45 protein-coding genes and 1 other annotated feature (1 of these 46 running past the window's edge) are annotated in these 57,671 nt (G+C 43.0%); of the genes, 35 read left to right on the top strand and 10 right to left on the bottom strand.

The features are described 5' to 3' along the window. Positions 1-149: 149 nt before the first annotated feature. The 3 genes from ELZ47_RS06750 to ELZ47_RS06735 all read left to right on the top strand — a co-directional run bounded on the left by ELZ47_RS06750 (position 150) and on the right by ELZ47_RS06735 (position 12,705). Entirely contained in the window at positions 150-8,540 is an 8,391-nt protein-coding gene (locus tag ELZ47_RS06750) for a ZmpA/ZmpB/ZmpC family metallo-endopeptidase (RefSeq protein ID WP_126435633.1), read from the top strand. A gap of 388 nt (positions 8,541-8,928) precedes the next feature. Continuing rightward, a complete protein-coding gene (locus ELZ47_RS06745; RefSeq protein WP_126435632.1) occupies positions 8,929-11,349 on the top strand; it encodes an SHIRT domain-containing protein in 2,421 nt (806 codons plus the stop codon). Between the two features lie 318 nt (positions 11,350-11,667). Next, a complete protein-coding gene (locus ELZ47_RS06735; protein WP_126435631.1) occupies positions 11,668-12,705 on the top strand; it encodes a M42 family metallopeptidase in 1,038 nt (345 codons plus the stop codon). 159 nt (positions 12,706-12,864) lie between these two features. Here ELZ47_RS06735 and ELZ47_RS06730 read toward each other — a convergent pair whose 3' ends face one another. Next, positions 12,865-14,331 (bottom strand): alpha-amylase, encoded by a 1,467-nt coding sequence (locus ELZ47_RS06730; protein WP_126435630.1) that lies wholly within the window; start codon positions 14,329-14,331, stop codon positions 12,865-12,867. A gap of 179 nt (positions 14,332-14,510) precedes the next feature. On the opposite strand from ELZ47_RS06730, the gene ELZ47_RS06725 reads away from it, so the two are divergent. The 3 genes from ELZ47_RS06725 (at position 14,511) to ELZ47_RS06715 (ending at position 19,986) form a co-directional block, all read left to right on the top strand. Then, positions 14,511-17,462, top strand: a complete 2,952-nt coding sequence (locus tag ELZ47_RS06725) for a CocE/NonD family hydrolase (RefSeq protein WP_126435629.1) — start codon at positions 14,511-14,513, stop codon at positions 17,460-17,462. 153 nt (positions 17,463-17,615) lie between these two features. Next, positions 17,616-18,359: an ABC transporter ATP-binding protein gene (locus ELZ47_RS06720; protein ID WP_011836877.1), complete on the top strand. Its 744-nt coding sequence runs from the start codon at positions 17,616-17,618 to the stop codon at positions 18,357-18,359. Then, positions 18,349-19,986 carry a hypothetical protein gene (locus ELZ47_RS06715; protein WP_126435628.1) on the top strand — a complete coding sequence of 546 codons (1,638 nt, stop codon included), beginning with the start codon at positions 18,349-18,351 and terminating at the stop codon, positions 19,984-19,986. The genes ELZ47_RS06720 and ELZ47_RS06715 overlap by 11 nt, the downstream gene beginning before the upstream one ends. A gap of 82 nt (positions 19,987-20,068) precedes the next feature. On the opposite strand, the gene ELZ47_RS06710 is transcribed toward ELZ47_RS06715, so the two are convergent. Both ELZ47_RS06710 and ELZ47_RS06705 read right to left on the bottom strand, forming a co-directional pair. After that, a complete protein-coding gene (locus ELZ47_RS06710) occupies positions 20,069-20,842 on the bottom strand; it encodes an XRE family transcriptional regulator (protein WP_126435627.1) in 774 nt (257 codons plus the stop codon). Between the two features lie 104 nt (positions 20,843-20,946). Next, positions 20,947-21,789: a DegV family protein gene (locus ELZ47_RS06705; RefSeq protein WP_126435626.1), complete on the bottom strand. Its 843-nt coding sequence runs from the start codon at positions 21,787-21,789 to the stop codon at positions 20,947-20,949. Between the two features lie 134 nt (positions 21,790-21,923). Here ELZ47_RS06705 and ELZ47_RS06700 point away from each other — a divergent pair, with 134 nt between their 5' ends. Continuing rightward, a complete protein-coding gene (locus ELZ47_RS06700) occupies positions 21,924-22,499 on the top strand; it encodes a TetR/AcrR family transcriptional regulator (RefSeq protein ID WP_002895666.1) in 576 nt (191 codons plus the stop codon). A 13-nt stretch (positions 22,500-22,512) separates the two neighbouring features. Here the strand turns inward: ELZ47_RS06700 and ELZ47_RS06695 are convergent, their stop codons facing one another. From ELZ47_RS06695 to coaA, 3 genes are all read right to left on the bottom strand, one after another. After that, a complete protein-coding gene (locus ELZ47_RS06695; protein WP_126435625.1) occupies positions 22,513-23,034 on the bottom strand; it encodes a DNA topology modulation protein in 522 nt (173 codons plus the stop codon). 57 nt (positions 23,035-23,091) lie between these two features. Beyond that, positions 23,092-23,328 carry a 30S ribosomal protein S20 gene (rpsT, locus tag ELZ47_RS06690; RefSeq protein ID WP_002895661.1) on the bottom strand — a complete coding sequence of 79 codons (237 nt, stop codon included), beginning with the start codon at positions 23,326-23,328 and terminating at the stop codon, positions 23,092-23,094. A 70-nt stretch (positions 23,329-23,398) separates the two neighbouring features. Next, on the bottom strand, positions 23,399-24,319 hold the full coding sequence (coaA, locus tag ELZ47_RS06685) for a type I pantothenate kinase (protein ID WP_125330974.1): 921 nt from the start codon (positions 24,317-24,319) through the stop codon (positions 23,399-23,401). Between the two features lie 94 nt (positions 24,320-24,413). Between coaA and ELZ47_RS06680 the strand changes: the two genes are divergently transcribed. The 8 genes from ELZ47_RS06680 (at position 24,414) to ELZ47_RS06645 (ending at position 32,183) form a co-directional block, all read left to right on the top strand. Beyond that, on the top strand, positions 24,414-25,016 hold the full coding sequence (locus ELZ47_RS06680; protein WP_125330973.1) for a class I SAM-dependent methyltransferase: 603 nt from the start codon (positions 24,414-24,416) through the stop codon (positions 25,014-25,016). After that, complete coding sequence (locus ELZ47_RS06675; protein ID WP_125330972.1) at positions 25,003-26,280, top strand: pyrimidine-nucleoside phosphorylase; 1,278 nt, start codon at positions 25,003-25,005, stop codon at positions 26,278-26,280. Before ELZ47_RS06680 ends, ELZ47_RS06675 begins: the two co-directional genes overlap by 14 nt. Before the next feature lie 17 nt (positions 26,281-26,297). Then, positions 26,298-26,960 (top strand): deoxyribose-phosphate aldolase, encoded by a 663-nt coding sequence (gene deoC / locus ELZ47_RS06670; RefSeq protein WP_125330971.1) that lies wholly within the window; start codon positions 26,298-26,300, stop codon positions 26,958-26,960. Further along, the gene (locus ELZ47_RS06665) at positions 26,947-27,336 is read left to right on the top strand and encodes a cytidine deaminase (protein ID WP_002895647.1); all 390 of its coding nucleotides are present in this window, start codon (positions 26,947-26,949) and stop codon (positions 27,334-27,336) included. The genes deoC and ELZ47_RS06665 overlap by 14 nt, the downstream gene beginning before the upstream one ends. Before the next feature lie 71 nt (positions 27,337-27,407). Further along, entirely contained in the window at positions 27,408-28,463 is a 1,056-nt protein-coding gene (locus tag ELZ47_RS06660; protein WP_002895645.1) for a BMP family lipoprotein, read from the top strand. Positions 28,464-28,602: 139 nt separating this feature from the next. Then, a complete protein-coding gene (locus tag ELZ47_RS06655) occupies positions 28,603-30,138 on the top strand; it encodes an ABC transporter ATP-binding protein (protein ID WP_125330970.1) in 1,536 nt (511 codons plus the stop codon). Beyond that, positions 30,131-31,225, top strand: a complete 1,095-nt coding sequence (locus tag ELZ47_RS06650; RefSeq protein ID WP_072073878.1) for an ABC transporter permease — start codon at positions 30,131-30,133, stop codon at positions 31,223-31,225. The genes ELZ47_RS06655 and ELZ47_RS06650 overlap by 8 nt, the downstream gene beginning before the upstream one ends. A gap of 1 nt (position 31,226) precedes the next feature. Next, positions 31,227-32,183 carry an ABC transporter permease gene (locus ELZ47_RS06645; RefSeq protein ID WP_125330969.1) on the top strand — a complete coding sequence of 319 codons (957 nt, stop codon included), beginning with the start codon at positions 31,227-31,229 and terminating at the stop codon, positions 32,181-32,183. A 105-nt stretch (positions 32,184-32,288) separates the two neighbouring features. Here the strand turns inward: ELZ47_RS06645 and ELZ47_RS06640 are convergent, their stop codons facing one another. Continuing rightward, the gene (locus tag ELZ47_RS06640) at positions 32,289-33,254 is read right to left on the bottom strand and encodes a polysaccharide deacetylase family protein (protein WP_125330968.1); all 966 of its coding nucleotides are present in this window, start codon (positions 33,252-33,254) and stop codon (positions 32,289-32,291) included. Positions 33,255-33,393: 139 nt separating this feature from the next. Between ELZ47_RS06640 and ELZ47_RS06635 the strand changes: the two genes are divergently transcribed. From ELZ47_RS06635 to ELZ47_RS06600, 8 genes are all read left to right on the top strand, one after another. Further along, the gene (locus tag ELZ47_RS06635; protein ID WP_125330967.1) at positions 33,394-34,680 is read left to right on the top strand and encodes a homoserine dehydrogenase; all 1,287 of its coding nucleotides are present in this window, start codon (positions 33,394-33,396) and stop codon (positions 34,678-34,680) included. A 1-nt stretch (position 34,681) separates the two neighbouring features. Then, positions 34,682-35,548, top strand: coding sequence for a homoserine kinase (thrB, locus tag ELZ47_RS06630; RefSeq protein WP_125330966.1), 867 nt, complete (start codon positions 34,682-34,684; stop codon positions 35,546-35,548). Between the two features lie 134 nt (positions 35,549-35,682). Next, positions 35,683-36,594, top strand: coding sequence for a hypothetical protein (locus ELZ47_RS06625; protein ID WP_125330965.1), 912 nt, complete (start codon positions 35,683-35,685; stop codon positions 36,592-36,594). 107 nt (positions 36,595-36,701) lie between these two features. Further along, positions 36,702-37,607 carry a UDP-N-acetylmuramate dehydrogenase gene (murB, locus tag ELZ47_RS06620; protein WP_125330964.1) on the top strand — a complete coding sequence of 302 codons (906 nt, stop codon included), beginning with the start codon at positions 36,702-36,704 and terminating at the stop codon, positions 37,605-37,607. A gap of 180 nt (positions 37,608-37,787) precedes the next feature. Next, the gene (locus tag ELZ47_RS06615) at positions 37,788-38,945 is read left to right on the top strand and encodes an ABC transporter ATP-binding protein (RefSeq protein ID WP_002906676.1); all 1,158 of its coding nucleotides are present in this window, start codon (positions 37,788-37,790) and stop codon (positions 38,943-38,945) included. After that, the gene (locus ELZ47_RS06610; RefSeq protein ID WP_002895634.1) at positions 38,926-39,732 is read left to right on the top strand and encodes an ABC transporter permease; all 807 of its coding nucleotides are present in this window, start codon (positions 38,926-38,928) and stop codon (positions 39,730-39,732) included. The genes ELZ47_RS06615 and ELZ47_RS06610 overlap by 20 nt, the downstream gene beginning before the upstream one ends. Next, positions 39,729-40,502, top strand: a complete 774-nt coding sequence (locus tag ELZ47_RS06605; RefSeq protein ID WP_125330963.1) for an ABC transporter permease — start codon at positions 39,729-39,731, stop codon at positions 40,500-40,502. Before ELZ47_RS06610 ends, ELZ47_RS06605 begins: the two co-directional genes overlap by 4 nt. Next, positions 40,499-41,569 (top strand): ABC transporter substrate-binding protein, encoded by a 1,071-nt coding sequence (locus ELZ47_RS06600; RefSeq protein WP_125330962.1) that lies wholly within the window; start codon positions 40,499-40,501, stop codon positions 41,567-41,569. The genes ELZ47_RS06605 and ELZ47_RS06600 overlap by 4 nt, the downstream gene beginning before the upstream one ends. 71 nt (positions 41,570-41,640) lie before the next feature. Here the strand turns inward: ELZ47_RS06600 and ELZ47_RS06595 are convergent, their stop codons facing one another. Then, complete coding sequence (locus tag ELZ47_RS06595) at positions 41,641-42,057, bottom strand: DUF6556 family protein (protein WP_125330961.1); 417 nt, start codon at positions 42,055-42,057, stop codon at positions 41,641-41,643. A gap of 185 nt (positions 42,058-42,242) precedes the next feature. Then, positions 42,243-44,864 (bottom strand): pyruvate, phosphate dikinase, encoded by a 2,622-nt coding sequence (gene ppdK, locus ELZ47_RS06590; protein ID WP_126435624.1) that lies wholly within the window; start codon positions 44,862-44,864, stop codon positions 42,243-42,245. A 246-nt stretch (positions 44,865-45,110) separates the two neighbouring features. Between ppdK and ELZ47_RS06585 the strand changes: the two genes are divergently transcribed. The 11 genes from ELZ47_RS06585 to ELZ47_RS06535 all read left to right on the top strand — a co-directional run bounded on the left by ELZ47_RS06585 (position 45,111) and on the right by ELZ47_RS06535 (position 55,120). Next, complete coding sequence (locus ELZ47_RS06585; protein ID WP_125330959.1) at positions 45,111-45,740, top strand: CBS domain-containing protein; 630 nt, start codon at positions 45,111-45,113, stop codon at positions 45,738-45,740. Between the two features lie 5 nt (positions 45,741-45,745). Beyond that, positions 45,746-46,564 (top strand): pyruvate, water dikinase regulatory protein, encoded by an 819-nt coding sequence (locus ELZ47_RS06580; protein WP_125330958.1) that lies wholly within the window; start codon positions 45,746-45,748, stop codon positions 46,562-46,564. A 41-nt stretch (positions 46,565-46,605) separates the two neighbouring features. Next, on the top strand, positions 46,606-48,516 hold the full coding sequence (locus tag ELZ47_RS06575) for a fructose-1,6-bisphosphatase (RefSeq protein WP_125330957.1): 1,911 nt from the start codon (positions 46,606-46,608) through the stop codon (positions 48,514-48,516). 99 nt (positions 48,517-48,615) lie between these two features. Then, a complete protein-coding gene (locus tag ELZ47_RS06570; protein ID WP_125330956.1) occupies positions 48,616-49,758 on the top strand; it encodes a cysteine desulfurase family protein in 1,143 nt (380 codons plus the stop codon). 3 nt (positions 49,759-49,761) lie between these two features. Then, positions 49,762-50,976, top strand: a complete 1,215-nt coding sequence (thiI, locus tag ELZ47_RS06565) for a tRNA uracil 4-sulfurtransferase ThiI (protein ID WP_125330955.1) — start codon at positions 49,762-49,764, stop codon at positions 50,974-50,976. A gap of 21 nt (positions 50,977-50,997) precedes the next feature. After that, entirely contained in the window at positions 50,998-51,519 is a 522-nt protein-coding gene (locus ELZ47_RS06560) for a methyltransferase family protein (RefSeq protein ID WP_125330954.1), read from the top strand. Between the two features lie 206 nt (positions 51,520-51,725). Beyond that, complete coding sequence (locus tag ELZ47_RS06555; protein WP_223323996.1) at positions 51,726-52,214, top strand: hypothetical protein; 489 nt, start codon at positions 51,726-51,728, stop codon at positions 52,212-52,214. 102 nt (positions 52,215-52,316) lie between these two features. Beyond that, positions 52,317-52,496: a sequence feature (ribosomal protein L21 leader region), on the top strand. 33 nt (positions 52,497-52,529) lie between these two features. After that, complete coding sequence (gene rplU / locus ELZ47_RS06550) at positions 52,530-52,844, top strand: 50S ribosomal protein L21 (protein ID WP_002904398.1); 315 nt, start codon at positions 52,530-52,532, stop codon at positions 52,842-52,844. A gap of 15 nt (positions 52,845-52,859) precedes the next feature. Then, positions 52,860-53,204, top strand: a complete 345-nt coding sequence (locus ELZ47_RS06545; RefSeq protein ID WP_002930300.1) for a ribosomal-processing cysteine protease Prp — start codon at positions 52,860-52,862, stop codon at positions 53,202-53,204. Positions 53,205-53,220: 16 nt separating this feature from the next. Beyond that, positions 53,221-53,514 (top strand): 50S ribosomal protein L27, encoded by a 294-nt coding sequence (rpmA, locus tag ELZ47_RS06540; protein ID WP_002895619.1) that lies wholly within the window; start codon positions 53,221-53,223, stop codon positions 53,512-53,514. 250 nt (positions 53,515-53,764) lie between these two features. Continuing rightward, entirely contained in the window at positions 53,765-55,120 is a 1,356-nt protein-coding gene (locus tag ELZ47_RS06535; protein ID WP_125330953.1) for a vWA domain-containing protein, read from the top strand. A gap of 94 nt (positions 55,121-55,214) precedes the next feature. Here ELZ47_RS06535 and ELZ47_RS06530 read toward each other — a convergent pair whose 3' ends face one another. Further along, positions 55,215-55,955 (bottom strand): hypothetical protein, encoded by a 741-nt coding sequence (locus ELZ47_RS06530; RefSeq protein WP_125330952.1) that lies wholly within the window; start codon positions 55,953-55,955, stop codon positions 55,215-55,217. 236 nt (positions 55,956-56,191) lie between these two features. Between ELZ47_RS06530 and ELZ47_RS06525 the strand changes: the two genes are divergently transcribed. Next, positions 56,192-57,671, top strand: the 5' portion of a protein-coding gene (locus ELZ47_RS06525; RefSeq protein WP_164549570.1) for a glycoside hydrolase family 3 N-terminal domain-containing protein. 1,319 nt of this gene lie beyond the right edge of the window; only the first 1,480 of its 2,799 coding nucleotides appear in the window; its start codon is at positions 56,192-56,194; the stop codon falls past the right edge of the window.

Genomic DNA, 57,671 nt, shown 5'->3' with positions numbered 1-57,671 from the left:
TTTTAGTAAAAATGAACATTATTTTATGGCTGTTCAAAAATATGATGATTTCAGCCTTCAAAGATATATTTTTAAGCAAAAGCATTGAATTTTTATAGGAAATTCTGTAAAATTTTAAGAGATTATTATATGGAGAAAAGGGAATTATTATGGAAAAAAGAATCACTGGTGATACGCTCCAGCGCTATTCTTTTAGAAAGTTATCAGTAGGATTGGTTTCTGCCACTATCGGAAGCTTCTTTTTGAGTACCGCAATAGGGGGAAATATAAACACGGTTGAGGCTGCAGAAGTCTCAGCAGGCAAAACCGTTCCAGTCCAGTATCACTACGTAGTAGAGTCTGAACTCACTGAAGCTGAGAAGAATGCTGTTGTTAAGGAGCTTCCAAAGTTTGTGGAAGAAAACTCTGATGCTTATTACCTGGTTTACCGTCCAAAGACCCAGGGGCTTTCGGCAAAAAGTTTGCCAAAGACAGGCTACTCAAGTCTGTGGGAAGCAACTTTTGCAGCTGCTGGGCTGACTTTAGCAGTCTTAGTAATTGCACGAGGTAGAAATGGTAAGCGATACCTGTCTTCTATTTTGCTGGTGACAGGTCTAGGCTCTATTCTCCTAGCTCCTTCTGTATTTGCAGTGACCAATATTGAATTAGCCGCCTACAATCAAAGGCTAAATTTGACAGTAGGAGATAAGCTGCCTGAACCTTTAGAGATTGCTGGTTTCGAATATGTCGGCTATCTTAAAAGCGGTGAACAGGGCAAGGCGAACGCAGCAGGAAGTCATCAGCTTCCTACGGCACAAAAGGACTTGTCAGCTGTCGAAGTCGATCAGCAGGCAGGTAAATCTGCTAGTCTTTCTGGGAATCAGGGTACTGCCAACAAGCCGGTATCTACTGAAATAGAGAAACTGACAGAGCAAGAAAAAGAGATTATTGCTGCCAAAGAGCGCGAATTTGCTCGGCTTTCTCTAGTCACTGAAGTACCAGAACTCGAATTCAAGAGCCAAGAAAGCAGCCAAACCCAAGTTCTGCCTTATCAAACAGAATACCAATATTCAAATGAGCTCGCAGAGGGACAATCTCAGATTGTTCGTGCAGGTGTTGCTGGTACACGTACTGTCGTCACTCGCAATTATATTGCTGGTAAAGAAATTGTAAAAAGCGAAGTGGTTTCAGAACAGGTAACTGCAGAGCCAGTTTCGGAAATTGTGTTGGTTGGAACTGCCGCAGTCAAATCTGTACCAAAAGAAGCGCCAGTTCAAGAAGTTCCTGAATTGACGACTTATGGTACGTCACCAGATACCGCACCCGTAAATGAAGTTCCCGAATTGACGACCTATGGAACGACGCCCGATACTGCGCCAGTCCAAGAAGTCCCAGAGTTAACAACCTATGGCACAACGCCCGATACTGCACCAGTGCAAGAGGTTCCTGAGCTAACGACGTATGGAACTACACCTGATGTAGCCCCGGTGCAAGAAGTTCCCGAATTAACGTCTTATGGAACGGCGCCAGATACAGCTCCAGTACAAGAAGTTCCCGAATTGACGACCTATGGCACAACGCCAGATACTGCACCGGTTCAAGAAGTGCCTGAGCTAACGACTTATGGCACTGCACCAGACACCGCTCCAGTACAAGAAGTTCCGGAACTAACAACTTACGGTACCGCACCAGATGAAGCACCCGTGTATCAAGCCCCAGAATTAGAGCTGACTGCAACGGATGAAACCCGAAGAGAAAAGATAGATTTTTCTGTCGAAGAACAGTATACTGATGAGATTCCAGAAGGCAGTCGCCAAGTTGTCACACTAGGTGTACAGGGTGAGCGGGCGATTACCACTCGTATCTATACCTCGAATGGCCAAGAGGTTGACCGCCAAGTTTTATCGGATGAAGAAATTCTTGCAGCAGTCACTCAAATTATTAAGGTCGGTACAAGTAAGTCAAGCCTGATTCCGGCTGACGCACCAAAGGTTGAAGAGCTACCAGAATACCCTCTGACTTACACCGACGAAACGCGTGTAGAGAAGGTTGCCTTTAATATTGAGGAACAATATACCGATGAATTGCCACAGGATGCCCGTCAAATTGCAACACCAGGTGTGCAAGGTGAGCGAACCATTAAGTCCCGCATATACAGTTCCAACGGTCAGGAAATTGATCGTCAAGAACTATCTAATGAAGAGACTCTAGCTCCAGTAACACAGGTTTTTAAGGTCGGTACGGCTAAGCCGAATATGGTTCCAAACGATGCACCGAAAGCAGAAGTTCTTCCAGAATACCCGCTGACTTACACGGACGAAACTAGAGTTGAAAAAATTAACTTCACCATTCGTGAAGAAGAGACAGACGAGCTAGTCCAAGGCGTCCGTCAAATCGCGACTCCAGGTGTTGAGGGCGAGCGAACCATCAAGACCCGCATATACAGTTCCAACGGTCAAGAAGTTGATCGCCAAGAGCTTTCTAATGAAGAAACTCTGGCTCCAGTAACGCAAGTTGTCAAAGTCGGTACTGCTAAGCCAACCCTGGTACCGAACGATGCGCCGAAAGCAGAAGTTCTTCCAGAATATCCGTTGACTTACACGGATGAAACGCGTGTTGAGAAAATTGCCTTTAACATTGAGGAACAATACACCGATGAATTGCCTCAGGATGCCCGTCAAATCGCAACTCCAGGTGTCCAAGGTGAACGGACCATCAAGACTCGTGTCTATAGCTCAAACGGTCAAGAAGTTGACCGTCAAGAGTTGTCCAATGAGGAAACTCTGGCTCCAGTAACACAAGTTGTCAAAGTCGGAACAGCTAAGCCACATCTGGTTCCAAACGATGCACCGAAAGCAGACGCTCTTCCAGAATACCCGTTGACTTATACAGATGAAACTCGGGTAGAGAAAATCAACTTTACCATTCGTGAAGAAGAGACGGACGAGTTGGTTCGCGATGCCCGTCAAATTGCGACTCCGGGAGTTCAAGGTGAGCGGACTATCAAGACCCGTGTCTATAGTTCTAACGGTCAAGAAGTTGACCGACAAGAATTGTCCAACGAGGAAACTCTAGCTCCAGTAACGCAAGTTGTCAAAGTCGGAACAGCTAAGCCACATCTGGTTCCAAACGATGCACCGAAAGCAGACGCTCTTCCAGAGTACCCGCTTACTTATACAGATGAAACGCGTGTTGAGAAAATCAACTTCACCATTCGTGAAGAAGAGACGGACGAATTGGTTCGCGATGCCCGTCAAATTGCGACCCCAGGTGTGCAAGGCGAGCGAACTATCAAGACTCGTGTCTATAGCTCAAACGGCCAAGAAATCGACCGTCAAGAGATCTCAAATGAGGAAACTCTAGCACCTGTTACTCAAGTTGTCAAAGTCGGTACGGCTAAACCAACCATGATATCGAGTGATGCTCCAAAAGCAGACGCTTTGCCAGAGTATCCACTGACCTACACGGACGAAACCCGCGTAGAGAAAATCAACTTCACGATTCGTGAAGAAGAGACGGATGAACTTGTACGAGATGCCCGTCAAATCGCCACTCCGGGTGTTGAAGGTGAGAGAACTATCAAGACCCGCGTCTACAGCTCTAACGGTCAAGAAATTGACCGCCAAGAACTTTCCAATGAGGAAACTCTCGCTCCAGTAACGCAAATTGTTAAAGTTGGTACAGCTAAGCCAACCATGGTACCGAACGATGCACCGAAAGCAGAGGCTCTTCCAGAATATCCGTTGACTTACACGGATGAAACTCGCGTAGAGAAAATCAACTTTACCATTCGTGAAGAAGAGACGGATGAACTTGTACGAGATGCCCGTCAAATCGCCACTCCGGGTGTTGAAGGTGAACGCACTATTAAGACTCGTATCTACAACTCCAATGGCCAAGAGATTGACCGTCAAGAGATCTCAAACGAAGAAACTCTAGCACCTGTTACTCAAGTTGTCAAAGTCGGTACCGCTAATCCAAATATGGTGCCGAACGAAGCACCAAAAGCAGCAGCCTTAGAAGAGTTCGATTTAATTCCACTGTACAATCTATTAGCGGAAGCGGATCAGATTAAAGCTCAAGCACGTTATTTCAACGATAGTCAGAGTCATCAATCTAGCTATGATACTGCTTTGACAGCAGGTCAAGCGATTCTGAGCCAATCACATGCTAGCCAAGCAGAAGTTAACCAGCTTGTTGAACAAATCAATCAAGCCAAGGCACAGTTAAGTGGCCTTGAGGTTGTCAAAACGGCTCTTCAAAATGAATACGATTTAAATCCAATTATCAAAGCAGCTCCAAAATATAAAAATGCTGATTCAGATAAGCAGACAGCTTATACTGACGAATTAGCCAAGGCAGAAGGAGTTCTGAACAATCAAACTGCCACACAAGTGCAGGTCAACCAAGCATTTGCTAGCCTGACAGCAGCCAAAGAAGCTCTAAATGGAGTACCTAAAGTCAAGCCAACAGTTTCCATTCTAAGTCTGACAGAAAATCCTGATGATAAGTCGGTTACAGTCCAATATAGACTGGAAGACCAGACCCAGTCCTTCCGTTCAGCGACTGCAGAATTGTATCAGGGAGATCAGCTTGTTCGCACTCTTCCAATTACCAATTTCGCAGGAAGTCTGAAGATTGGCGACTTAGACTACTACACAGGCTATACTTTGAAAACCAAGCTGACTTATGAACTGGATAATGGCAGCTTCACAGACCTTGAAACCAGCAGCCGCAATTTTGAATTGGAATACAAGAAGATTGCCTTCCGAGATATTGATTCGGTCGAGTTTTACAGAAAAGAAAACGACCAGTTTAAGCGCGTCGTGTCGATGAGCTCTATGCCTACGGATCTGTCTACCTACTTTGTCAAAGTCAAATCAAGTGAATCTAAGGAAATGCTCCTGCCGGTTCACAGCATAGCGGAAAGCCATAAGGATGGCAGGGATGTCTATAAGGTAACAGTCTCTCTGCCTGAGCTGGTTCAAGAAGGTGAGACAGGCTATAAGTCTGGCTATGACTTCTATATCAGCAAGGCAGTTGCTCCTAGTCAGCAAAATGTCTACACCAGCTTTGCTAGTTTGGTAGACGCTATGAAGCAAAATATGGCTGGCAACTATGTTCTGGGAGCAGATTTGGATGCTAGCGAGGTCAGTCTGGCTCCTGCGGATTATGTCTACCTCAAAGGGAACTTCACAGGCAGCCTGACTGGTAGTCATAATGGCAAGCAGTACGCTATTTATAATCTAGCCAAGCCTTTATTTGAAAACCTCAAGAGTGGTTCCTCTATTTCCAATCTGGACCTGAAAGAGGTCAATATTGTAGGTACTTATGACTCAGCTGCCCTGGCCCGCAATGCAGAAGGGGCTCGAATCACAGACGTTTCAGTCCAAGGTAGAGTAGAAGTGAAAGACAATGCTTCACAAGTGGCAGGTTTAGTCGTTGTTGCTAATGATACTCAAATCACTAACAGCTCCTTTACTGGAACTATCGTGTCAAATGATAAACAGGGCAAAGAATACAATGTCGGTGGTTTGGTTGCCAATCTTAAGGGAGGAAACTCCTTGATTAGCCAAAGCAGGGCAGATGTGACCATTCTAGCAGGCGCTAGAGCCAACAACCAACGCTTTGGCGGTTTAGTCGGCCGTTTAGAAAACAATGCCCGCATCAGCCGCTCTTATGTAGCTGGAAAGATTCAAAACTCTACTAAGAACGGTCAGATTGGTGGTGTGGTTGGTTCCAATTACTTCAATGGCTTGATTGATAATGTCATCAGCAACATCAGCGGTACAAATGTTTACAGTATTTCTGGTGATCAGGGATATGAAAACAACCGTATCACAGAAGCTTATGCCGTTGAAGGAAATAAAACACTGGAAAATGACAAGTTTGTCACTTCAACTCTGACTCTGGACCAGGCAGAAGAGAAGCTGGCTAGCTTAGACATTACAACCACGCTAGAAGACACGAATCTGAACCTTTATTCTGTCAACTATGCCCAGGAAAAGAATGCTCGAGAAGACCGTCTGATAGCTTATGCTAACATGGAAAAACTCCTTCCATTCTATAATAAGGAGACCATCGTTGCCTATGGAAATAAACTTCCAGAAAACCACAAGCTCAATAAAGAGTACTTGCTAGATGTTGTTCCGATGAAGGGCGATCAGATTATCACCGATATCAATAGCAATAAGACCGGGATTAACCGTCTGATGCTGCACTTTGAGGACAATACGGTTGATTACCTGGATCTGACCTATAAAGGAGATTTCAAATATAAGGCAATTTCAGAATATACTGTAAATGGCCTAGACCTCCTTTATACACCAGAAGCCTTTCTATCAGACTATAGCAGAGTTCTCAATCAAGTGCTGCCGGAGTTGAACAAGGTTGTCCTTGACTCACCGGCTATGCGAACTGTTTTAGGCGTAAATGCTGACACTTCTCTGGATGATCTCTATCTAGATACTGCCTTTGACCAAGTCAAGACCAAGCTGTCAGAAGAGCTGCGCAAGGTACTGGCTATGGACAAGTCTATCAATACGGAAGGCAATGTTGTAGCAGACTATATAGCTCAGCAAATTAAAGACAATAAAGAAGCCTTCTTACTTGGTCTGACCTATCTCAACCGTTGGTATAATATCAACTATGACAATATCAATGTCAAGGATTTGTCAGCATATAAATTTGACTTCTTTGGAAATCATAATGCTTCAACCTTAGATACCATCATTTCACTTGGTAAGTCAGGCATGAACAATCTTAAAGCTAAGAACAACTATATGGCTTATGATGCCTCACTTTCTGAAGCGACTGGTAAACGAGGACTCTTCAACTATCTGGAAGGCTATCGTCAGCTCTTCCTGCCGGACAAGAGCAATAATGAATGGCTCAAGACCAATACAAAAGCCTACATCGTTGAGGCTAAGTCAGATATAGCAGAAGCGAGACAGCTTCAGGATGCAGCCGAGGACAAGAATAAGTATTCTGTCGGCGTTTACGACAAGATTACTGCTGATAACTGGGAACACAAGGGCATGCTCTTGCCACTCTTGACCATGACTGAGAAGGGTGTCTATGCTATCTCCAATATGTCTACCATCTCCATGGGGGCTTATGACCGTTATCGCCTTGATGCCAATGGCAGGGTTCGGACAGATGCAGAGCTAGCTGAATTTGTTGAAGACCGAGTGAGAAAAACAGCTGAATACCAGCGTGATCACTATGACTTCTGGTATAAGATTCTAAGCGATGAAAGCAAGGACAAGCTCTTCCGTTCTGTTCTGGTTTACGATGGATTCTCATTGGTTGACAAGAATGGTCAAAAATATTGGGCTCCAGCTAATGACAAAAAATCACTAGCTATGCAGGAATTCTTTGGACCAGCTGGCAAGTGGTATCCAAGCAAGGGCTACAATGCCTATGCCACGGGAAGTGTAACCCACTTTGATGCAGCTAAATTGTTAGAAGACTATGGTAACTCTGTCTACACGCATGAGATGACCCATAATTCTGACGGTGGCATCTACTTTGAGGGCAATGGTCGCCGCGAAGGTCTGGGAGCTGAGCTCTATGCTCGCGGACTCCTGCAGTCCACTCCAAGTGCGGATGAGGCAACCATTACGCTCAATACCCTCTTCAAGGTCGACAAGGACTCTAAGACGCGCCTGCACACATATAACTTCAAGGAACGCGTTCAAAATGCAGAAGACCTGCAGCACTATGTCCATGGTATGTTTGACATGATTTACACGCTGGATTACCTAGAAGGTACTTCTATGCTCAAACAAAGTGATGATGCTAAGCTTCAGTGGTTCAGGAAGATGGAGAATTACTATATTACAGATAAGTATGGTAAGGAGACCCATGCTGGTAACCAGACGCGAAGCTTTACTGCTGAAGAAATCAAGCAGCTGAAGACCTTTAACTCCCTGATTGAAAATGATGTTATCACTCGTCGGGAGAACAAGGATAGTGGAAGATATGGCCGAAATGGCTACCTCAGTCTCAGCCTCTTCTCACCAATTTACTCAGCCTTGAGTAATCCAAATGGAGCGCCAGGTGATGTCATGTTCCGCCGTACGGCCTATGAGTTGCTGGCAGCCAAGGGTTACCATGAAGGATTTATCCCTTATGTTTCTGGTAAGTACTCTAAGGAAGCCTTTGATGAAGGTAAGAAAACTTGGGATGGATGGTCCGGAAGAGATGTAGGTCTCGTGACTGACCAGAAAGTCTTGGAAAATGTATTCAAGGGTGAATATGACTCCTGGGTAGCCTTCAAGAAAGCTATGTACCAAGAGCGGATTAATCAGCTGACCAAGCTTAAACCAATCACTATTGAGTACGAGCTTAAAAATCCAAGCAGTACCAAGAAAGTAACCATTCGCTCTTATGAAGAGATGCAGAAGCTGATGGACGAAGCAGTAGCAGAGGATGTACGCAACATTACCAATGCAACTAGCCGTGTTGATGCCAGCTGGGTCAACCTGCTCAAAAAGAAGATTTATAATGCTTATCTTCGTGAAACAGACGACTTCAGGCAATCAATCTTTAATAAGTAAGCAATAAGTTGTTTTCCGTATATATTTAAAAATACCTAGACTCTTTATAGTCTTGGTATTTTTTCTGCTATTTATTTCTAATAAAACAATAATAATCCATCCGAGTTTGATTAAAAAAATAATTTGTAACTTTTTTGTAATGAAAGTAGACAAAAAGCAGATAATTTCCACTAAAAAAAGTAGTTCACAAAGAGTCAATTATAATATTTTATGTTATAATTGATATGTATATGTCATATTTGCTTATCATATACAAACACATTCATTTTTAGTTTGGTAATAAATCTTGATTTAGAATCGACTGAAAATGAGGGGGTAGACAGATGATGGTGTGCCTGCCAGCATTTGTCGAAAATAAAATATAAAAAGAAGGAGGACCGCATTCAAGGTGAAACAAACTTATCATAAAGTGTCTCATGCTCTGATGACTTTGCTGCTTTTGGTATCAACCTTTATTCCCTTGTTAAGCTCAAGTCCTAGGGTTTCTGCTGCAGAGTTAGGTGATGGCGACTATCAACTAACTACAAACGTCACTATTAATACTAATCCTTTAAAGGATACTGGCTACGGTGAAGGTAAATTTTACATTGCACCGACCTATACATTTGCAGATAGCAAAGTATTAAATAATGGTGATACCATGGTTTATCGTGTTCCATCACAGTTCAAAATTGAGCGAACTTTGGAGGAAAACATAAGCGCACCGGATGGCACTGTTGTTGCTAAGTTGGTGACAGATCCTGTTACAAATACAGCAACCATTACTGTCACAAATGCTGAGTATTTTGCGAAAATGCCAGATACCAAGCTTATTCAAGCTTCTTTCACAGTGGTTTGGGCTGATAATATGCCTTATGACCAAGAGCAAGAAGTTAATTTCCCAGGTGCTAGAACCTATAGGCTGAAGCGCATCAAGGTTGATGAGGAGCCTCAGGGTTATTCCAAGTGGGGTGTTCAGGATTCTAAGGATCCAAACTACGTCAACTGGCGTATCCGTGTCAATCGCGATGTCCAAAATCTTGGTCAAGTTGTCATTGAGGATGCTATTCCAGAAGACCAAGAATTGGATGAAGATACAGGGATTACAGGTTACTACTTTACTGAGTGGGAAGGTGCTTCTGGTACACGTAAATCCTTTAACCCGAGCGATGTCGTTTCAATTACAGACTCCAATCATTTCACAGTTAATGCTGGGGATTTGAGTGGAAGAGGTATTTATGTTATCTACCGGACCCGTTTGACTGAGCCAGTAGATAAGGTAACCAAAAAAGCCTTTAACGATGTAACTGTTACGGCTAATGGGCAAAAGATGCCAGAATTAGTATCACGTCCATTTGCGCCTTTGACAACTCTTGATGGTGTCGGGGAAGGTACCCGTTCGGATGAAGTTATCTTCAAAGTCAAAAAGGAATTGACTGGCCGTAATTTGGAGGATGGTGAATTTACTTTTGATTTGATCAATAAGGATGACAACGATAAAGTTGTTCAAACGGTAACCAATAAAGCTGGTGCTGTAACCTTCAAGAAACTTCGTTTCAAAAAAGAAGGAACCTTTAACTATGTCATTCGTGAACGTGCAAGCAATCTGCCAGGTGTGACAAACGATGCCAATTCAGACATCAATGTTACTGTTACTGTAACAGACAACAACGGCGTTAAGACAGCAGCGGTTAATTATGACCGTGAGGCTTTCACGAATACCTACAAGTTAGAGCCAGCAACTGCAGCGATTACCGCTAAGAAAGTTCTGGATGGTAAAGCACTTGAAGCTGAAAAGTATACTTTCAAACTGACTGAGGTTGGCGGAAATAACTTGGAGCTTCAAGCAGCTAACGATGCCAATGGTGATATCAAGTTCCTTGGAATCAACTATGATAAAGAAGGCACTTATACTTACAAGCTGACGGAAGTAGCTGGAAATGAAGCTGGAGTGACTTACGATAGCGCAGAGCATACAGTGACTGTCACAGTGACTGCAAGCAAGGGCAAGTTGGAAGCTACCGTCGAAGGTAATAATCCAGTATTCACAAACACTTATAAAGACTATGGTGTTAGCTATGAGTTTCTCAGCAGCAATGCAGCCTATCCAAATCTGCCAAAAGAAGTAACTGATTTGCTTCCAGCAGATGCTAATCGCTACACTAGTGGTACTAATGTAGACGCTAAGCAACCTGCTAAAACAAGTGTTACAGTTACTGAAGGCACATGGACTTTCGAAGGCTATGCGGAAACGAATGCACAAACTGTTGCGGATAAGGATCTTAAATTTACTGGTAAATGGAATTTCACTCCAGCACCAAAATATAAGGCAACTTATGAATTTGTAAGCGCAGATCCGAACCGTAGCTTGCCAGCAGAAGTCACAGCATTGTTACCAAATGATGCCACTGAATATGCAGACGGTGCTGCCGTTCAAGCGGTTCAGCCAGCTAAGAAAACTGTTGAAGCAAGTGATGGTACTTGGAAATTCCTCAAATATGACGCAGATAGTAAAACTATTGCAGGCGCAGATGTCAAATTTACAGGCACATGGACATTTGAAGCTAGACGTCCACAAGGACCAGGTACACCGCCACCTTCTTCAGGTTCGACACCACCACCGTCATCATCTGGTGATAAACCAGGCGGTTCGACTGATGGAACCCCAGGTAATTCGACAGATAAAGATGGAAAAGATGCTACTGGATCAGCAACTGGCAAAAAAGTTTTGCCGAAAACTGGCAGCGAAACATCTATCTTTGCGATAGCAGCAGGATTTGCTCTGATTCTTTTATCAGCTCTTGTCTATCGTTTCAAAAAAGCTAATTAATATTAGCCAAACGAATCATCTCAGCTAGCTGAGATGATTTTTTCTTGTCTTTGGCATCATCTATCCTTGATAATGTACTGACGGTTAAATTTATAAACTCTAAAATGAGCAGTCATTTAAATAGATGTTTTTGCTTTTAGGTTTTCTGGGCAATCTCTTCTTTTGGGAGTTGAAAAAGATTGAAGTTCAGAAGGAGAAGCAGTACGGCGATAGTAATTGAGGTTTCATAATTTCTCAAAATCATTAAAAGCCTGCTGAAAATCTATTTGCTCAGGCTTTCTTTATGCTATAATAAAGAAAAACGATGAGGAGACATTCATGAATCAAACTGTTCAATATTTACAAGAATTAACGGCTATCCCTTCCCCAACAGGCTTTACGGCTGAGGTGGCAGACTATTTGGTACACACGCTGGAAGGATTGGGCTATGAGCCTGTTCGGACCAATAAAGGCGGCGTTCATGTTGTAGTTAAGGGGGAAAATGACGCCCAGCATCGGGTAGTGACTGCCCATGTGGATACTCTGGGGGCTATTGTTCGGGCTATTAAGTCTGACGGTCGTCTTAAACTGGATCGGATTGGTGGTTTCCCTTGGAACATGATTGAAGGCGAAAACTGTCTAGTCCATGTGGCCAGCAGTGGCAAGACCGTCAATGGAACTATCTTAGTTCACCAGACTTCCTGCCATGTCTATAAGGATGCTGGGACGGTTGAGCGAACTCAGGACAATATGGAAGTCCGTTTGGATGAAAAGGTGACGAGTGAGAAAGAAACGCGGGATTTAGGAATCGAAGTAGGGGATTTTATTTCCTTTGACCCTCGTACCACAGTTACCGAGTCAGGCTTTATCAAGTCTCGCTTTCTGGATGACAAGGTCAGCGCAGCTATTTTACTCAATCTTTTGTGCGTTTATAAAGAGGAAAATATTCAATTGCCGGTGACGACTCATTTTGCTTTCAGTGTCTTTGAAGAGGTTGGTCATGGGGCTAATTCTAGCCTGCCGGCGCAAGCGGTGGAGTATCTAGCGGTTGATATGGGTGCTATGGGTGACGATCAGCAGACGGATGAGTATACGGTTTCCATCTGTGTCAAGGATGCTTCAGGCCCTTATCACTATGGCTTCCGTCAGCACTTGGTCAAGTTGGCTAAGGAGCAGGACATTCCTTACAAACTGGACATCTATCCCTTTTACGGTTCGGACGCCTCCGCAGCTATGAGCGCAGGAGCAGAAGTCAAGCATGCCCTGCTAGGAGCTGGTATCGAATCCAGCCACTCTTATGAGCGAACCCATATTGATTCAGTTGTCGCGACAGAGCGCATGGTGGATGCTTATCTAAGGAGTGGCTTAGTTGAGTAAGTGAACTTCATGCTATCTTATTGGCTGGGATTTCTATGTAACGTCAGTTCTATAGAAAATAGGAGCTCTTCCACAACTATCTCAAAAGCTAGAAACTTAAAAACCGATTCGTAGTGCACTGCGAATCGGTTTTTAGTTTTCTATATGTAAGTAAATTGATTACCTAGCACTCCAGACACTAACTGATTTTTCCTCCACAGGAAATTCTCCCCAGCCTTGGTCGTCAATTGTTACGATTTGAGAGCTGTTAACTAGATAGTCGCTGAATTCTCTGCCAGCCCATTCTAGACCGACAAACATAGATTTGCTGGTTGCTTGGTCATTACTGATAAGGACAGCGATTGGCTGACCATCGTCCATACCTTGGCGGGTCCAGCCGATACAGTTGGCTTCGTCGAAGTAGTCGGTCTGCTCGCCATAGGCTAGATTGAGGCGGATGTCTAGGAGTTTATCCAGTATCTCTTGAAAGCTCTCTTGTGCAAATTCTCCGCTAATGCCATAGTAGTCTCCATAAAAGACGCAGGGCAATCCGGCTTCTCTTAGAAGTATAAGAGCATAGGCAGCAGGCTTGAACCATTCTTCAACGGTAGACTCCAAAGCCTGCCCTCTCTGAGTATCGTGGTTGTCCACAAAGGTTACAGCTGATTCAGGATGATTCTTTGCTAGTGTTTGGTCAAAAATAGTTCGTAGGTCATAGTCTGCTCCAGATTTGCTGGCATCAAATAAATTATGATGAAGTTTAACATCGACTAGGTCAAAGCGGTAGTTAATATTTTCTAGATAATCGTTATTGGCCTTCTCATCGCTATTCCAAAATTCCCCAAAGACATAGAAATCATCGCCGTATTTTTCAGTAATATCACGGATGAAATTCTTCATAAAGAAGGAATCGATGTGCTTAACAGCATCTAAGCGAAAGCCATGTACACCAGTGCTTTCAATAAACCAATGAGCCCAGTCGTAGAGATTTTGGATGACTTCGGGGTGCTTGAAATCAATATCCGCATACATCAGATAGTCGTAGTTACCATTCTCGTTGTCCACTAGCTCATCATCTGCCCAACCTTTATTGTCCCCTTGGATGAGAAAAATGCCTGACTTGTTGTTTTTGGCATCATAGTCAGTGCCGGTGAAGTGGTACCAGTGCCATTCAAAGTCATTGTAGGCTTTTTTGCGGCCTGGGAAGACAAACTTAGTCCAGCCTTTAATCTCGAAAGGTTCTGACAAGACATTTGTGCGGTCGTTAGGATCAACTTCAACAACGGTAAAGCGCTCTTTATAGTCAGCTGCGGCCTTGTGATTGAGGACCACATCTGCAATAGCTTCGATGCCGTTCTGTCCAAGCACCTCAATTGCTCGGAGGTATTCTTCCTTCAATCCATACTTGGTGCGTACAGTCCCTTTTTGGTCGAACTCTCCCAAATCAAAGAGGTCATAAACACCATAGCCGACGTCATTAGAGCCCGTTCCCTTGAAAGCCGGCGGCATCCAGACCTTGCGAATTCCTTTCGCTGCCAATTTAGGTGCGTCTTCTGCCAAGCGATTCCAATGCTGACCGTCATCTGGCAGATACCATTCAAAATACTGCATTAAGGTTTGGTTTTCCATATAAATTTTCCTCTTCATTCTCACTGATTGGCTTTATTGTACCAAAAGAAGCAGAAAGGTGCAATCGTTTGCGTCTTTCTGCTTCTATAGATATTTTGACATTTCCATAGATAAAAGATAGAATAGATTGAAATAAAAGCGCTTACATAGTATAATGGGCTTATTATAAAAGATTTTATCTAAGGAAAGGTGTCTTTATGAGAAAGAAAAGACTAGTTACATTACTCCTACCGACTTTGTTGCTTGCACCTTTGGTATTGGCGCAAGCTGTTCAGGCGGATGAGGCGACTCAAGCTAGTAGCGAGCGCACGGACAATCTCAAGACAGAAACAGTTGCAAAGGCTTTTGAAACTGGCTCTCAGGATCAACAATCAACGGCAGTAGAAACTGCAAGTCAGAGTTCTTCAGAAGAACCGGTTTCGGAAAAGCAAGAAAAGGCACCACTTGCGGCTGAGGAAACGGCACCAAGCCTCAGTCCATCAGAGGAGAAGGAGCTTCTGGTTCTGGCTAAAGATGTCAACTCGGGTCCATCTGCCGTGCCAACTGCTGTGAAAGGACAAGATTTGTCTGCCTATACCGGCGGCCTTTCAAACCCTTCCCTCGCTGATAAGGAAATAACCTTGCAAGAGGCTGTAGATGAATTGCTCAAGTGGGCAGCAGTCAGTGATTCTCAGTTGGGTAGCAGTGCCGAGGATAGAGCAAATCTAGCAAAGAGCTTGGGGATGATTGAAAAAGAGGCTGATTTGACAGCCAGTGTCCAGGGTGCTAATCTGCAATCTATGTATTCGGTTGCCAAGCGACTGCATGATGCTTATCGCTCTGAAAAGAAAGAGCCTCTCTTTTTGAATGGTCGTTCACAGCCAATTTTTCCCTATAGTAGTGGTGAAGACAGATATGAGGAGTATACTTATGAAGGCAGTGAGATTGTTCGTTTCCCAGTCTATGTAGAGACTGACCACGATACGGATGGTGACGGTAAGCGAGATTTGGTCAAGGCTATTGTGCAGCTTCCTAAAGCAGCAGCTAAGGGTGATTATAAGGCTGCGACAATCTTGGAAGCCCGGCCTTATGTCGCTGGAACCTTAGATGAAGACCATGTGACGCTGGAAAGTCTCAATCTGCCGACAAACGGTTCTTATGACATGAAGAGTCTCCGCAATCAGCCATCTAAGCGCCAGCCAGTTTCTAGTATGAGCAGTATTGATGCAGCAAAAAGAGCAATGTCATCGGATTGGTATTACTACAGTCCTTATGAGGGGATTTATGACTATGAAAACTTGAACTGGTATGATTATTTCCTCGTCCGAGGCTATGCATTTGTTTCTAGCGCCGGTCTAGGAACCAAAGGTTCTGAAGGTTTTAATACAACTGGCTCTGATTTAGAAATTGAAGCATTTAAAAATATTGTCGAATGGGTCAATGGTAAACGAACGGCCTACACAGACAGGACTAATAATATCGAAATCAAGGCCGACTGGGCTAATGGAAAGGTCGGTATGACTGGTCTGTCTTGGGCTGGTACGACAACTTTCGGTGTGGCAACGACTGGTGTTGAAGGCTTGAAAACCATCGTTCCAGCTGCTGGAATTGCCAGTTGGTATGATTATTTCAACAGTCAAGGGTCGGCTTATACCAATCCGCCTTACAGTGATTTATCTTGGCTTTCTCTCTATGTCGCTACACGGTTGCTGGATAGAAATGACTGGGACGCTATCAAAAACAAGTATGCTGACTACATCAATCAATTAAATAAGGATCAGAATGCCCACGGCCGCAACTATAGTCCGGTATGGCAGGAGCGGGATTATACACTGCATCCAGAAAAGATAAAGACAAGTGCCCTGCTCGTGCATGGTTTAAATGACGACAATGTCAAAACCAAACACTTTGAGCTCATGTATGATGCGCTAAAAAAAGCTGGTCAAGATGTGAAACTTTACCTTCACCAAGGGAATCATATCAATCCAGCTGCCGTATCTAGGGGTTTTGGTATTACAGCTAAGAAGCAAGATTTTTATGACCTGCTCAATACTTGGTTCTCTCATTACCTCTATGATGTAGATAATAATGTTAGTAAACTTCCTGCTGTTTTGGCGCAAAATAACTATGATCCAAATAAATGGACCAGTTATGATAACTGGAAAAGCAGTAATCGCTTGATTCTGACAGCTCAGTCCAAGCGCTTGGAAGAAACGATTTCCAGTGACTACGCAGGAGCGGGAATTGATACCAGCAAGCGTGATGAAGCGGTTAGCAAAGCTTCTTCTAAAGCTAATTTGACCTTTATGACAGATGTCAAAGAAGATTTGACCATTAAAGGACATATCCCAGTCCATTTCAAGGCGGCTCTTGCCAAGGGGGGTGGCAGTAATCTGCAGGTCAATGCTCTCCTAGTAGATGTATCAGACCAAGAATTTGATGTGGTTGGAAACGGCGCAGCCAGTGATGAAACTCAGAAAGACGGCTTCTGGATGGGCAGCAATCTCAGCAATATGGATATCAAAAATTTTGCGACTGTCAAAACCAAATACAAAGTCATTGCCAAAGGTTGGGTCAATCTGACTAATCCAGAATCGGGCTACACACCATCCAGCTCGCAAAATAGTATTGATCCTCAAATTGGTCAATTCCACGACTATACAGTCTATTTGCAGCCTAATCTCTATACGGTGAAAAAAGGCCATAAGCTGGCTCTGGTTTTCAACACATACGACCCAAGCGACCTCAAAATTGATCGTCAATATGAAGTGACTTTCAAGACGGACTCCATCAGTGCCCTAATACCTACTTTGGAAGCTAGTCGCCTGCAAAAGGCAAACTATATACCGAATGCTCTTGATACAGCTTATGCAGCTCTACCAGAGATTATTGGTGCAAAATTAGTAGCGCCAGCAATTTTAGAAGTTCCTGAGTATATCTTAGGTGGCGAGGAAGGCAGAGAAGTTCCGTCAGTTCAGTTGGTGGTTCACTATGCAGAACATTATGATCAGGCAGTAGGAAAAGTTCAGAAGATAAGCAAGCAGCAAGCTCCAGCTGCCTTACCTGAAACTGGCAGCAATTCAGATAAGGGAATCCTGCATCTTGGCCTGGCTCTACTGGTCAGCACACTAGGCTTATCTAGTTTAGCAAAGAAATACTCACAACGTTAGTGGTTCTGTTTAAAAAAGCAGCTAGAATTTCATAGTTAGATGAAGTTCAGCTGCTTTTAGCTTTATCTTGTAGCAATCGTTAGGCAGAGACGAGACAAAAAGCCGCAAAAAGAGTATACTAATCTGTATAGAAATCGGTAAAGGAGCTCTCTTATGATTGAATTTAAAGATGTCACTAAAGTTTATGAAGGAACGGTAGCTCTCAATCAGCTGAATCTGACCTTGCAAAGCGGAGAAATCGTCGGTCTGATTGGTCACAATGGCGCCGGAAAATCTACTACTATTAAATCATTGGTCAGCGTCATCAATCCTAGTAGTGGACAGATTTTTGTAGATGGGAAAGAATTATCAGCTAATCGCTTGGAAGTCAAGAAAAAAATCGGCTATGTAGCTGACTCACCAGATCTATTTTTGCGCCTAACTGCCAATGAGTTCTGGGAACTTGTAGCGACTTCTTACGATATGACAAATGCAGAAGTAGAAGAGCGGTTGGGAAATCTGCTACATATTTTTGACTTTGGTTCCCATCGGTATGAAGTTATTGATTCATTCTCACATGGTATGAGGCAAAAAGTCTTCGTCATAGCGGCGCTTTTATCTGATCCAGATATTTGGGTGCTGGATGAGCCGCTGACTGGTCTTGATCCGCAGGCAGCTTTTGACCTCAAGCAGATGATGCGCCAGCATGCAGATAAAGGAAATACGGTTCTCTTTTCAACCCACGTCTTGGAAGTGGCAGAGCAGCTCTGTGATAAGGTGGCTATTCTCAAAAAAGGGAAATTGATTTTCTACGGAACGATTGAAGAACTAAAAGGCCAACATCCAGAACAGTCTCTTGAAACCATTTATCTTGGTCTGGCAGGCCGTAGAGAAGAGGTGAGTCCTGATGCGCATTAAAGCTATAAAAAAACTCGTTGATATCAACATCCTCTACGCCATTCAGCCGTCTCAGCTGCAGCAGTACCGCAAGATGCAAGCTAAGAATCCTGAGCGCAAGGTAAATGTATCGCTGAAGGCTATCCGCATGTATCTGATCTTAGGACTGGTCTATCTCTTTCTTTTCGGTTTGATGGGCTCCCTGAACCAACTGGTTGGCAATCCTGGTCTCTTTGCCAATTTGGTTTCCGCTTTTGCTCTCTTTTCTATGTCTCAGGGCTTTCTGGTTTTTTACAATGTCTTTTATGAAAGCAAGGACTTGCAGTCTTATCGTCCCTATGCTTTTAGCGAAGTAGAAATCATTGTCGGCAAAAGCATTTCGGTTATTCTGACCTTGCTAATTGCCATTTTGCCTATGTTCAGTTATTTCTTGGTTTTGGCTTTTCAAGGTGGGAATCCCTTTTTAGGGCTGCCCTTGGCTCTGCTTGCTATTCTGATTTTAAGTTCGGTCATCACTTTTCTGATTTTGATTGCCGTCCACTTTATTACCAAGACAGCATTTTTCAGAAAGTACAAGACCATCCTGTCCAATGTCATTCTGGCTCTTGTTTCCGTCGGATCCTTTTTCCTCTATTTTATGATTAATCAAATGAACAACAGAAGCGTCATAAATCGTACAGAGGTTAAAGCTTTCTTCCCTCCAGTTCAAGCTTTTTATGACTTTATTCTTCATCCTTTTCATACAGCTTCCTTGCTGGGATTTTTGGGATGGGTGGCAGTTGCGGCTCTTCTATTTTTCATCGTAAAGACCAAGGTGATTCCAGAATTTTATGAGGCAGCTCTCATGACGGGCTCTTCAGTAGGAAAGCGGGAGCGCGTGCATGACATCAATATTGCGGAAGCAAAAAATCTCAAAAAGTTTGTCTGGCGCTACAATATCAGGCTCTTGAGCGAGGGTTCTGTCATTATGCAAGCTATCTTTATGTCGGCCTTTATCCCGTACATTGTCATTTTCAGTATGGGAATGGGTATGATACAAGGCGGTCTGTCTTTGACTCCTTATCTGGGACCGCGCTTCCTCTTGCCAATGATGGCCCTGGCTCTTTTGATTGCAACACTAAACTCAGGCGGTAGCAACCTTACAGCTATTGGGATTTCTCTGGAAAGGGAAAATTTTGATTATCTCAAGGTTCTCCCCTTTGATTTGAAGCAATATATTCGTCTGAAGTTTTGGCAGCTCTTTGCCGTCCAGTCTATCCTGCCTCTGACCTTGCTTTTGATAACCAGCCTTGTTTCTGGTATGCATCCAGTGACTTTCTTGGGCATGGTGATTGTTTGGGCTTTAATCAGCTTAATGTGGAGTTCTTGGGGTTACTACCGAGACTATAAGCATCTCGTGACCAATTGGTCCAATGTCACAGAATTGATGAGCCGAGATAATAGTATGGTGAAAACTCTCCTAGCTATCGCTCTGATTTTAGGAATGATGATTGTCATTACTCTTCTCTTCTTTATATCCAATGTTCTTGCGCCTCTAGTAATTTATATGATAGTAGCTCTAGTTCTAGTAGGCTTAGCTGTGTTGTCTTACATAGTCCACAAACACTACATGAAAAAGCTGAATGAAGAGTTAGCAGTATTTTATTAAATAAGCATCAGGAAGTCGAAAGACTTTCTGATTTTTTGACTGATAATCATAAAAATAACAGCTCTGCAAATGCACAGAGCTGTTATTTGTTTTTCTTTATTTTTTCTATATCCAGTGGCATGAAAGTCGCCATGACTCGGCCGATGAGTTTAGGCTCTTCCTCATGCGGGATAAACTTATCGCTGTATTTTTTATTAAGGGAAATTAAGCGAATTCCTGTTGGATCATTGAAAACCCTTTTAATAATGGTTTGGCCGTCATAATCGATAGCATAGATAGCGCCGGCAAGCTCGAAATGAGTCTGCTTGATTAGAGCTACGGAATCTCTCGGATACTTGGGCTCTAACGAGTCAGTTCGTACCCAAAGGGCAATATCGTAGTCAATTTCTCTGTCCAGCCAGACCAAATCTGCTTGTTCAGGCTTATGCTGAGAGAGATAGTAATTCTCATAGACCAAGTAGGGGAAGTAGTCGTCCTTTAAGCTGGCTTTTGTTTCTTGCTCACTCAGGCTAGCTTCCAGTAGCTTTAATCCTTTCTCCTGTCTGTCTTGGTCAAGTTGTTGATAAATACGATTTAATTCGGGAAATTGCTGAGGGATGTCAGCGATTAGTCGGTAACGAGGATCGATTTCTTCAACCTCTACCTCAAAAAATCTTGCAATCTTTTCTAAATTGGCTGCGATAGGCAGAGATGTCCCTTTGATATAGCCAGTTAGTGTACTAGCAGGAATGCCTGTTTCACGAGATAGTTCGACTTGTTTTTTACCTGTTTCCTTGAGAAGTTCTTTGAGCTTTTTAGAAATGAGAAGACTTGCTTCCTTGTCTTGGGGGCTTGCGGCGCCTCTTCCTCTGGCCATAATATCAACTCCTTTACTTGTTTCAATTATAGCGAATTAAATCGAAAAAGTAAAGGATTAGGTTAATTATTTGAGCCTAATCCTTTACTTTTTTAGATACTGTATTAAATTTCGTAGCCCATTAAGATTCCGCCTTCCTCAGCGTAGAAGCTGCAGAGTCCTGAAGTCGGCACCATTTCGATTTGAGCTTGTGGATACTTTTCTTGTACCAGTTGGCTAAATTGCTGGCAGAACTTCTCGTTATTGCGGTGAGCGATGATGAGTCGGCCACCCTTGTAACCAGCTTTAAGTAGCTCTTCGATTGCAGAAGCAAGAGCCTTTTTCGGACCGCGTGCCTTTTGCAGAAGCTCTAGCGTGCCAGTCTGGCTAGCTTCACCGACCATGCGGATATTTAGCAAGCCGACAACGGTTCCCAGAAGTTTGCTAAGCCGGCCGTTTTTGACCAAGTTATCTACCTTTGCCAGAACGAAGAGAAGCTTGGTTTTCTCTTGATAGCGACTAATGACTTGAACGACTTCATCAAAGCTGAGATCTTGCTGAATGAGTTCATTGAGTTTAGTCACAAGTAAGTCCACCTCGCCGCCAGCAGAAAGACTATCAATGACATGAATCTGTGCGTCAGGATGTTCTTCCAAAAAGATTTTTTTAGCAACCTGTGCACTATTATTGCTGCCAGATAGAGTTCCAGTGATAGTCACCACAAAGATCTTGTCGGCTCCCTCAAAGCTTTTGAGATAGTCATCTGGACTAGGGCAGGCAGACTTAGAAGCAGCAGAAGAAGCATACATTTTCTCCATCATAAGATCGATATCAAGCTGCTTGTCATCTACAAAAATCTCATTTTCCACTTGAATGGTCAAGGGAACACTTTCAAACTGGGTGTCCTTGGCCAAGTTTGCCATTTCACGAAAGTCACAGCCAGAGTCAGCTATAATTTTCCAAGTCATATTTTTCTCCTTTTTTGTCAAGTATGTACAATAAAAAAATTGACAAAAAACCTGTCTTTTTTTAAAATTATAACATGAAGGATGCTTACTAGAAAGCGGAAACTGTCAGCTGAGACAAGAGGGAAGAAATTGTTATGTCGGAAAAGAAAATATCGGAAAAATCACTCGCAAATTTAAAGAAATACAATCAGGAATCCAATCAAATCACGAGAGAGTCTCTGGAAATTTCTCTCATGCAGCTGCTGGAGAAGAAAGAACTCAAAAAGATCACGATTTCAGAACTGGTTGAGCGAGCAGGGGTTTCCCGCGCTGCCTTTTACCGTAATTATAGCTCTAAAGAGCAGATTCTAGAAGAGATTTTTAAAAACACTGTTCAAGGTATTACGGATAAATTGGAAGAGTTTAACTTCAAAACGGAGATGTATCAAATTTGGCTCTTCCTTTTTAAGGAAGCGAAGAAAGAGGCTCGGGTTATAAGCCTAGCTATTGACTATAATTTTGAAAAGTTGCTGACTCAGGCTGTGTTTGACTTTTTGGAAAAGCGCAATCGCAATGCTAAGAAAACGACTAACTCTTACATGAATTCCTTCTGGAGTTCGGCAGTTGTTTCCGTTCTTTCCAAGTGGATTAAGGATGGCATGAAGGTTCCAGCTGAAAAAATAGCTTCTTTAGGCCTGCCTCTTTTCCCACAGAAAAAGAAAATCAAATAAAACAAGTGAGTCATTAGGGCTCGCTTGTTTTTAGGTTCTGTAAGAAGCTGTTCAGTTCTTTTTGGTTCCTTAATTCGTAGAATTTCTGAGGAAAGGTTTGTCGTATTCTATTATATCTTGCCAGTGCTGTATGACGTCGGCCTTTCCAGAGAACCCAGCTGATAAATTCCCAGTCAAACTTCTCTGGACAGCCTGGAGCCATGCTTTCTCTGGTCCGATTGCGGTATTTTAGATAGCGTTTAAAAGTTCGATAGAGGCAGTTCCAGCGAGAGAAGTTCAGAAAGATAATTTGGTCGGCTTCTGCCATCCGCCGTTCATAAAAACACCAAGAGTAGTTGCCATCAATGGCCCAGTCGGTATTTTTTGATAAAAAATTATCCATCTGTTCACTCATCCAATCACGGTCACTATCCTTCCAGCCAGGTTGGAACTGCAATCTATCCATATGAAGTTTGGGAATGGAGTAGTGGTGGGACAGTTGTGCTGCTAAAGTAGATTTGCCAGAACCGGAATAACCAATAATTGCTATTTTCATCCCTATCTCCTTTATGTTAGAAACAAAAAAAGCTCCTGAGAGCTCCCTTTGTATGCATTATTTAGCAAGTTTAGCTGAAAGGCGTGCTTTATCGCGGCTTGCTTTGTTTTTGTGGATCAAACCTTTTGTTTCTGCTTTATCGATAGCTGAGCTAGCAGCACGGAAAAGTTCTTCAGATGGGTTTGCTTCAAATGCTTTGATTGCAGTACGCATAGCTGACTTTTGAGCTGAGTTTTTTTCGTTATGTTTCACGTTCAATTCAGCGCGTTTGATAGCTGATTTAATGTTTGCCAAGTTGTTTCACCTCCATTGAAAATACTAACTATCTAATTATATATGAAAAGTTAGGATTTGACAAGCTTTTTTATTTTTTTAAGTAAATTTCATCAATTTCATGATTTTCGGCTTTGTGCAGGATAATTTCTGCCCGATTGCGGGTTGGCTCAATGTAGTCTAGCAGGTTGACAAGGTTAATGCTTTTCCAGACATTATGGGCGAAAGCTACCACTTCCTCTTCTGCTTGAGTGGTGAAGCGGTGGTAGTAGTTTTTGGGATCGTTTTCAGCCAGCGTCAGCATTTTTTTAAAGCGATCTAGATACCAATTTTCAATATTTTCGACTTCAGCATCAACATAGATAGAAAAGTCAAAAAAGTCTGTCATATATAGGCGCTCGTTCTGAGGATTCTGGAAAACATTGATGCCTTCGACAATAACAAAGTCAGCAGCCTTTACCTCTTGCATTTCCTGAGGGACGATATCATAAGTTTCATGCGAGTAGACTGGAATTTGGCAATCCTGACCGTTTTTTATGCTATCTAGAAAGGAAAGAAGCAGCTCCATATTATAGCTTTCTGGAAAACCCTTGCGGTTTAAAATGCCATGATCTTCCAAGGTTTTATTCGGAAATAAAAAACCATCTGTGGTAACTAGCTCGACTGTTGCATTTGAAAAAGTCCGAGAAAGTAAAATCTGCAGCAACCGGCTGGTGGTGGATTTCCCAACGGCCACACTGCCAGAAACTCCGATGATAAAGGGCTGTTTCCGGCTTTCCTTTTGTAGAAAAATTCCCTTGGAAAAAGCCAAGTCTTCCTTGGAACGTTTATAGATTTGAATGAGGTTAGTCAAGGGTAAATAAATGTCCGTCACATCCTGCAGGCTAATCTTGTCATTGAAACTCTTGATGGAGTTAAGTTCCGCCTGAGTCAGAGGCGGAGTTGTTTTACGGTGCAGGTTTTGCCAAGTATGGCGGCTGATTTTTTCAAAGTGAAGAAATTCGTTAGTCATAAGTTACTCCTGTATGATGGACTTTAGTATAACATACTTTTTGGAGAAATGAAAACGATTTACAATTCTAGGAAAATTATGATAAAATGGTTGTATGACTAAAATGTATTTTGCAGAAAATCCTGATGCCAAACATGATATTCATGAATTAAATGTGGAACTGTTAGGACAGAGGCTGACTTTTTTGACAGATGCTGGTGTCTTCAGTAAAAAGATGATTGATTATGGCAGTCGGGTTCTTTTGTCTGTCTTGGACTTTGAAGCTGGAGAACGGGTCTTGGATGTTGGCTGCGGCTATGGGCCTCTAGGTTTGACCTTAGCCAAAGCGCAGGGAGTAACTGCGACCATGGTGGATATCAACCAGCGGGCCTTGGACTTAGCTCAGAAGAATGCTGAGAGGAATCAGGTATCTGCTCATATCTTCCAGTCAAATGTCTATGAAAAGGTTACTGGAATTTTCGACCATATTATCAGTAATCCGCCTATTCGTGCTGGTAAGCAAGTCGTGCACGACGTCATCAGAGGAAGCTATGAGCATTTGACAGAAGGCGGAGATTTGACCCTTGTGATTCAGAAGAAGCAGGGAGCACCCAGCGCCAAGTCAAAGATGGAAGATGTTTTTGGAAACTGTGAGATTGTCAAGAAGGACAAAGGCTACTATATACTAAGGAGTGAAAAACAAGATGCGTGCAGTTGATATTATCCAAAAGAAGAGAGACGGTTTGGAGCTAACCAGTCAGGAAATTCAGTGGCTGATTGAGGGTTATGTGGACGGGACGGTGCCGGACTATCAGATGGCAGCCTTTGCAATGGCTGTCTATTTTAAGGGCATGACAACTCGGGAAATTTCAGACTTAACCATGACCATGGTTGGGACTGGTGAGCAGTTTGACCTGTCAGAAATCGCAGGTATAAAAGTAGACAAACATTCCACCGGAGGTGTTGGTGATAAAGTGACTCTGGTCTTGGTTCCTTTGGTGGCTAGCTTTGGTGTGCCCGTTGCTAAAATGAGCGGCCGCGGGCTGGGCCATACTGGAGGAACCATTGATAAATTGGAATCCATTAAAGGATTTCAGGTAGAGCGCAGTCAGGAAGACTTTATCAAGCAGGTGCAGGAAATCGGCTTGTCTGTAATCGGGCAGTCAGATCAGTTGGTGTTGGCGGATAAGCTACTCTATGCCTTGCGAGATGTAACCGCAACTGTTGATACGATTCCGCTGATAGCCAGCTCTGTCATGAGTAAGAAAATTGCTGCTGGTGCCGATAGCATCCTTCTGGATGTGACGGTTGGTGAAGGCGCCTTTATGAAAAATATTGATGATGCTCGTGTGTTAGCGCGCACCATGGTGGATTTGGGCAAGGCTGTCGGCAGAAAAACAGTAGCTGTTCTGACTGATATGAGTCAGCCTCTGGGAACTAGCATCGGTAATCGTCTGGAAATTTTGGAAGCCTTGGATATCTTGCAAGGCAAGGGCCGTGAAGATATCACAACTTTTATTTGTGAGTTGGCTCAGATTATGCTCGGACTGGCAGATGTTGAGAAAACGGTGGAAGAAGTGAGAGAACAGCTGACCAATGGTGCTGCCTTGAAGCAATTTGAAGCTATGGTTGCAGCCCAGGGTGGTGACTTGGAAGACCTCTATCGTCCATCCAGTGCAGCTCATGTTTTAGAAGTAAGGGTTGAACAGGCAGGTTATATCACTGAACTGCCTGCCATGGAATTTGGCCTCTTTGCCATGAGACTGGGAGCAGGACGGGCAGTTAAATCTGACGACTTGGATTATGAAACAGGAATTGTTTTTGAAAAGAAAGTCGGAGACAAGATCGAAATTGGAGAAGTTTTCGCAAAAATTTATTCAAATGAAAAAATTTCTCAAGAACTAGTTACAGAATTTCAAAAAAATGTTAAAATAGGTAATGAAAGCGTTGCAGTGAACGAGATTATCGAGGTAATTTCTTAATTCTAGGAGAATCCAACATGAAATTAAACAAATACATAGACCATACGCTTTTAAAACCAGAAGCGTCAAAAGAGCAGGTTCTGAAGTTAATTGAAGAAGCAAAAGTTTATGATTTTGCCAGTATCTGTGTCAATCCAACCTGGATAGAGTTTGCTGCAGAGCAGCTGAAAGACTCAGACGTCAAGGTTTGTGTACCAATTGGTTTCCCTTTAGGCGCCAACACTTCCGATGTAAAGGCCTTTGAAACGAAGGACGCCATCCAAAAGGGTGCTGGTGAAGTGGATATGGTCATCAATGTCGGTGCTCTGAAATCTAAAGATTATGATTTGGTAGAGCGAGACATTCGTGCGGTTGTAGAAGCTGCTAACGGTACCTTAGTCAAGGTGATTCTGGAAACTTGCCTGCTGACAGATGATGAAAAGGTTAAGGCTTGTCAACTGGCTCAGAAAGCTGGAGCTGATTTTGTTAAGACATCTACAGGATTTTCAACTGGCGGTGCGACAGTCGAAGATGTCGCCCTCATGAGAAAAACAGTTGGTCCAGACATGGGGGTCAAGGCTTCTGGTGGTGCTCGTTCTTACGAAGATGCTCTGGCCTTTATTGAAGCTGGTGCGACTCGGATTGGAACTTCGGCCGGTGTGGCTATTATGAAGGGAGAAGAAGCTAGTGGCGACTACTGAGTTGATTGACTTGGCTGTCCAAGCTAGTAAAAATGCTTATGTTCCCTATTCTCATTTCCCTATCGGAGCAGTTTTGGTCGCTAAAGACGGACGGATATTTACTGGCGTTAATGTTGAAAATGCCAGTTTTGGCTTGACCAACTGTGGAGAGCGGACAGCTATATTTAAGGCAGTTTCAGAAGGAGTTTTAGACTTCGAGGAGCTGATTGTCTATGGTGAGACGGAAAAACCCATATCACCCTGTGGTGCCTGCCGCCAAGTAATGGCAGAATTTTTTGCTGAGGATCTAAAAGTGACCTTGGTCGCTAAAGATAAATCGACGGTCGTGATGACGGTCAAGGAATTACTTCCATATTCTTTTACAGATTTAACATAAGTCTGTTATCGGTCATCTGACCAAACTCAAACTTGCAACTGTGTTGCACATCTTAATTAGGAGGTTCAGAAATGAACAAAAAACAATGGCTAGGTCTTGGTCTAGTAACTGTCGCAGCAATCGGACTTGCTGCATGTGGAAACCGTGCTTCTCGCTCAGATTCTTCAGATGCGAAAACTGACTTGAAAGCTGCTATCGTAACAGATACTGGCGGTGTTGATGATAAATCATTTAACCAGTCAGCTTGGGAAGGTTTGCAAGCTTGGGGTAAAGAAAACGGTCTTTCAAAAGACAATGGTTACACTTACTACCAATCTAATGATGAGTCTCAGTACGCAAACAACCTGAATCAAGCTGCTACAGATGGTTACAAGCTAGTATTTGGTATCGGATTTGCCCTTCGTGATGCGGTTGAATCTGCTGCCAAAGATAACACAGAAATCAATTATGTTATTATCGATGATGTTATCGAAGGACAAAAGAATGTTGCTTCAGCTGTCTTTGCTGATAATGAAGCTGCTTACCTTGCTGGTGTTGCTGCTGCAAAAACTACTAAGACAAAACAAGTTGGTTTCGTAGGTGGTATAGAAGGAGCAGTTATCACACGTTTTGAAAAAGGTTTCGAAGCTGGTGTGAAATCAGTTGATCCATCTATCAAGATTCAAGTAGACTATGCTGGCTCATTCGGCGATGCTGCTAAAGGTAAGACAATTGCTGCTGCCCAATATGCTGCAGGTGCTGATGTGGTTTACCAAGTCGCTGGTGGAACTGGTGCCGGAGTATTTAACGAAGCTAAGTCAATCAACGAAACAAGAAATGAAGATGAAAAAGTTTGGGTACTTGGTGTTGACCGTGACCAAACTGAAGAAGGTAAATACAAGTCTAAGGATGGTAAAGAGTCTAATTTTGTTTTGGCATCAAGCTTGAAACAAGTTGGTAAGACTGTCCAAGACATCGCTAACCAAACTGCTAAAGGTAAATTCCCAGGCGGTAAAACTACAACCTTCGGTCTGAAAGACGGTGGAGTTGACTTGACAACTACAAACCTGTCAGAAGATACTAAAAAGGCTGTTGAAGAAGCGAAAGCAAAAATCCTTGACGGCAGCATCACTGTTCCTGACAAATAAAACAATTTAAGAGCGATCCGACCGTGTAGGGTCGCTTCTTTTTGAAATTGAGACGCCTTTGTGTCAATAGAATTTATTAGCACTGGCTGTGCTAGTAAATTTTATTGAAATAAAATGAAATTCTGGAAAGGAAAGAGCCATGACACATGAAAATGTCATTGAAATGCGAGAAATCACCAAAATTTTTGGTGAATTTGTAGCCAATGATAAAATCAATTTGGAACTCAGAAAAGGTGAAATTCACGCTCTTTTGGGAGAAAATGGTGCCGGCAAGTCAACCTTAATGAATATGCTGGCTGGCCTGCTTGAGCCGACCAGCGGTGAGATTGTAGTGAATGGGAAGTCAGTTAAGCTGGACTCTCCATCAAAGGCGGCCTCACTTGGTATCGGGATGGTGCACCAGCATTTTATGCTTGTTGAAGCATTTACTGTTGCTGAAAATATCATCCTTGGAAGTGAAATCACAAAAAATGGTGTGTTGGACTTGAAAGGTGCTACTAAAGAAATCAAGGAACTTTCTCAGAAATACGGCTTGGCAGTTGATCCATCTGCTAAGGTTGAAGATATTTCTGTCGGTGCCCAGCAGCGGGTTGAAATCCTCAAGACTCTTTATCGTGGGGCAGACATTCTCATTTTTGACGAGCCAACAGCCGTTCTGACGCCAGCTGAGATTGATGAATTGATGAAAATCATGAAGAACCTCGTCAAAGAAGGAAAATCTATCATTCTCATCACTCACAAGTTGGATGAGATTCGGGCAGTTTCTGATCGCGTAACGGTTATTCGTCGCGGAAAATCCATTGAAACAGTTGAAATCGCTGGTGCTACTAACCAAGATTTGGCTGAAATGATGGTTGGACGTGCTGTTTCCTTCAAGACAGCGAAAGAGCCTGCTAATCCTCAAGAAACTGTTTTGTCAATCAAGGATCTTGTTGTTGAAGAAAACCGTGGTGTTCCAGCTGTTAAGGGACTTTCTCTTGATGTTCGTGCTGGTGAGATTGTAGGTATTGCTGGTATTGACGGCAATGGCCAGACCGAGCTGATTCAGGCTATTACTGGACTTAGAAAAACAAGCTCTGGTGAGATTACAATTAAGAACCAGTCTATTATTGGCAAGCAGCCGCGGCAGATTACTGAAATGAAAGTCAGCCACGTTCCTGAAGATCGCCACCGTGACGGTTTGGTTTTGGCAATGTCTATTTCTGAAAATATTGCTCTGCAGACTTATTATAAAGAACCGCTCAGTAAAAACGGAATCTTGAACTATGGTAAAATTTATTCTTACGCTCGTAAGTTGATGGATGAGTTTGATGTTCGGGCGGCCAGCGAATATGTACCTGCTTCAGCACTTTCAGGAGGAAACCAGCAGAAAGCGATTATTGCTAGAGAAATGGATCGTGATCCAGACCTTCTGATTGTCAGTCAGCCAACTCGCGGACTTGATGTTGGGGCGATTGAATACATCCATAAACGCTTGATTGAAGCACGGACCCAAGGTAAGGCTGTCCTCGTTGTCAGCTTTGAGCTAGATGAAATCCTCAATGTTTCAGATAGAATCGCAGTTATTCACGATGGTAAGATTCAGGGGATTGTAAATCCTGAGGAAACCAATAAGCAAGAGCTTGGTATTCTCATGGCCGGCGGTAGGATCCAGAAGGGAGAATCAAATGTCTAAGAAATCACAAAAGATTGCAGTTCCCTTAATCTCAGTTGTTCTAGGGATTTTATTGGGAGCGGTTGTCATGCTCATCTTTGGCTATGATGCCCTCTGGGGATATGAATCCCTCTTTAAAACAGCTTTTGGTTCTTTGAGAAGTTTGGGTGAAATTTCTCGTGCAATGGGACCTCTGATTCTCATCGGTTTGGGCTTTGCTGTAGCTAGCCGGGCTGGGTTCTTTAATGTTGGACTTCCAGGACAGGCCTTGGCTGGCTGGATTATGGCTGGTTGGTTTGCACTTTCCTTCCCTAATTTACCTCGTCCGCTGATGTTATTAGCTACTGTAGTCATTGCGGCAGCAGCTGGTGGTGTTATCGGCGCTATTCCAGGAATTCTGCGTGCTTATCTGGGAACAAGTGAAGTCATCGTAACCATTATGATGAACTATATTGTTCTCTTTGTTGGAAATGCTGTTATTCATAGTTTCCCTAAATCTGTGATGCAGAGTATTGACTCTAGTAAGCGTGTTTCTGCCAATGCGATTTATCAAACAGAGTGGTTGAGAAGTCTTACATCTAACTCTCGGATGAATATCGGTATCTTCTTTGCCTTGATTGCAGTAGTGGTTATTTGGTATTTGCTTAAGAAAACAACACTTGGTTTTGAAATTCGTGCTGTAGGTCTTAATCCAAATGCATCCGAGTATGCAGGGATGTCATCTAAGCGTACTATTATCGTGTCTATGATTATTTCAGGTGCTCTTGCAGGACTTGGAGGAGTAGTAGAAGGACTTGGAACTTATCAGAATGTCTTTGTTCAAGGAAGTTCCTTGAGTGTTGGTTTCAATGGTATGGCGGTAAGTCTCTTGGCTGCCAACTCTCCAATTGGAATCCTCTTTGCAGCCTTCCTCTTTGCAGTTCTGAGTGTTGGTGCTCCAGGTATGAACGTGGCTCAGATTCCAACAGAACTTGTAAACATCGTAACAGCTTCTATCATCTTCTTTGTCAGCGCCCACTATCTGATTGAGCGTATGACAGGTATGACGATCTTTGATTTCCTTAAAAATCGTCGGCAGGAAGCTAAAAAAGTGAAGGAGGGAAACTAGGATGAATATTGTAACGGTATTAGGTTTATTAGTATCATCTATGCTGATTTATGCGGCTCCCTTGATTTTCACAAGTATTGGCGGAGCCTACTCTGAGCACGCTGGTGTGGTTAATGTTGGCTTGGAAGGAATCATGGTTATGGGTGCTTTTACAGGCGTTCTCTTTAACCTGACTTTCGAAAAGAGCTTGGGTAGCGCGACTCCGTGGCTTTCATTGATTGCTGCTGGTTTGGTCGGACTTGTCTTCTCTCTTATCCATGCTGTAGCGACCATTAACTTCCGTGCGGACCATGTTGTGAGTGGTACAGTGCTGAACTTGCTGGCGCCAGCCTTGGCAATTTTCCTTGTTAAAGCTATTTATAACAAGGGACAAACGGATAATATTCAGCGTTCATTCGGGAAGTTTAATTTCCCTGTCCTGTCTGATATTCCAGTTTTGGGAGACATTTTCTTCAAGCATACAAGCTTGGTTGGTTATCTTGCCATTGCTTTCTCTTTCCTCGCTTGGTTTGTCATGTTTAAGACTAAATTTGGACTGCGTCTTCGCTCAGTCGGAGAGCATCCGCAGGCGGCAGATACCTTGGGAATCAATGTTTACCTCATGCGTTATTGCGGTGTCATGATTTCTGGTCTGCTCGGTGGTATTGGTGGAGCTATTTATGCTCAGTCAATCTCTGTTAACTTTGCTGTGACAACTATCGTAGGTCCAGGATTTATTGCCTTGGCAGCTATGATTTTTGGTAAATGGAGTCCTATTGGTGCCATGTTGGCGAGTCTCTTCTTTGGAGCTTCCCAAAGTTTGGCGGTTATCGGGAACCAGTTGCCATTGCTTTCAAGCGTTCCAAAGGTTTATCTGCAGATTGCGCCTTACGTATTGACGATTGTAGTCCTTGCGGCATTCTTCGGTAAAGCTGTTGCTCCGAAAGCGGATGGTATCAACTATATCAAGTCTAAATAAACCTTTACACCAGTTCTTTGGAACTGGTGTTTTTTGGTGATTGAAAGAAGTTATAATCATAGGGATTGAAAAAAGCCTGCTTCGTCTGAAACAGGCTTTTTAAGATTAGTTTGTTGCGATTTCATTTAGGAGGTCTTCTGCAGTAGTGGTTGGGTTAACGCGAACTCGATTGAGTGTGAGCAAGCCATTGGATAGGGAAGCTAGACCATTATTGGTCGTCAATCCCATCTTGTAGCCAAGGCTTTCAGCAATCTGCAAGGTTGCATCACTGTATCGTCCAGATGGATAGGCAACGGTGGTTGTGGTTTGAGACAGATTTTTGTCTAAGTAAGACTTGGAATCTTTTAACTCAATTTTTTGTTGGTCTTCTGTCGTTGCTGAGAGGTCGGGATGGTTGACGGTGTGGTCTTCAAAGGACATGCCTTTGTCCTTCATTTCCTTTATCTCATTCAGTGTCAGCATATCTTCACGACCCGCTTGAACAAATCCAGTAATGACATTATTGGTTGCTTTCATGTCATATTTCTGGAGAAGTGGAAAGGCATTAGTGTAGAAATCCTTTAAACTATCATCGAAGGTCAGCCAGACGACATTTTTGTTTTCTGGCAGGACGTTCTCCGTTAGGACCTTGTACGCTTCAGCTGGTGTCAGTGGGTAGTAGCCTGCGTCTTTTAAAGCTTTTAGATGACTTTCAAATGTGTCTGGATCTACAATCAAACCGGCGTTAGCTGCTTCTGATGGATCCATGACGTGAATGGCATGATACATCAAGATAGGAACTTGAACGGGCTTGTCTTGCTTGACCCATTTGACCTTGCCTTTACTGTTGTCATCAGAAGTCGTCTTTTTATCCCGAGTCGGTGCTGACGAAGTTTTAGATGAAGTATTGACTTGGTTCGTTGACACACTATTCGCTTCTTTTTGGTTGTGCGAGTTTTGCAGCTTGGCTAGCAAAGAAAAGCCACCAACAATCAGGACGAGAAAAAGTAATAAGCTTGTCAGAGAAAGTAAAATAGCTCTTTTCCTAGCTTTTCGTTGCTGCATGCGATTTCCACGGTGTTTTCCTGTCATAGTATCTCCTTTGAAAATAAATTGCTGTTCCTTGCGGAATTTTACATCTATTATAACAAATAAAGAAGTAGTTTTGTAGGCATTTTTTTATAATTTTGTTATAATATTTTTTATACAAGAAATTTTCAAGGAGTGCTTCATGTCTATTAAAATAGCTTTACTTGGTTTTGGAACAGTGGCCAGTGGTGTGCCTTTTTTGCTGAAAGAAAACGGAGAAAAAATCGTTCAAGCGGCTCATTCAGAGATTGAGGTTGCTAAAGTCTTGGTCAAAGATGATGCCGAAAAAGATCGTCTTTTAGCAGCTGGAAATAACTTTAACTTTGTCACAAATGTTGAAGAAATTCTGAAGGATCCTGAGATTACCATCGTTGTAGAATTGATGGGACGGATTGAGCCAGCGAAAACGTTCATCACTCGTGCTCTTGAAGCTGGCAAACATGTGGTAACGGCCAATAAGGACTTGTTGGCTGTTCACGGAGCAGAGTTGCTGGAAATTGCTCAAAAGCAAAATGTAGCTCTCTATTATGAAGCAGCTGTTGCTGGCGGAATTCCAATCCTGCGTACCTTGGTTAATTCACTGGCTTCTGACAAAATTACTCGTATCTTGGGTGTTGTCAATGGAACCTCTAACTTTATGATGACCAAGATGGTAGAAGAAGGCTGGTCTTATGAAGACGCTCTTGCTGAAGCACAGCGTCTTGGCTTTGCAGAAAGCGACCCAACCAATGACGTAGATGGCATTGATGCGGCTTACAAGATGGTCATTCTTAGCCAGTTCGCTTTTGGTATGAACGTTAAGTTTGAAGATGTGGGGCATCAGGGAATTCGTCATATCACACCAGAAGACGTGGCTGTTGCTCAAGATTTGGGCTATGTAGTCAAGCTGGTTGGTTCTATTGAAGAAACAGAATCGGGTATTGCAGCAGAAGTAGCTCCAACTTTTCTGCCTAAAGCTCATCCGCTGGCTAGTGTCAATGGGGTAATGAATGCTGTCTTTGTCGAGTCCATCGGTATTGGAGAATCCATGTACTACGGACCGGGAGCTGGGCAAAAACCAACAGCAACTAGTGTTGTGGCAGATATTGTTCGCATCAGCCGACGTTTGAATGAAGGAACAGTTGGCAAGGCCTTTAATGAATTCAGTCGTGAGTTAGTGCTGGCTAATCCCGAAGATGTGAAGAGCAGCTATTACTTCTCTATCTTGGCACCTGACTCTAAAGGTCAAGTTCTGCATTTGGCTGAGATTTTCAATGCTGAGGATGTTTCCTTTAAGCAGATTCTGCAGGAAGGTACAGATGGCGAGAAGGCTCGCGTGGTGATTATTACCCATGCAGTCAGCAAGACGCAGCTGGAAAATGTCACTGCTAAGCTTAAAGAGGTCGCTGAGTTCGACTTGCTCAATACCTTCAAAGTATTAGGAGATTAAGATGAAAATTATTGTACCGGCGACCAGTGCCAATATCGGTCCTGGCTTTGACTCTGTTGGAGTGGCCCTGTCAAAATATCTGGAAATTGAAGTCTTGGAAGAAAGTCAGGATTGGGTGATTGAGCATGACCTTAATCCGAGAATTCCTAAGGACCGGCGCAATTTATTGGTTAAGATTGCCCTGCAGTTGGCACCAGATATTCAGCCACGCCGTTTGAAAATGACCAGTGATATTCCATTGGCTCGTGGACTTGGGTCTTCTAGCTCGGTCATTGTGGCTGGGATTGAATTGGCCAACCAGCTGGCTCACCTTAATTTGTCGGATTATCAGAAACTGAAAATCGCTACAAAGATTGAAGGCCATCCTGACAATGTTGCGCCAGCGATTTACGGAAATTTGGTCGTATCTAGCTCATCTAGAAATCAAGTATCTGCTGTGGTGTCGGATTTTCCAGAAGCCGACTTCATCGCTTATATCCCTGACTATGAGCTTCGGACGGTCGAGAGTCGTAGGGTCTTGCCGAGCCGCCTTTCATACAAGGAAGCTGTGGCGGCCAGCTCTATTGCCAATGTTGCGATTGCGGCTCTTTTAAAAGGTGATATGAAAATCGCAGGTCGGGCTATTGAGTCAGATTTGTTCCACGAAAAATATCGTCAGCCTTTGATCAAGGAATTTTCAGATATTAAGTTCTTGGCCAGAAAAAATGGCTCTTATGCAACCTATATCTCAGGAGCTGGTCCGACCGTTATGGTCTTATCACCTAAGAACAAAACAGAGAAGATTTACCAGCTTTTGCAAAAACAGACTTTCAAGGGGCAAATCTTCCGACTTCAGGTAGACACAGAGGGCGTCCGAGTAGAAAAATAAATCATCAAGAGGTTTTCTATGAGCCTCTTTTTTTCTTTTCTAAGAACGTACAAAATAGAAGGAGTTGATATCCCTATCTTTTTATACCTAACTGTGCTATAATGGGGCTAGCTTAAAGGAGGATAATTCACTTTATGGAACATTTAGAATTACAGGCTCTGGCGACGGAGTTGGGCTTGCAGTTTGATGAATTTTCGTCTATTGTCTTCGGACAAATAGACGGATACACGCTCTATATTGAGCCGACTGAGCAAAGAAAGCAATATAGGATTTGTTTTTCAGTTAAAGCCGGCGATGCTTTTACTGCGCCAAATGCCTTTGATGACTTGATTAAAAACTCAGAGGTTCTCACCAGTAGCCAAATGAATCACTGCAAGCTGGTACTTTATGCTAAGGCCAAGACCAATCAAGCTCTTACACAAGCTGTTCAAGAAGCACTTGTCTTTTTCAAGGAAAGAGGCTTTGTAAATGTTTGTGAGCAGAGTGGTGAGCCTGGGCAGATTGATGTTTATCAATTGGGAGGAAATATCCTGATTTTGTCACGGCAGAGCTTTGAAAGCCTGAGTTCAGGCCTTTCGCTGGAAAATCAGACTTATGATAATCAAAAAGAAAATATGGTTGGCGGTATTGTCGGCGCTTTTGTTGGCAGTCTCATCGGAGGAGCGGTGATTTTGTTGATAGCTCAGATGAACTATGTGGCTGTTGCTGGAGGACTGGCCATGGGTTACTGTACTATCAAAGGGTATGAGTTGCTGGGTAAAAAGCTGTCAAAAGTTGGTATTGCTATTAGTATCGTGTTCATGGTCTTAGTGATTTTCTTAGTCAATCAGTTTGATTATGCATTGTTACTTGTTCGAGAATATCCAGATGTGAATGTATTTGATGCCTTTTCAGTCGTCAACGAATCAATTTTTAATGGCATCATCCCAGATAACTATTGGTTTAACTTGATTTTGCTCTATGTTTTCACTGGAGCTGGAGCTTTTGGCGCCATCAGGAATGCTCTTTCTACTCAAATACAGCGTTTTGCTACTAGACAATTATAAGCATTAAAAAGCTGACCTTTCTCAGCTTTTTCTTTGTAATCTATCGTAAATGCCATAGATTTTTGATATAATAGAGTGTATTTTGTTTACATAAAAGAGAGAAAATCATGCAAAAACTAGAGAAATTAAAAACTGAATTAGAAGGAATCGACATTCGCTTCAATGAGCCTTTGAGTCAATACACCTATACAAAGGTCGGGGGCGCAGCCGATTTCTTAGTTTTCCCCCGCAATCGTTATGAGCTGGCTCGTGTTGTCAATTTTGCCAATCAAGAAGACATTCCTTGGATGGTGCTGGGAAATGCCAGTAATATCATTGTGAGAGACGGTGGTATCCGAGGTTTTGTCATTATGTTTGACAAGCTCAACAATGTAACGGTAGATGGCTATATGATTGAGGCAGAAGCTGGAGCTAATCTGATTCAGACAACCCATATCGCCCTGCAGAATAGTCTGACTGGCTTTGAGTTTGCCTGTGGTATTCCTGGCAGCGTCGGCGGAGCTGTCTTTATGAACGCTGGGGCTTATGGCGGAGAGATTGCTCATGTCTTAGTATCTTGTAAGGTACTGACGCCTCAGGGGCAAGTCAAAACGCTGGACGTTCGAGATATGAGGTTTGGCTATCGTCACTCACTAGTTCAGGAAACAGGCGACATTGTTATTTCTGCTAAGTTTGCTCTTTCGCCCGGTGTTCACAGAACTATTCGTCAGGAAATGGAGCGCTTAACCCATCTGCGGGAGCTCAAGCAGCCTTTGGAATATCCGTCCTGCGGATCTGTTTTCAAGCGTCCTTTGGGTCACTTTGCTGGTCAGCTCATTAGTGAAGCAGGCCTTAAGGGTCATCGTATCGGCGGTGTAGAGGTATCCGAGAAGCATGCTGGCTTTATGATTAACGTCGATAAAGGAACGGCTCAAGATTATGAAAATCTTATTGCCCATGTGATTGAAAGGGTGCGGGAAAATTCAGGTATTACTCTGGAGCGCGAAGTCCGCATCATTGGTGAATCTCTGTAAGACAGATTGGTTTCCAGTAGAAGTATGCTGGATAAGGAACTGCAGCTAGCTGCAACTTAGTAAGGGGGTGAAAGCCTATCGACACGGAATTTATAAAGGGCCTTTACAGCCCTCACGAGGTAGCAGCGGTCTGACAGAACCCTTAATCTGTTAATACGAGAAAGAAGGAATTTATGACAATTGAAAAAACCAATCATCGAGTTTAAAAACGTTTCAAAAGTTTTTGAAGATAATAATACTGTCGTTCTGAAAGATATTAATTTCGAGCTGGAAGAAGGAAAGTTCTATACTTTGCTGGGGTCTTCTGGTTCTGGAAAATCAACGATTCTGAACATTATTGCCGGTCTTTTGGACGCGACAGACGGGGATATTTTTCTTGATGGTGTTCGCATCAATGATATTCCCACTAATAAACGAGACGTCCACACGGTTTTTCAGTCCTATGCACTGTTTCCGCATATGAATGTTTTTGAAAATGTTGCCTTTCCGCTGCGTTTGCGCAAGGTTGATAAAAAAGAAATTCAAGAGCGGGTTGCTGAAGTACTGAAAATGGTTCAGCTGGAAGGCTTTGAACGCCGTTCTATTCGCAAACTGTCGGGCGGTCAGCGTCAGCGTGTAGCCATTGCTCGGGCAATCATCAATCAGCCGCGGGTCGTTTTGCTGGATGAGCCTCTGTCTGCTCTGGATTTGAAGCTGCGCACGGACATGCAGTATGAGCTGCGGGAATTGCAGCAGCGTCTGGGTATTACCTTTGTCTTTGTCACGCACGACCAAGAGGAAGCCCTAGCTATGAGCGACTGGATTTTCGTTATGAATGATGGCGAGATTGTTCAGTCGGGAACACCTGTTGATATTTATGACGAGCCTATTAATCACTTTGTTGCAACCTTCATTGGCGAGTCCAATATTCTGCCTGGTAAGATGATTGAGGACTATCTGGTTGAGTTTAATGGCAAGCGCTTTGAAGCAGTGGATGGCGGGATGCGCCCAAATGAAGCTGTCGAGGTGGTGATTCGGCCGGAGGATTTGCGGATTACTCTGCCAGAAGAAGGCAAGCTGCAGGTTAAAGTTGACACCCAGCTTTTCCGTGGCGTTCACTATGAGATTATTGCTTATGATGAATTGGGCAATGAATGGATGATTCACTCGACTCGCAAGGCCATTGTTGGTGAAGAAATTGGTCTGCATTTCGAGCCGGAGGATATCCATATCATGCGTCTCAATGAAACAGAAGAAGAATTCGATGCCCGTATCGAAGAATATGTTGAAGTAGAAGAGCAAGAAGCGGGTCTGATCAATGCCATTGAGGAGGAACGCGATGAAGAAAACAACCTCTAATCTTTTTCTCTTGCCCTACCTACTCTGGATTTTCCTCTTTGTCCTGGCACCTGTTGTCATGATTATCTGGAAATCCTTCTTTAACATTGAAGGGCAGTTTACTCTGGAAAATTACCAGACCTACTTCACGTCGCAGAACTGGACCTATCTCAAGATGAGTCTGAACTCGGTCCTTTATGCAGGAATTATTACTGTTGTAACCCTGCTGATTTCCTATCCGACCGCATTCTTTTTGACTCAGCTCAAGCACAAGCAGCTCTGGCTGATGCTGATTGTCCTGCCGACCTGGATCAATCTCCTACTCAAAGCTTATGCTTTTATCGGAATTTTTGGTCAGAATGGCTCAATTAACCAATTTCTTACTTTTATCGGAGTAGGACCGCAGCAGATTCTCTTTACGGACTTTTCATTTATCTTTGTAGCCAGCTACATCGAGCTGCCCTTTATGATTCTGCCCATTTTCAATGTTCTGGATGATTTGGATCCTAATCTTATCAATGCCAGTTACGACTTGGGAGCTAATCGCTGGGAAACTTTCCGTCGGGTTGTTTTCCCTTTGTCCTTGAATGGTGTCAGAAGTGGAGTGCAGTCAGTCTTTATCCCTAGTCTCAGCCTCTTCATGCTGACCCGCTTAATCGGGGGTAATCGGGTAATTACTCTAGGAACTGCCATAGAGCAGCACTTCCTGACTACTCAAAACTGGGGTATGGGCTCCACTATCGGAGTGGTACTGATTGTTGCCATGCTCTTTACCATGTGGGCAACCAAGGAAAGGAGAGGGCGATGAAAAAAATTGCAAATCTCTATCTAGCCTTTGTCTTTTTGGTGCTCTACATCCCTATCTTTTACCTGATTGCTTATGCCTTTAATGCAGGGGAAGACATGAATCGTTTTACAGGATTCAGTCTTAGTCATTTTCAGAATCTCTTTGAGGACTCACGCCTGATTTTGATTTTGGTTCAGACTTTCTTTCTAGCTTTCTTGTCTTCATTGATTGCGACGCTGATTGGAACTTTTGGAGCCATCTATATCTATCAAGTCCGCAAGAAATATCAGGATGCCTTTCTGTCTATCAACAATATCCTCATGGTGGCACCGGATGTCATGATTGGGGCAAGTTTTCTGATTCTATTTACCACTGCAAAATTCCAGCTGGGCTTCCTGTCTGTGCTGGCTAGCCATGTTGCCTTTTCTATTCCGATTGTGGTGCTGATGATTCTTCCGCGTCTGAAAGAAATGAATGATGATATGATTAAGGCTGCTTATGACCTAGGCGCTAGCCAATTGCAAATGCTGAAAGAAATCATGCTGCCTTATCTGACTCCAGCCATCATCGCTGGCTATTTCATGGCTTTTACCTATTCGCTAGATGACTTTGCTGTGACCTTCTTCGTTACAGGCAATGGCTTCTCTACTCTGTCTGTTGAGATTTACTCCCGTGCTCGTCAGGGAATTTCTCTGGAAATCAATGCCCTGTCAGCCTTGGTCTTTCTCTTCAGCATTGCTTTGGTAATTGGGTATTACTTTATCACCCGTGAGAAGGAGGAGACTGTATGAGAAAGCTCTATTCATTTTTAGCGGGGATTCTGCTGATTATCATAGTTTTGTGGGGTGTCAGTTACCAGATTGAAAGTCGGACGCAGAGCAAGGAGAGCGATAAGCTGGTCATTTACAACTGGGGTGACTATATCGATCCTGAGCTGCTGACTGAGTTTACTAAGGAAACTGGTGTCCAAATCCAGTACGATACCTTTGACTCCAATGAAGCCATGTATACGAAAGTGAAGCAGGGCGGCACAACCTACGACATTGCTATTCCCAGTGAATATATGATTGCCAAGATGATGAAAGAAGGCTTGGTAGAGAAGCTGGATCATAGCCAGATTAAGGGGTTAGAAAATATCGGATCTGACTTTTTAGACCAGCCTTTTGATCCGGGAAATCAGTATTCGATTCCTTATTTTTGGGGAACGCTGGGCATTGTCTACAATGAAAAAATGGTTGATAAAGCTCCTGAGCATTGGAATGATCTCTGGCGTCCTGAATACAAAAACTCCATCATGATGATTGATGGAGCCCGTGAAGTCATGGGAATTGGTCTGAACTCAGACGGTCATAGTCTCAACTCCAAAGATGCAGATCAGTTACAGGAGGCTGTCGACAAGCTCTACACTCTGACGCCAAATATCAAGGCCATTGTGGCTGATGAGATGAAGGGATACATGATTCAGAACAATGCAGCTATCGGAGTAACCTTTTCGGGTGAGGCTCGTCAGATGCTGGAGGCCAATGAAGACCTACGCTATGTCGTGCCAACAGAAGCCAGCAATCTTTGGTTTGACAATATTGTCATTCCCAAAACCGTCAAAAATAAAAAAGCAGCCTATCAGTTTATTAACTTTATGCTGAGACCGGAAAATGCTTATAAGAACGCCCTTTATGTTGGTTATTCGACACCAAATCTTCCTGCCAAGGCCATGTTGCCTAAGGAAATTCAGGAAGATGAGGCTTTTTATCCGACTGAGGAAACGATGAAACATCTGGAAGTTTATGAGCAGTTGGGCCCTAAATGGCTGGGAACCTACAACGATCTCTATCTTCAAGTCAAGATGTATCGGAAGTGATAGTCTAATAAGCTTACTTGATGAATACAAGAAAAACGCCTGGCTCAATGAGCTGGGCGTTTTCTGCTTGTTTAGTTTGAAGCTTCTGTCTGTGTATTGGTTGCAGTGTCTGCCGCAGAGCTAGAAGCAGTAGTGTCGCCTGCTGCTGTATCTGCTGCAGAGCTAGATGCACTAGTCTCAACCGCTGCTGTATCGCTGCTGGAAGCAGCAGTATCAGTTGCAGCCGTTGAAGCAGGGCTGCTTGTTTCTTTTTCGATTTCCTTGATAATGGTAGTCGTTGCAGTAGAGCTGCTGGTATCCGATTTTGATTTTTCATCCTTATGACTGGTCAGATTCATGATCGTGATGCTGGCAATGATGATGGATAAGATACTGGCAATCGTTGCAATAGTCTTTTGGAAGGCTGAAAGGCCGGTTTTAATATGCTGTTTAGTAGGTTTTTTAGATGATTTTGTCTTGTTTTTATTACTGCGAGAATAGTTTTCCATGCTCGAAAGAATCTCCTTTTAAAATTTCAATTGATGTCTCATCTCTCATTATACGTTTTTTATCTGAAAATGTCTTAAAAAAATCAAATTTTTATCTATGAAAACGCACACAGAAGATTGCTGTTAAGAAAAGAAGCTACTCAAATTTGGATTGAGCAGCTTCTTGAGCTAGAATAGCAAAGTAATTACGCCTTTTCATCTTGGAGTGCCGCTTGAGCGACAGCCAGTCTTGCTGCTGGAACCCGATAAGGAGAGCAGGAGACGTAGGTGACACCAATTTCTTGGAAGAAGGGGATGGAAGCCGGATCGCCACCGACCTCACCGCAGATGCCGATAGGAAGGTCGGGCTTGACTTGACGGCCCTTGCTGATGGCTATCCGCATCAATTCACCAACGCCGTCCTGGTCAACACTTTGGAAAGGATCAAAAGGAAGGATTTCTTTCTCCTTATAATGGCTGATGAATTTTCCAATATCATCCCGTGAGAAGCCATAGGTCATCTGGGTCAGGTCGTTAGTACCAAAGCTGAAGAAGTCCGCTTCCTGAGCCAGCTGGTCTGCAACCAGACAGGCACGTGGGAGTTCGATCATGGTTCCAATTTCATAAGGGAAAGGCTCCTGACCTTGATGCCTAAAGAGCTTGTTGATATGTTGGATGAGAAAGACTTTGACAGAGTCCAGCTCAGCTTTGTCTGCAATCAGCGGAACCATGATTTCTGGCTTGACGGTCAATCCTTCCTGACTCAGCTTGATAGCACTCTTGAAGACGGCTTCGACCTGCATTTTGTAAATCTCTGGTTGCGTAATCCCCAGGCGACAGCCGCGGTGACCCAGCATAGGATTGCTTTCCTGCAGCTGTTCAATGCGGCGAGTCAGTTTTTCTGGCGATTTGTGTAGTTTGTCAGCCAAAGCCTTGATTTCCTGTGAATCTTTAGGTAGAAATTCATGCATTGGTGGATCCAAAAGTCGTATAATCATCGGTTTGTCCTGAACTGCTTGGAACATTTGATAAAAGTCATTTTCTTGGAACTCCAGCAGTTTTTTGAGGGCGGATCTAGTTTCCAATTCATTGTCAGCCAGGATCAGGCGCCGCATTTCCAGAATCCTCTCTTGACCAAAGAACATGTGTTCGGTACGAGCTAGACCAATGCCCTTTGCCCCAAACTTAATAGCTGTTTTCAGATCTTGAACGGTCTCTGCGTTGGCACGGACTTTGAGCTGTGCGACTTTATCTGCCCATGAAAGCAGTCGTTGGAGTTCTTTGTCATTTTCGACTAGGACAGTCGGAATCTCTCCGCTATAAATGCGCCCCGTGCTGCCATCAACTGAAATGACATCACCCTCAGTCAAAACAAGACTTCCACAGGAAACAGTTTTGCTTTCCTCGCTGATGGTCAGCTCTCCACAGCCAGCCACACAGCAGGTTCCCATTCCCCGAGCTACGACAGCTGCGTGAGAGGTCATACCGCCCTGACTGGTTACGATGGCTTGGCTGACAACCATGCCCTCAATGTCTTCAGGGGAAGTTTCCTGACGGACTAAAATGACCTTTTTACCCAAGGAGTGGTAGTCTTTGGCGCGCTCAGCTGTAAAGACAATCTCGCCAGTTGCAGCACCAGGGCTTGCTGGCAGTCCTTGAGCCAAGAAAGGAGCATCTTGCAGAGCTTTTTCTTCAAATACAGGATGGATGAGCTGGCTAATCGTAGCAGGAGATACGCGCTGGAGGGCTTCTTTTTTGCTGATAATGCCCTCGTCTACCAGATCTAAGGCGATTTTCAAAGAAGCCTTGGCTGTTCGTTTGCCGTTTCTAGTTTGGAGAATATAGAGTTTACCCTTTTCGATGGTAAATTCGATATCTTGCATGTCTTTATAGTGGTTTTCGAGAATCTTAGCATAGTCTTGGAAAGCTGCATAGGCCTGAGGGAGAGCTGTCTCAAGTGCAGCGATTGGCTCAGGGGTTCGAATGCCGGCTACGACATCCTCTCCTTGTGCATTGAGCAAAAATTCGCCAAATAGCTGATGCTCACCACTGGCAGGGTTTCTCGTGAAGACAACTCCTGTACCACTGGCTTGGTCGCTATTTCCGAAAACCATGGCTTGGACATTAACCGCCGTTCCTAAGTCATGAGGAATATCATTCAAGTTGCGGTAAACCTTAGCTCTAGGGTTATTCCAAGACTTGAAGACCGCCTTGATAGCAGCATAGAGCTGTTCTTTAGAACTTTGGGGGAAGGTCTGATGATGCTCACGATAAAGCTGCTTATACTGCTCAATCAACGCCTGATGTTCTTCCGGTGTGAAATCCTTGGCCTGTTTCCCAGCATTCTTTTCAAAATAGCCCAAGAGATCATCGAACTCATCCTTGGAAATGCCATAAACTACATCAGCAAACATTTGCAGCAGACGGCGGTAGCAGTTGTAGGCAAAGTCAGCATTAGTCTGCTCAGCCAGAGTCTGGGTTCTTAAGTCATTGAGTCCTAGATTGAGAATAGTGTCCATCATGCCCGGCATGGAAAACTTAGCTCCGCTTCGAACAGACACTAAGAGCAAGGCAGAGTCGTTGCCACTGAAATATTTACCGGTTTTCTCTTCTAATTCGGTAATCGCTTTCAAAACATCTTCTTTTAAAGAAGATTCAAAGAAAAAAGGACTTTCTAAATATTCGATACAGCTTTCTGTGGTAATAGTAAAACCTGGAGGGACAGGCAGTCCCAAATTGGTCATTTCAGCTAGGTTGGCTCCTTTTCCGCCAAGCAGGGCTTTGTCATCTGCACATCCTTCCTCGAAGGAGTAAATCCATTTCGCCATATTTACCTCCAAAATTATGAAATATGTGTCATATTGTAGGACAAATACATTGTAATATACATCACATATATTTGTCAACCGAAAAAAGCATCCTATTTTATTGACAATTTTTCTTTTTTTGTTATAATGTGTTACAAAATGATGATTATTTGAATGTTTGAAAATGAAATATGAGCAATAATTCCTAAATTTTAGGCGAAATCAAGCTAATCATCTATTTATAACGAAAAAAGGAGTCAGTCTTATTTGAAATTAAGTGAACGGCAAAAGAAAATTGTAGAAATTGTAAAAGAACACCAGCCACTCAGCGGTGAGAAAATCTCTGAATTACTAGATATTTCTCGGGCGACCTTGCGCTCGGACCTGTCTTTTCTGACCTTGGTTGGGATTTTAAAAGCTACGCCTAAAGTTGGTTACGCGTACTCAGGTTCGGATTTAGAGACGCTTTTCTTTTTTGATACCTTTCGAAAGGAAGTGGCAGAGATTATGACTTCGCCTGTTTTGGTATCTCATGATTCCTTTATTCAAGATGCCATTATTACCTTATTTATGTATGATGCGGATGTTCTCTATGTCATTGATGAGCATAAGTTGCTCTTGGGTATTTTGTCGCGTAAGGACTTACTGCGGGCTTCGCTCAATACTAACATTGACAGCACACCTGTAGCGGTCTGCATGACCCGAATGCCCCATATTAAAACTTGCTACAAGGATATGAACATTTTGGAAGCGGCAGCAGTTTTGCAGGATTTTGCCATTGATTCACTGCCGGTAATCGATGAGGATAATGAGCGTAAAATTTTAGGAACTGTGACCAAGTCAGCACTGCTGGATTATATTATTCAAGAGGCCAGAAGCGCTGAGGTTAATAGATAAGAGGAATGAACATGAAGAAAGAAATTATTGTTTACAGCATTTCAGATTCTTTGGGGGGAACTTCGCAGAAGCTATTGTCTGCAGTGACAGCCCAATACCCAGATATTATTTTTAATAACAGCTATCGTTTTCCATTTATCAACAAGGAAGAAGAATTGCTGGATATTCTGCGCGATGCCATCAAGGACGATGCCCTTGTTATTAGCACTCTGGTTGATGGCAAGCTAGCAGCAGTAGCTAGGGAGTTTAGTCAGGCCAATGGTCTTGCTTATCTGGATTTGATGCATCCATTTTTTGAGATTATCAAGGAAAAGACAGGCACCAGTCCTATAGAGGTGCCGGGTACCTTGCACCGGCTGGACACTGAGTATTTTAATAAAATCTCTGCTATTGAGTTTGCGGTCAAATATGACGATGGCAAGGCACCACAAGGATTTTTAGATTCGGATTTGGTGCTCTTGGGTGTCTCCCGTACATCCAAAACGCCACTAAGTATTTATCTGGCAAATAAAGGATACAAGGTTTCTAACCTGCCTTTGATTCCAGAAGTCCCTCTGCCTCAGGTCTTGGAAAAAGTTGATTCAGAGCGTATTATCGGTCTCTTATGTGAGCCAGAAAAACTGTCTAAGATACGCAGTAATCGCTTGAATTCTCTGGGATTGACCCAGTCGACCAGCTACACAGATCTGGAAAAGATATACGAAGAACTAGACTACTCAAAAGAAGTCTTTAAAAAGTATCGGGCTCATGTCATCAATATCACCGATAAATCAATCGAGGAAACGGCTTTCTTGATTGAAGATCATTTGAAGAAATTGAGATAAGAGAGAAGATTGAGAGAGCGGTTATAGAGTGAGGGCTGAAGATGGAGCAATATAAGCGTATTTTACTGAAAGAATTTGATAGTCGGCAGAAGGTCATTACAGAGCTGACCAACCTGGAGGCAATTTTAAACTTGCCCAAAGGTACGGAGCTGTATATCAGTGACATTCACGGGGAGTTTGCTGCTTTTGACTATATTTTGAGAAGCTGTGCAGGTATCCTCAATGAGAAAATTAAGGACTGTTTTGGGGACAGCTTGTCAGAAGCTCATAAGGATCGGCTGTCAGCGCTGGTTTCCTATCCTGAGCTTGTGCTGGGGGAAGAAACTAAAGGTCAAGACTGGTATCAGGAAACTATTCCACAGCTCTTGAACTTGCTGGCTTTTGCAGGTGCGAAATACAGTCGCTCCAAGGTCAGGAAAGCCTTGCCGCCCCAGTATGCCTATATTATCGAGGAGCTCCTCTATAGTGACAGGGCTTTGGCTGATAAAAAATCCTATTTTGAGAATATCTTGACTTATGTGATTGAATTGCGGGAAGCGGTGCCTTTTATCTTAGGCTTAGCCCGAAGTATTCGGCAGTTGTTGATTGACCATCTGCATGTGGTTGGAGATATTTTTGACCGAGGAGCTGGCAGTGCTCAGGTCATGGATGAACTGCAGCATTTTCACTCTCTTGATATTCAGTGGGGTAATCACGACATTATCTGGATGGGAGCCTTTTTTGGTTCCAAGGCTTGCTTGCTCAATGTGCTGCGCATTGCAGCTCGCTATGGCTATCTCTGGGATATCGAGAAAGATTATGGTTTAAACCTGCGCTCCTTGACTCTTTTTGCGGACAAGACTTACCAGTCTAATCCCAAGTTTAGGCCTATTCTTGGTGCTAGAGAGCAGGAGTTTTCAGATGAGGAAATTCTGCAACTGGAAAAGGTTCACCAAGCCTTAGCGATTATCCAGTTCAAGCTGGAAAATCAACTAATCAAACGGCGGCCTGAATTCCAGATGCAGGACCATGTGATGCTGGACAAGATTGATTATTGGGAAGAAAGTGTTACGATTGACGATACCAAGCATCCCCTGGTTAACACCTGCTTCCAAACTATCAATCCGGAAAATCCGTCAGCTTTGACACCAGAAGAAAATCAAGCTGTAGACAGTATGATGGCCTCATTCCAAAATTCTCTTAAGATGGCTGAGCATATGAGTCTTCTGATGAACAAGGGCTCTATGTATAAGATTTACAACCATCACTTGCTTTTTCACGGCTGCATTCCTCTGGAGCCGTCAGGAGAATTCCAGCCTTTCATTCTCAATCAAGCCCATTATTCAGGCAAGGAATTGCTGGATTTCTTTGAGTATCATATTCGACAGTCGGCCAAGAACAAGGAAGTGGGTGATGATTTGTCGACTGACTTGATTTGGTATTGCTGGAAAGGTAAGCTATCACCCCTGTTTGGCAAAGAAAAGATGACTACCTTGGAGCGTTATTTCATTGAAGATAAGGGCACCCACAAGGAAGTGGAAAATTCTTATTTTTCTTATCGTAATTCTGAGAAAGTCTGTCAGCTGATTTTGGAAGAATTTGGTCTCTTTTCTCAAGAGTCTAGGATGGTCAACGGTCATACTCCAGTTAAGACGGGCAAGGGAGAATCTCCTATTCGAGGTGGTGGTTTGCTCTTCGTTATTGATGGAGGTTTGTGTGAGGCCTATCAGAAGAAAACTGGAACGGCCGGCTATTCACTGCTCAATAATTCCTATGGCTTCCAGCTGGTGACCCATCAACCTTTCCAAAATGCTCAAAAAGTTGTGGAATCTCCTTTTGCTCAGACCTCTCTGAAAAAGGTGATTGAAAATGTAGAGGAACGAACCCTCATCAAATCTACTACCATAGGTCAGAGCTTGTTAGCTCAACAACAGGAACTCTTTGGCTTGCTGCATGAGTTTTATGACCGATGATTTTTAGTCCTAAGTTCTAGCAGAATTTAGGACTTTTCTTTCTTGTTCCAGCTTCTCTTTCGTGTTACAATAGGAGTATTGAAATTTAGAGGAAAGAACATGATTTATTTAGATAATTCAGCGACAACCAAGCCTTATCCTGAGGCTTTGGCCGCTTACACAGAGGTCGCTTCTAAAATCTGGGGCAATCCATCCAGTCTGCACAGTTTAGGCAGTCAGGCAACCCGTCTCTTAGAAGCTTCACGCAGGCAAATAGCAGAGCTTTTAGGCAAGTCTTCTTCGGAGATTTTTTTTACGTCCGGAGGAACAGAAGGGGACAACTGGGTGCTTAAAGGAGTTGCTTTTGAAAAGATTCCTTTTGGAAAACACATCATCGTATCCAACATTGAGCATCCCGCGGTCAAAGAATCAGCCCTCTGGTTGCAGAACCAAGGGTTTGAAATAGATTTTGCCCCAGTGGATAAGGCAGGTTTTGTCAATGTAGACAAGTTAGCAGAGTTGATTCGACCAGACACTACTCTGGTCTCCATCATGGCTGTCAATAATGAAATTGGCAGTATCCAGCCCATTCAGAAGATATCCGAACTGCTAGCAAACAAACCGACTATTTCCTTTCATGTGGACGCTGTACAGGCTGTTACGAAGATTCCAACAGCTGCTTATCTGACGGATCGCGTGGATTTTGCGACATTTTCCAGTCATAAATTTCACGGTCTTCGGGGTGTAGGATTTGTCTATATCAAGTCTGGCAAGAAAATCAGTCCCCTCTTGACCGGTGGCGGCCAGGAGGCGGACAAGCGCTCAACGACAGAAAATTTAGCTGGTATTGCAGCGACGGCCAAGGCTCTGAGGCTGTCTATGGAAAAGCAAGAAGTATCTGCCCAGCGGACGGCTCAGATGAAGAAGATTCTCCTTGAAGAGTTGCAGAAGTATCCAGATGTGGTAATTTTCTCAGACATAGAAGATTTCGCGCCACATATACTAACCTTTGGTATCAAGGGGGTTCGTGGGGAAGTTATAGTCCATGCTTTTGAAGACTACGAGATTTATATCTCGACTACCAGTGCCTGCTCTTCTAAGGTTGGAAAGCCGGCAGGAACCTTAATCGCCATGGGAGTAGAAAAATCGCTCGCTCAGACAGCTGTCCGTATCAGTTTGGATCTTGACAACGATATGAGTCAGATGGAGCAGTTTTTGACAAACTTTAAAATTATTTACGAAAAAACAAGAAAAGTAAGGTAAAAAATGCATTATTCAGAAATTATGGTACGCTACGGTGAACTCTCAACCAAGGGCAAGAACCGCATGCGCTTTATCAACAAACTCAAACGCAATATCCAATCAGTCTTATCAATCTATCCGCAGGTCCATGTCAAGGCCGACCGTGACCGCACTCATATCTATCTGCAAGGGACCGATTATCAGCCGGTCGCTGAATCACTCAAGCAGATTTTTGGGATTCAGAATTTCTCACCATCTTATAGGGTTAAAAAGTCTGTACCAGCCTTGATTGAAGCTGTTCAAACCATCATGAAGCAAGTCTATCAGGAAGGGATGACATTTAAGATTACCAGCAAGCGCAGTGACCATAGCTTTGAGTTAGATAGCCGCGAGCTTAACCAAACTCTGGGAGACGCTGTTTTTATGGCCATTCCAAATGTTCAGGTCAAAATGAAAGCGCCAGATATTGAACTGCGCGTTGAGATTCGCGAAGAAGCAGCCTATATCTCCTATGAGACCATTCGAGGTGCCGGAGGTTTGCCAGTTGGTACTTCAGGTAAGGGTATGCTCATGCTCTCAGGTGGGATTGACTCACCGGTGGCTGGCTATCTTGCTCTCAAGCGCGGTGTAGATATCGAGGCGGTTCACTTTGCCAGTCCGCCTTACACCAGTCCAGGTGCGTTGAAAAAAGCTCAAGATTTGACGCGAAAATTGACCAAGTTCGGTGGCAACATCCAGTTTATCGAAGTGCCTTTTACAGAGATTCAGGAGGAAATCAAGGCCAAGGCTCCAGAAGCCTACCTGATGACACTGACTCGTCGCTTTATGATGCGGATTACGGACCGGATTCGAGAGGAGCGAGGCGCTCAAGTCATTATCAACGGAGAAAGTCTTGGTCAGGTGGCCAGTCAAACCATTGAGAGTATGCAGGCTATCAATGCCGTGACCAATACACCGGTTATCCGTCCTGTTGTGACGATGGACAAGCTGGAAATAATTGAGATTGCAGAGAAAATTGATACTTTCCAAATCTCTATACAGCCATTTGAAGACTGCTGTACCATTTTTGCGCCAGACCGGCCTAAAACCAATCCGAAAATCAAGAATGCTGAGAAGTACGAAACTCGCCTAGATGTTGAAGGTTTGGTAGAACGTGCTGTAGCAGGAATTATGATTACAGAAATCAGACCAGAAGCTGAGATCGACGAAGTGGATGAGTTGATTGAAGGGCTCTTGTAAAAGTGAGAGAAGGTGACGTTTATGCTTGCTGTTTTTCTCTTAATTCCTTTTCTGCTGATTCGTTTTCCTTTATTAGGTCATTTCGGCAAAAACGCTTTGTCACGCGCAGCTTATTTTGCACCAGTACAAGGAAAGGAAAAGATAGCTTATATGATTTATCAATTGAGCAATCTAGCCTTGTTCATAACTCCTGTTTTGCTTGAAATCAAGTTTGATTTTTCTGTTTTCTTCTATGCTGGAGTGGCTATCTACCTGCTTGGTTTGGCTTTGTGTGCTATCAGTATGAGGGATTTCACTAGACCAGATGCAAACGGCATGAATACAGAGGGCCTTTATCGCTATTCCCGTAATCCCATGTATATAGCTTACTTTCTTTGTTTTTTGGGAATAGCTTTTTTGACCAAATCAATGATTTTCTTTCTGATTTTAGTGACTTTTCAGGCTGCGGCCCACTGGATTATCCTCTCTGAGGAGCGCTGGTGTCTTGAAAGATTTGGGAAAGCTTATCAAGACTATCAAGATAGGGTACGGCGTTATATTTAGAATTTTTTTGAACTAATAATTATTTAGTAAAGCAGTTAGCAGATAACAATAGAAAATAATATTTATCTGATTTGTAACAAAATTAATACTAGATGGAGTTTGAGATGGGATATTGGGATTATTTTTCGAGAGGCTTGCTTCAATCATTTTCTTAGAAAGACGGCTATGACAATGCTTTGTTAAGAGAGGTGCCAGGGGAATCATATTTGTTAGGTGTCTTCTCACATTCTTTGTTAGCCGTATTGATTACTTTCCTTGTTTTTTATGGTTTAAATATTGCTAAATTAAAAGCAGGTTCTTGGAAAGCTCTTATTAGCAAAGAATATCAAAAGAACCCAGTTAAATCTGTATTAGTTCTTGGTTTTGGTTTACCAATTACGATTCTTGTTCTTGTTTTTTATGAAGTTCATAGACCTATAGAAGCTCTATATGTTTATGAATATTTCAAAGAACAAAACGTGCACCCTGATATTGTTCGCTTAATCGATATAGATATACATACTACGACTGGTAAGTATGGAAGAAAGATATTCAGTAATCTTATCTTCATAGTTGAAACAAAAGAAGGGACTCGTAAAGTGAACATTTCCGATGCCACACAGTATGAGGCAGAATTTTTAAAAGAAAATCTTGAAACGCCAACAAATATTCCCGTTCATTTAAATAGCAAGGGTGAAGTAGTCCTAGTTCATTAGTGAACAAAATCTAAAGATAATCCTTGAAAATCCGTTTTCATGAGATGAAAAAGCTTGCTAAAGAGCTGCAGAAGTGCTATACTTATAGAGTTGACTATGCACATTCCTGTGCAACCGCACGAACATCGTTGCTCGTCGTATAACAAATTTAAACTTCGTCATTATCGCCTTGCCTAACACAAGTTATGCCTTCGGCTCAATTCCTAGTTTATTCTTTGTTATACTTAGAGCTTTTCTCTTAAGTGGTTCGTCCCACGATGCTAGGCGAGTCTTCACAAAATCCGGGGAAACCCTAAAAATCATAGGAGGTGCATAATGAGCACATACGCAATCATTAAAACTGGCGGAAAACAAGTTAAAGTTGAAGTTGGTCAAGCAATCTACGTTGAAAAGTTAAACGCTGAAGCTGGTCAAGATGTTACTTTTGACGAAGTTGTTCTTGTTGGTGGTGAAAACACTGTTGTCGGAACTCCGCTTGTTGCTGGAGCTTCTGTTGTCGGAACTGTTGAAAAACAAGGCAAGCAAAAGAAGGTTGTTACTTACAAGTACAAACCTAAAAAAGGTAGCCATCGTAAACAAGGTCACCGTCAACCATATACAAAAGTTGTCATCAACGCTATCAACGCTTAATTTTAAGGAGATTAAATGATACACGCAGTCTTTGAAAGAGCCGAAGATGGCGAACTGAGGCGTGCAGAAATCACAGGTCACGCCGCGAGTGGCGAATACGGCTATGATGTCGTGTGTGCGTCCGTTTCGACGCTCGCCATTAATTTTGTCAATTCAGTTGAGAAATTCGCAGGCTACGAACCGACCTTAGAATTAAACGAAGATGAAGGTGGATTCTTACGGGTTGAAATCCCGACAGATATTGCACCGAGCCAGAGAGAGATGACTCAGCTTTTCTTTGAATCATTTTTCCTAGGAATGGCAAACTTATCGGAGGACTCATCTGAGTTCGTCCAAACCAGAGTTATCACAGAAAACTAACACGGAGGAAAACATTATGTTAAAAATGAATCTTGCTAACTTGCAACTATTCGCCCACAAAAAAGGTGGAGGTTCCACATCTAACGGACGTGATTCACAAGCAAAACGTCTGGGAGCTAAAGCAGCTGACGGTCAAACCGTAACAGGTGGTTCTATCCTTTACCGTCAACGCGGCACTCACATCCATGCAGGTGTCAACGTTGGACGCGGCGGAGATGATACTTTGTTCGCAAAAGTTGAAGGCGTAGTACGCTTTGAGCGCAAAGGACGCGATAAGAAACAAGTTTCTGTTTACCCAATCGCTAAATAATTAATAAGAAATCCCCATGCTCGGATATTGAGCATGGGGATTTCTTATTAGAGACGGCACGATAAAGCATTTATTTAATAATTCATGATGTTGCTCATCAATTTTAGCATATAAACTCTGATAATATTCTAAAATTTTAATTTTTAGACTAATAAAAATTTGAAATCGCTTGCAGCTCCTATTTTTTTATGTTATTCTATATAAAATAGATGCAATCACGTTTCTAAATCTAAAAAGATAAGGAGAAATTATGGAAAAAGAATCATTTAAACTTCCAGGCTTTTCATTATATAAATTAAAAGTTGGATTAGCATCAGCAACTCTTCTATTTGCCTTTTCACAAGCTTCGCATGTTTTTGCAGACCAGGTTGGTACACCACCTTCATCAAGCGGTATAGCAAAAACTGAAGCAGTAAGCTCTCCGATTGAAGCTGCTGGTGCTGAAATTGCTGCTGATACGACGAAACCTGTTGTTGAAGAATCTACAGCGAAACCAGGAGATTTGATCGATGTCTCAAAAAATGTATCACCTGTTGATGTCAAAGAAAGTCAAGAAGGCAATCAAACAGTCCGTGTAGAAATGTCGACTGTTGATGTTACAAAGACAGAAGTGGCTCCGGCAAAGGTTGATAAGGCGCCAGAGCCAATAACTAGACGTACTGAAAATACTTTATCTGGCACAGATGAAAATGGAAATCCCTATACGCAGTATGAGCGAGTAGATAAGACTACAACTATTACCTACACCTCAACGCCACCAACTGTGACAAAAGCTGGTTCAGCTGATATTGTATTTGTTGTCGACCGTTCAGGATCCATGGGTGGCACAATTGATATTGTTCGTGCAAATATTAATGAATTTGTACGAAATATTACTAAAGAGGGGATTACAGCACGTTTTGGCTTGGCAACATTTAGTGATGAAGTTTACGGCCGTAATTCTGGCAGCAAAGATGAAGATACGGTTCTAACACGGTTTGGGTCATCTTATTTTACAACTGATCCGGCTGAGCTCGAAAAAGCGTTAGCTGCGATTCGTATAGCGAGTGGAGGAGATACTCCAGAAACACCAACTCCTGCCCTGAACCAGATTATTTCGACCTATGATTGGTCTAAGTCATCTAAAAATAAGAAATTCGTCGTTTTATTAACAGATGCTGAAATGAAAGAAGACCCTTCAATTCCAACGGTTGCTGATACACTTGCGGCTTTGAAGGCTGCTGGTATAGAAAGAACCGTAGCAACGGTAAAAGCGATTGAGGGAATTTACAAAAATTTTGCAACAGAAGGCAGAGTGCTTGATATCGAAAATAACCTAGCTGATGCTCTAACAAAAGGAACCACTTCATGGATTGTTGAAAGTGTCAATGAAGCTCGTTACTATAAAATCATAAAAGATAGTTATCAATTCTATCTTGAACGTCGTACTACAATGCCTACATCTACCGTCTATCATGTTCAAGCACCAACACTTTTGGCCAAATCTGAACAGTCTCTTCCTAAAACAGGAAGTAGCGAAAAGGCAGTCTATAGTGTTGTGGGGCTTGGTTTGCTTCTGACTGGATTGGGGCTAGGTATTAGTGTAAGAAAATCAGAAGAACAATAACCATCTGCTAAAAAATGAATTTCCCATTAAAGGGGTTTTGAATAAAACAAACACCAGAAACGAAGACACACGTTCTCATTTCTGGTGTTTTTCATTATGGTGTAACTTCTTCGTCTTTTATATTGACAACGCCATACCAATTTGCATAATAGGTCTTTCCTTTGTAGTTGACAATAGTTTCCCTATAAAGTTCACCATACTCACCAAAGTAATAGTAATACTTGCCAATCTTAAAAAGACCGTTTTCATAAGCTGTTCCATCTTCACCAAAGTAATAAGTATATTCAGAGTAACTAACAAATCTGTTTTTAACCATTTCTCCGTTAGAATCAAAGAAGTATAGTTTGCCATCAATAGTGTAAGTATTGATGACCCTTCGTCCTTTTTCGTCGAAATAATACGTCTTCCCAGTTGGGCTGGTATAGAAAGATTTTTTTAGATTCGTCGGAATTTGTTCAGCTGGGTCATCTTGAACTTTGTATGTATTACCATAGCGGTCCGCCCTGTAGTATTTACCCTCGTGAAGAACGATTCTATTTTCAATTCTTTCACCAGACTCATCATAAAAAGCGCCAGGGAACTCACGCTTAGGTGCTTCCGGAACTTTGATAGGTTCAGAATCATCAAAGATAGTAGGGTCGTCCTCAATGTCGGGTACACTAGGATCGTAAATACCAACTTCACGCCTAGAAGCCCAGTCTGGGATTGACTTGTTCTCCGCTTGGACTGTTCCGGTGGAAATCAAAGCAGCTGCCAAAGTCGCAGCAGAAGCGAGTGAAAGACCCAGCAAGTAGTGTCGGTTGAACATTGCTTTAGTGTTCTTTTCTTGTCTCATAGCAAATCCTTTCTATGCAACTGTTAGTATAAGATTAAAGAATCTCATTTTTAACAGTTAGGTTATGTTGTTTCTATAAAATTATACCTCTGTAACATTTCTATAATATTGTAATATTATTTCATTTTTATAGAGATTATATTACTAATTGGTGATAAAAACAAACAAGAATCAGATAATATGTAAACGTTTACAAACATAATTTTTTGTGCTATTATTATAGGGATGAAAGGAGAATGCCTATGATGAAAAGGTATAAATTGCTATTGGTACTTGCCTTGTCATTGCTAGTTTTTTGGCCATTGGGAGCCATAAAAGCAGATACGGCTAATCAGTCGCCTGAATCTGCTAACCAGTCTGAGCAAGCAAGTGCTGCAGTTGTAACGGACTCTTCTGATAGTAGTGCAGGGGTTAGGGGCACGCCAAGTCATGATGGTCAGATTGCTGCAAAAGCTCTGCCGGTCTCTGATGCTCCGTCAGTCGCAACTACTGAAGCAGATGATTCAAGTCAAGCTGCAAACGCGGGTAAATTGGTAGAAGCTTCTGCCAAGCCAGCGACTGCCCAGGCTACAGAAGTTTCTTCAGGTGCCAATCAGGCGCAAGGTCAGGCGGCGAGTGATGCACCTTCGGCTTCTAAGAGAGTACAGGAGCTTGTGGCGGATATGACAGTTCGTCAGAAGATTACACAGATGTTGATGCCGGACTTCAGAAAATGGCAGCAAGAGGGCCAAGCCGCCCAGTCCGATATGACGGAGCTTAATAAAGAAGTGGCAGAAGCGGTTGATAAATACGACTTTGGTGGTGTCATTCTCTTTGCTGAGAATGTGAAGGGAACTGCTCAAACCTTAGCCTTGACTCAGGCTCTGCAGCAAGCAGCTATTAGCAACCAAGCTAATAATGGCAAGCTGCCGCTCTTGCTCGCTATAGACCAAGAAGGTGGTATCGTCTATCGTTTGGGCAGCGGGACAGCTCTTCCTGGCAACATGGCAGTCGGAGCGACGCGAGATCCAGAATTGGCTAATCAAGCAGGTCAAATTATCGGACGGGAACTATCGGCTCTAGGTTTGAATGTCAACTTTGCTCCGGTTTTTGATACAAATAATAATCCGCAGAATCCAGTTATTGGTTTGCGTTCCTTCTCTTCAGATCCTAAGGTTGTTGCTCGTTTGGGAACGGCTATGATGGAGGGGATTCAGAAATACAATGTCGCAGTAGCGGCTAAGCATTTTCCTGGGCATGGTGATACGGCGGTGGATTCTCACACTGGTCTGCCTCTGGTAGATAAGTCATATGCTGAGCTTGAAGCTCTGGAGTTGCTGCCTTTCAAGGCTGCCATTGACAAAAACGCTGATATGCTGATGACAGCTCATATTCAATATCCTCAGATCGAAAAAGACACGGTTATATCTAAGCAAACTGGGGAAACCATTTATATCCCTGCCACCTTGTCAGATGACATTATTACCGGCATTGTTCGTAAAAAGTTCGGCTACAAGGGAGTGGTAGTATCTGATGCTATGGGCATGGATGCGATTGCCAAAAACTTCGGAGAATCTGAAGCGGCTATCATGGCTATTAAGTCAGGTGTGGATGTAGTTCTGATGCCAACTGTCTTACGCAGCAAGAGTGATTTGGCCAAGATTGATAAGATTATCAGTGATATTGAGCAGGCGGTTCAGAGAGGCGATATTCCAGTCAGCAGATTGGATGAGTCAG

This window comes from Streptococcus sanguinis (assembly GCF_900635155.1).
In the GTDB taxonomy this organism is placed as follows: domain Bacteria; phylum Bacillota; class Bacilli; order Lactobacillales; family Streptococcaceae; genus Streptococcus; species Streptococcus sanguinis_G.
Note: the sequence above shows the minus strand (reverse complement) of the source record. Positions and strands in the feature narration are given on the sequence as shown.

Excerpts from the sequence above, each read along its gene's own strand:
- ELZ47_RS06750 (WP_126435633.1), top strand. The coding sequence starts at position 150 with ATGGAAAAAAGAATCACTGGTGATACGCTCCAGCGCTATTCTTTTAGA.
- ELZ47_RS06735 (WP_126435631.1), top strand. The coding sequence starts at position 11,668 with ATGAATCAAACTGTTCAATATTTACAAGAATTAACGGCTATCCCTTCC.
- ELZ47_RS06730 (WP_126435630.1), bottom strand. The coding sequence starts at position 14,331 with ATGAAGAGGAAAATTTATATGGAAAACCAAACCTTAATGCAGTATTTT.
- ELZ47_RS06725 (WP_126435629.1), top strand. The coding sequence starts at position 14,511 with ATGAGAAAGAAAAGACTAGTTACATTACTCCTACCGACTTTGTTGCTT.
- ELZ47_RS06720 (WP_011836877.1), top strand. The coding sequence starts at position 17,616 with ATGATTGAATTTAAAGATGTCACTAAAGTTTATGAAGGAACGGTAGCT.
- ELZ47_RS06715 (WP_126435628.1), top strand. The coding sequence starts at position 18,349 with ATGCGCATTAAAGCTATAAAAAAACTCGTTGATATCAACATCCTCTAC.
- ELZ47_RS06710 (WP_126435627.1), bottom strand. The coding sequence starts at position 20,842 with ATGGCCAGAGGAAGAGGCGCCGCAAGCCCCCAAGACAAGGAAGCAAGT.
- ELZ47_RS06705 (WP_126435626.1), bottom strand. The coding sequence starts at position 21,789 with ATGACTTGGAAAATTATAGCTGACTCTGGCTGTGACTTTCGTGAAATG.
- ELZ47_RS06700 (WP_002895666.1), top strand. The coding sequence starts at position 21,924 with ATGTCGGAAAAGAAAATATCGGAAAAATCACTCGCAAATTTAAAGAAA.
- ELZ47_RS06695 (WP_126435625.1), bottom strand. The coding sequence starts at position 23,034 with ATGAAAATAGCAATTATTGGTTATTCCGGTTCTGGCAAATCTACTTTA.
- coaA (WP_125330974.1), bottom strand. The coding sequence starts at position 24,319 with ATGACTAACGAATTTCTTCACTTTGAAAAAATCAGCCGCCATACTTGG.
- ELZ47_RS06680 (WP_125330973.1), top strand. The coding sequence starts at position 24,414 with ATGACTAAAATGTATTTTGCAGAAAATCCTGATGCCAAACATGATATT.
- ELZ47_RS06675 (WP_125330972.1), top strand. The coding sequence starts at position 25,003 with ATGCGTGCAGTTGATATTATCCAAAAGAAGAGAGACGGTTTGGAGCTA.
- deoC (WP_125330971.1), top strand. The coding sequence starts at position 26,298 with ATGAAATTAAACAAATACATAGACCATACGCTTTTAAAACCAGAAGCG.
- ELZ47_RS06660 (WP_002895645.1), top strand. The coding sequence starts at position 27,408 with ATGAACAAAAAACAATGGCTAGGTCTTGGTCTAGTAACTGTCGCAGCA.
- ELZ47_RS06655 (WP_125330970.1), top strand. The coding sequence starts at position 28,603 with ATGACACATGAAAATGTCATTGAAATGCGAGAAATCACCAAAATTTTT.
- ELZ47_RS06650 (WP_072073878.1), top strand. The coding sequence starts at position 30,131 with ATGTCTAAGAAATCACAAAAGATTGCAGTTCCCTTAATCTCAGTTGTT.
- ELZ47_RS06645 (WP_125330969.1), top strand. The coding sequence starts at position 31,227 with ATGAATATTGTAACGGTATTAGGTTTATTAGTATCATCTATGCTGATT.
- ELZ47_RS06640 (WP_125330968.1), bottom strand. The coding sequence starts at position 33,254 with ATGACAGGAAAACACCGTGGAAATCGCATGCAGCAACGAAAAGCTAGG.
- ELZ47_RS06635 (WP_125330967.1), top strand. The coding sequence starts at position 33,394 with ATGTCTATTAAAATAGCTTTACTTGGTTTTGGAACAGTGGCCAGTGGT.
- thrB (WP_125330966.1), top strand. The coding sequence starts at position 34,682 with ATGAAAATTATTGTACCGGCGACCAGTGCCAATATCGGTCCTGGCTTT.
- ELZ47_RS06625 (WP_125330965.1), top strand. The coding sequence starts at position 35,683 with ATGGAACATTTAGAATTACAGGCTCTGGCGACGGAGTTGGGCTTGCAG.
- murB (WP_125330964.1), top strand. The coding sequence starts at position 36,702 with ATGCAAAAACTAGAGAAATTAAAAACTGAATTAGAAGGAATCGACATT.
- ELZ47_RS06610 (WP_002895634.1), top strand. The coding sequence starts at position 38,926 with ATGAAGAAAACAACCTCTAATCTTTTTCTCTTGCCCTACCTACTCTGG.
- ELZ47_RS06605 (WP_125330963.1), top strand. The coding sequence starts at position 39,729 with ATGAAAAAAATTGCAAATCTCTATCTAGCCTTTGTCTTTTTGGTGCTC.
- ELZ47_RS06600 (WP_125330962.1), top strand. The coding sequence starts at position 40,499 with ATGAGAAAGCTCTATTCATTTTTAGCGGGGATTCTGCTGATTATCATA.
- ELZ47_RS06595 (WP_125330961.1), bottom strand. The coding sequence starts at position 42,057 with ATGGAAAACTATTCTCGCAGTAATAAAAACAAGACAAAATCATCTAAA.
- ppdK (WP_126435624.1), bottom strand. The coding sequence starts at position 44,864 with ATGGCGAAATGGATTTACTCCTTCGAGGAAGGATGTGCAGATGACAAA.
- ELZ47_RS06580 (WP_125330958.1), top strand. The coding sequence starts at position 45,746 with ATGAACATGAAGAAAGAAATTATTGTTTACAGCATTTCAGATTCTTTG.
- ELZ47_RS06575 (WP_125330957.1), top strand. The coding sequence starts at position 46,606 with ATGGAGCAATATAAGCGTATTTTACTGAAAGAATTTGATAGTCGGCAG.
- ELZ47_RS06570 (WP_125330956.1), top strand. The coding sequence starts at position 48,616 with ATGATTTATTTAGATAATTCAGCGACAACCAAGCCTTATCCTGAGGCT.
- thiI (WP_125330955.1), top strand. The coding sequence starts at position 49,762 with ATGCATTATTCAGAAATTATGGTACGCTACGGTGAACTCTCAACCAAG.
- ELZ47_RS06560 (WP_125330954.1), top strand. The coding sequence starts at position 50,998 with ATGCTTGCTGTTTTTCTCTTAATTCCTTTTCTGCTGATTCGTTTTCCT.
- rplU (WP_002904398.1), top strand. The coding sequence starts at position 52,530 with ATGAGCACATACGCAATCATTAAAACTGGCGGAAAACAAGTTAAAGTT.
- ELZ47_RS06545 (WP_002930300.1), top strand. The coding sequence starts at position 52,860 with ATGATACACGCAGTCTTTGAAAGAGCCGAAGATGGCGAACTGAGGCGT.
- rpmA (WP_002895619.1), top strand. The coding sequence starts at position 53,221 with ATGTTAAAAATGAATCTTGCTAACTTGCAACTATTCGCCCACAAAAAA.
- ELZ47_RS06535 (WP_125330953.1), top strand. The coding sequence starts at position 53,765 with ATGGAAAAAGAATCATTTAAACTTCCAGGCTTTTCATTATATAAATTA.
- ELZ47_RS06530 (WP_125330952.1), bottom strand. The coding sequence starts at position 55,955 with ATGAGACAAGAAAAGAACACTAAAGCAATGTTCAACCGACACTACTTG.